The sequence below is a fragment of the Phyllobacterium phragmitis genome, assembly GCF_002980495.1.
In the GTDB taxonomy this organism is placed as follows: Bacteria; Pseudomonadota; Alphaproteobacteria; order Rhizobiales; family Rhizobiaceae; genus Paramesorhizobium; species Paramesorhizobium phragmitis.
In genome coordinates, this window is record NZ_PVBR01000018.1 from 57,672 (window position 1) to 105,576 (window position 47,905).

The 47,905-nt window shown below is 62.9% G+C and carries 46 protein-coding genes, 1 tRNA gene and 2 pseudogenes (1 of these 49 running past the window's edge); 16 read left to right on the forward strand and 33 right to left on the reverse strand.

All coding sequences use genetic code 11. The features are described from left to right. From hydA to C5748_RS20455, 5 genes are all read left to right on the forward strand, one after another. Positions 1–137 carry the 3' end of a dihydropyrimidinase gene (gene hydA, locus C5748_RS20430; RefSeq protein WP_105743785.1) on the forward strand. The gene continues 1,321 nt to the left of window position 1, outside the view, so 137 of the gene's 1,458 nt are visible here — the last part of the coding sequence; the start codon falls outside the window, past its left edge; it ends in the stop codon at positions 135–137. Between the two features lie 44 nt (positions 138–181). Continuing rightward, positions 182–991: an ABC transporter ATP-binding protein gene (locus C5748_RS20435; protein WP_105743873.1), complete on the forward strand. Its 810-nt coding sequence runs from the start codon at positions 182–184 to the stop codon at positions 989–991. A 216-nt stretch (positions 992–1,207) separates the two neighbouring features. Continuing rightward, positions 1,208–2,098 (forward strand): ABC transporter permease, encoded by an 891-nt coding sequence (locus C5748_RS20445; RefSeq protein ID WP_105743787.1) that lies wholly within the window; start codon positions 1,208–1,210, stop codon positions 2,096–2,098. Then, entirely contained in the window at positions 2,095–2,952 is an 858-nt protein-coding gene (locus C5748_RS20450) for an ABC transporter permease (RefSeq protein ID WP_105743788.1), read from the forward strand. Before C5748_RS20445 ends, C5748_RS20450 begins: the two co-directional genes overlap by 4 nt. Before the next feature lie 53 nt (positions 2,953–3,005). Beyond that, positions 3,006–3,992, forward strand: coding sequence for an ABC transporter substrate-binding protein (locus C5748_RS20455; RefSeq protein WP_105743789.1), 987 nt, complete (start codon positions 3,006–3,008; stop codon positions 3,990–3,992). A gap of 141 nt (positions 3,993–4,133) precedes the next feature. Here the strand turns inward: C5748_RS20455 and C5748_RS20460 are convergent, their stop codons facing one another. After that, entirely contained in the window at positions 4,134–7,283 is a 3,150-nt protein-coding gene (locus tag C5748_RS20460) for an efflux RND transporter permease subunit (RefSeq protein ID WP_105743790.1), read from the reverse strand. Positions 7,284–7,290: 7 nt separating this feature from the next. Further along, a complete protein-coding gene (locus tag C5748_RS20465; protein ID WP_105743791.1) occupies positions 7,291–8,472 on the reverse strand; it encodes an efflux RND transporter periplasmic adaptor subunit in 1,182 nt (393 codons plus the stop codon). A 360-nt stretch (positions 8,473–8,832) separates the two neighbouring features. On the opposite strand from C5748_RS20465, the gene araD1 reads away from it, so the two are divergent. The 3 genes from araD1 (at position 8,833) to C5748_RS20480 (ending at position 10,519) form a co-directional block, all read left to right on the forward strand. Further along, positions 8,833–9,828 (forward strand): AraD1 family protein, encoded by a 996-nt coding sequence (gene araD1 / locus C5748_RS20470; RefSeq protein ID WP_105743792.1) that lies wholly within the window; start codon positions 8,833–8,835, stop codon positions 9,826–9,828. A gap of 74 nt (positions 9,829–9,902) precedes the next feature. Beyond that, on the forward strand, positions 9,903–10,241 hold the full coding sequence (locus C5748_RS20475; RefSeq protein WP_105743875.1) for a type II toxin-antitoxin system RelE/ParE family toxin: 339 nt from the start codon (positions 9,903–9,905) through the stop codon (positions 10,239–10,241). Further along, the gene (locus tag C5748_RS20480; protein WP_105743794.1) at positions 10,238–10,519 is read left to right on the forward strand and encodes a helix-turn-helix domain-containing protein; all 282 of its coding nucleotides are present in this window, start codon (positions 10,238–10,240) and stop codon (positions 10,517–10,519) included. Before C5748_RS20475 ends, C5748_RS20480 begins: the two co-directional genes overlap by 4 nt. Positions 10,520–10,572: 53 nt before the next feature. Here the strand turns inward: C5748_RS20480 and C5748_RS20485 are convergent, their stop codons facing one another. The 5 genes from C5748_RS20485 to ytfQ all read right to left on the reverse strand — a co-directional run bounded on the left by C5748_RS20485 (position 10,573) and on the right by ytfQ (position 16,046). Next, positions 10,573–11,325 (reverse strand): FadR/GntR family transcriptional regulator, encoded by a 753-nt coding sequence (locus tag C5748_RS20485; protein WP_105743877.1) that lies wholly within the window; start codon positions 11,323–11,325, stop codon positions 10,573–10,575. 8 nt (positions 11,326–11,333) lie between these two features. Continuing rightward, positions 11,334–12,323, reverse strand: coding sequence for a galactofuranose ABC transporter, permease protein YjfF (gene yjfF / locus C5748_RS20490; RefSeq protein ID WP_105743796.1), 990 nt, complete (start codon positions 12,321–12,323; stop codon positions 11,334–11,336). Then, the gene (locus tag C5748_RS20495; protein ID WP_105743798.1) at positions 12,320–13,348 is read right to left on the reverse strand and encodes an ABC transporter permease; all 1,029 of its coding nucleotides are present in this window, start codon (positions 13,346–13,348) and stop codon (positions 12,320–12,322) included. Before C5748_RS20495 ends, yjfF begins: the two co-directional genes overlap by 4 nt. Continuing rightward, complete coding sequence (ytfR, locus tag C5748_RS20500; protein WP_105743800.1) at positions 13,345–14,919, reverse strand: galactofuranose ABC transporter, ATP-binding protein YtfR; 1,575 nt, start codon at positions 14,917–14,919, stop codon at positions 13,345–13,347. The genes C5748_RS20495 and ytfR overlap by 4 nt, the downstream gene beginning before the upstream one ends. 161 nt (positions 14,920–15,080) lie before the next feature. After that, positions 15,081–16,046 (reverse strand): galactofuranose ABC transporter, galactofuranose-binding protein YtfQ, encoded by a 966-nt coding sequence (gene ytfQ / locus C5748_RS20505; protein WP_105743802.1) that lies wholly within the window; start codon positions 16,044–16,046, stop codon positions 15,081–15,083. Between the two features lie 188 nt (positions 16,047–16,234). On the opposite strand from ytfQ, the gene C5748_RS20510 reads away from it, so the two are divergent. From C5748_RS20510 to C5748_RS20525, 4 genes are all read left to right on the forward strand, one after another. Next, positions 16,235–17,248, forward strand: a complete 1,014-nt coding sequence (locus tag C5748_RS20510) for an aldose epimerase family protein (RefSeq protein WP_105743804.1) — start codon at positions 16,235–16,237, stop codon at positions 17,246–17,248. 220 nt (positions 17,249–17,468) lie between these two features. Beyond that, a complete protein-coding gene (locus C5748_RS20515) occupies positions 17,469–18,092 on the forward strand; it encodes an alpha/beta hydrolase family protein (RefSeq protein ID WP_245581891.1) in 624 nt (207 codons plus the stop codon). A 204-nt stretch (positions 18,093–18,296) separates the two neighbouring features. After that, positions 18,297–18,656 carry a hypothetical protein gene (locus C5748_RS20520; RefSeq protein ID WP_245581892.1) on the forward strand — a complete coding sequence of 120 codons (360 nt, stop codon included), beginning with the start codon at positions 18,297–18,299 and terminating at the stop codon, positions 18,654–18,656. Further along, complete coding sequence (locus C5748_RS20525; protein ID WP_105743809.1) at positions 18,653–18,841, forward strand: helix-turn-helix transcriptional regulator; 189 nt, start codon at positions 18,653–18,655, stop codon at positions 18,839–18,841. The genes C5748_RS20520 and C5748_RS20525 overlap by 4 nt, the downstream gene beginning before the upstream one ends. A 122-nt stretch (positions 18,842–18,963) precedes the next feature. Here C5748_RS20525 and C5748_RS20530 read toward each other — a convergent pair whose 3' ends face one another. After that, the gene (locus C5748_RS20530; protein WP_105743811.1) at positions 18,964–19,887 is read right to left on the reverse strand and encodes a pseudouridine-5'-phosphate glycosidase; all 924 of its coding nucleotides are present in this window, start codon (positions 19,885–19,887) and stop codon (positions 18,964–18,966) included. After that, positions 19,884–21,005: a carbohydrate kinase gene (locus tag C5748_RS20535; RefSeq protein WP_105743813.1), complete on the reverse strand. Its 1,122-nt coding sequence runs from the start codon at positions 21,003–21,005 to the stop codon at positions 19,884–19,886. Before C5748_RS20535 ends, C5748_RS20530 begins: the two co-directional genes overlap by 4 nt. Before the next feature lie 193 nt (positions 21,006–21,198). Here C5748_RS20535 and C5748_RS20540 point away from each other — a divergent pair, with 193 nt between their 5' ends. Continuing rightward, positions 21,199–22,755, forward strand: a complete 1,557-nt coding sequence (locus C5748_RS20540; RefSeq protein WP_105743815.1) for a sensor histidine kinase — start codon at positions 21,199–21,201, stop codon at positions 22,753–22,755. A 209-nt stretch (positions 22,756–22,964) separates the two neighbouring features. Continuing rightward, positions 22,965–23,041 (forward strand) — tRNA-Arg (locus C5748_RS20545). Here C5748_RS20545 and C5748_RS20550 read toward each other — a convergent pair. The 4 genes from C5748_RS20550 to C5748_RS20565 are packed head-to-tail and all read right to left on the reverse strand — an operon-like array spanning position 23,012 to position 25,729. Next, positions 23,012–24,670, reverse strand: a complete 1,659-nt coding sequence (locus C5748_RS20550; protein ID WP_105743817.1) for a recombinase family protein — start codon at positions 24,668–24,670, stop codon at positions 23,012–23,014. The two genes, C5748_RS20545 and C5748_RS20550, sit on opposite strands and share 30 nt — an antisense overlap. Beyond that, positions 24,667–25,065 carry an HVO_A0114 family putative DNA-binding protein gene (locus C5748_RS20555; RefSeq protein WP_105743819.1) on the reverse strand — a complete coding sequence of 133 codons (399 nt, stop codon included), beginning with the start codon at positions 25,063–25,065 and terminating at the stop codon, positions 24,667–24,669. Before C5748_RS20555 ends, C5748_RS20550 begins: the two co-directional genes overlap by 4 nt. Further along, positions 25,062–25,415, reverse strand: coding sequence for a toxin-antitoxin system TumE family protein (locus tag C5748_RS20560; RefSeq protein ID WP_105743821.1), 354 nt, complete (start codon positions 25,413–25,415; stop codon positions 25,062–25,064). The genes C5748_RS20555 and C5748_RS20560 overlap by 4 nt, the downstream gene beginning before the upstream one ends. Then, a complete protein-coding gene (locus C5748_RS20565) occupies positions 25,412–25,729 on the reverse strand; it encodes a hypothetical protein (protein ID WP_105743823.1) in 318 nt (105 codons plus the stop codon). The genes C5748_RS20560 and C5748_RS20565 overlap by 4 nt, the downstream gene beginning before the upstream one ends. A 60-nt stretch (positions 25,730–25,789) precedes the next feature. Between C5748_RS20565 and C5748_RS20570 the strand changes: the two genes are divergently transcribed. Further along, positions 25,790–26,635: a sulfite exporter TauE/SafE family protein gene (locus tag C5748_RS20570; protein WP_245581893.1), complete on the forward strand. Its 846-nt coding sequence runs from the start codon at positions 25,790–25,792 to the stop codon at positions 26,633–26,635. A gap of 15 nt (positions 26,636–26,650) precedes the next feature. Here the strand turns inward: C5748_RS20570 and C5748_RS20575 are convergent, their stop codons facing one another. From C5748_RS20575 to C5748_RS20645, 15 genes are all read right to left on the reverse strand, one after another. Continuing rightward, positions 26,651–26,884, reverse strand: a complete 234-nt coding sequence (locus C5748_RS20575; protein WP_105743825.1) for a DUF2274 domain-containing protein — start codon at positions 26,882–26,884, stop codon at positions 26,651–26,653. A gap of 2 nt (positions 26,885–26,886) precedes the next feature. Continuing rightward, complete coding sequence (locus C5748_RS20580; RefSeq protein WP_105743827.1) at positions 26,887–28,023, reverse strand: TraB/TrbI/VirB10 family type IV secretion system protein; 1,137 nt, start codon at positions 28,021–28,023, stop codon at positions 26,887–26,889. Further along, a complete protein-coding gene (trbG, locus tag C5748_RS20585; protein ID WP_199194857.1) occupies positions 28,020–29,021 on the reverse strand; it encodes a P-type conjugative transfer protein TrbG in 1,002 nt (333 codons plus the stop codon). The genes C5748_RS20580 and trbG overlap by 4 nt, the downstream gene beginning before the upstream one ends. Beyond that, on the reverse strand, positions 29,018–29,707 hold the full coding sequence (gene trbF, locus C5748_RS20590) for a conjugal transfer protein TrbF (protein ID WP_105743831.1): 690 nt from the start codon (positions 29,705–29,707) through the stop codon (positions 29,018–29,020). Before trbF ends, trbG begins: the two co-directional genes overlap by 4 nt. Further along, positions 29,704–31,065 carry a P-type conjugative transfer protein TrbL gene (trbL, locus tag C5748_RS20595; RefSeq protein ID WP_105743833.1) on the reverse strand — a complete coding sequence of 454 codons (1,362 nt, stop codon included), beginning with the start codon at positions 31,063–31,065 and terminating at the stop codon, positions 29,704–29,706. The genes trbF and trbL overlap by 4 nt, the downstream gene beginning before the upstream one ends. A gap of 4 nt (positions 31,066–31,069) precedes the next feature. Next, positions 31,070–31,357: a putative entry exclusion protein TrbK-alt gene (gene trbK-alt, locus C5748_RS20600; RefSeq protein WP_105743835.1), complete on the reverse strand. Its 288-nt coding sequence runs from the start codon at positions 31,355–31,357 to the stop codon at positions 31,070–31,072. Between the two features lie 14 nt (positions 31,358–31,371). Next, a complete protein-coding gene (gene trbJ / locus C5748_RS20605) occupies positions 31,372–32,154 on the reverse strand; it encodes a P-type conjugative transfer protein TrbJ (protein ID WP_105743837.1) in 783 nt (260 codons plus the stop codon). Then, positions 32,151–34,607 (reverse strand): conjugal transfer protein TrbE, encoded by a 2,457-nt coding sequence (trbE, locus tag C5748_RS20610; RefSeq protein WP_105743839.1) that lies wholly within the window; start codon positions 34,605–34,607, stop codon positions 32,151–32,153. Before trbE ends, trbJ begins: the two co-directional genes overlap by 4 nt. A gap of 13 nt (positions 34,608–34,620) precedes the next feature. Further along, positions 34,621–34,902, reverse strand: a complete 282-nt coding sequence (locus C5748_RS20615; protein ID WP_105743841.1) for a VirB3 family type IV secretion system protein — start codon at positions 34,900–34,902, stop codon at positions 34,621–34,623. After that, positions 34,902–35,234, reverse strand: a complete 333-nt coding sequence (locus C5748_RS20620; protein ID WP_105743843.1) for a TrbC/VirB2 family type IV secretion system protein — start codon at positions 35,232–35,234, stop codon at positions 34,902–34,904. Before C5748_RS20620 ends, C5748_RS20615 begins: the two co-directional genes overlap by 1 nt. Further along, positions 35,231–36,226 (reverse strand): P-type conjugative transfer ATPase TrbB, encoded by a 996-nt coding sequence (trbB, locus tag C5748_RS20625; RefSeq protein ID WP_105743845.1) that lies wholly within the window; start codon positions 36,224–36,226, stop codon positions 35,231–35,233. The genes C5748_RS20620 and trbB overlap by 4 nt, the downstream gene beginning before the upstream one ends. Positions 36,227–36,372: 146 nt before the next feature. Then, entirely contained in the window at positions 36,373–36,852 is a 480-nt protein-coding gene (locus tag C5748_RS20630; RefSeq protein WP_199194858.1) for a CopG family transcriptional regulator, read from the reverse strand. 10 nt (positions 36,853–36,862) lie between these two features. After that, positions 36,863–38,851: a conjugal transfer protein TraG gene (locus C5748_RS20635; protein ID WP_105743849.1), complete on the reverse strand. Its 1,989-nt coding sequence runs from the start codon at positions 38,849–38,851 to the stop codon at positions 36,863–36,865. 125 nt (positions 38,852–38,976) lie between these two features. Next, the gene (locus C5748_RS20640) at positions 38,977–39,906 is read right to left on the reverse strand and encodes a LysR family transcriptional regulator (protein WP_199194859.1); all 930 of its coding nucleotides are present in this window, start codon (positions 39,904–39,906) and stop codon (positions 38,977–38,979) included. A gap of 84 nt (positions 39,907–39,990) precedes the next feature. After that, positions 39,991–41,490: an MFS transporter gene (locus tag C5748_RS20645; RefSeq protein ID WP_105743851.1), complete on the reverse strand. Its 1,500-nt coding sequence runs from the start codon at positions 41,488–41,490 to the stop codon at positions 39,991–39,993. Between the two features lie 181 nt (positions 41,491–41,671). Here C5748_RS20645 and C5748_RS20650 point away from each other — a divergent pair, with 181 nt between their 5' ends. Continuing rightward, entirely contained in the window at positions 41,672–42,544 is an 873-nt protein-coding gene (locus tag C5748_RS20650; RefSeq protein WP_199194860.1) for a LysR family transcriptional regulator, read from the forward strand. A gap of 55 nt (positions 42,545–42,599) precedes the next feature. Here the strand turns inward: C5748_RS20650 and C5748_RS20655 are convergent, their stop codons facing one another. From C5748_RS20655 to C5748_RS29255, 5 genes and pseudogenes are all read right to left on the reverse strand, one after another. Continuing rightward, positions 42,600–43,550 (reverse strand): LysR family transcriptional regulator, encoded by a 951-nt coding sequence (locus C5748_RS20655; protein WP_105743855.1) that lies wholly within the window; start codon positions 43,548–43,550, stop codon positions 42,600–42,602. A gap of 27 nt (positions 43,551–43,577) precedes the next feature. Beyond that, positions 43,578–44,792 (reverse strand): chloramphenicol/florfenicol efflux MFS transporter FloR, encoded by a 1,215-nt coding sequence (floR, locus tag C5748_RS20660; RefSeq protein ID WP_105743857.1) that lies wholly within the window; start codon positions 44,790–44,792, stop codon positions 43,578–43,580. 217 nt (positions 44,793–45,009) lie between these two features. Further along, entirely contained in the window at positions 45,010–46,407 is a 1,398-nt protein-coding gene (locus tag C5748_RS29345; protein WP_425350283.1) for a DUF3363 domain-containing protein, read from the reverse strand. Between the two features lie 9 nt (positions 46,408–46,416). Beyond that, a pseudogene (locus C5748_RS29530) lies at positions 46,417–46,917 on the reverse strand (relaxase/mobilization nuclease domain-containing protein); the annotation flags it as partial. A 448-nt stretch (positions 46,918–47,365) separates the two neighbouring features. Then, positions 47,366–47,777, reverse strand: a pseudogene (locus C5748_RS29255) (lytic transglycosylase domain-containing protein); the annotation flags it as partial. Positions 47,778–47,905: the final 128 nt, after the last annotated feature.

A 47,905-nucleotide genomic window follows, 5' to 3' on the forward strand; every position in this document is an offset into this window, starting at 1 on the left:
TGGCGCAAACCGGAGACGGGCGTTTCGTCGAGCGCGCGCCGCACTCAGCCGCCAACCGCGCGCTCTCGACCTGGAAGGAACTGGTGGCGCCGCGCAAAGTCGAACGCAAGCCCGAACATATGCCGGCCGGGGTCTGAGGGGTCTGATGAATGTCGCTCCCGGAATCTCGCAAGGGCCGCATATGAACGCCGCTGCTTCTGGCCTTGGATCCAATGGACCGGTGATCGATGCGCGTGGATTGTCGCTCGTCTTCCAGACCGGCGACGGTCCGGTCCATGCGCTCTCCAATATCGATCTTACGGTGGAGCGCGGCGAGTTCGTCTCCTTCATCGGCCCATCAGGTTGCGGCAAGACCACGCTCTTGCGCGTCATCGCCGATCTGGAGCAGCCGACATCGGGCACGATCACCGTCAATGGCGTGACGCCGGAGGAAGCGCGCAGGAAGCGCGCCTACGGCTATGTGTTCCAGGCGGCGGCGCTCTATCCCTGGCGGACGATTGCCGCCAATATCTCGCTACCGCTCGAGGTGATGGGCGTTGCCAAGGCGGAACGCACCGCGCTGATCGAGAAGAACCTGGCGCTGGTCAATCTCACCGGCTTCGGCAAGAAATATCCCTGGCAGCTTTCCGGCGGCATGCAGCAGCGCGCCTCCATCGCCCGCGCGCTCTCCTTCGACCCCGACATGCTTTTGATGGACGAGCCGTTCGGCGCGCTCGACGAGATCGTCCGCGACCATCTCAACGAGCAGCTTCTGAAGCTCTGGGCAAAGACGCGGAAGACGGTGATCTTCGTCACCCATTCCATCCCCGAAGCGGTGTTCCTGTCGACCAGGATCGTGGTGATGAGTCCGCGTCCCGGCCGCATCCACGAGATCATCGATTGCGATCTCGGGCCAGACCGTCCGCTGGAAATCCGCGAGACGCCGGAATTCTTGAAGATCGCCCACCGCGTGCGCGAGGGGCTGCGACTGGGGCATAGTTATGAGCAATAGGGTGGTGCGAGACATTACCCCCCTCTGCCCTGCCGGGCATCTCCCCCTCAAGGAGGGAGATTGGCTGACACGGACGACACTGCTTACTCCTCGACGCTTGCGATTGGTCGCAAACTTCTATGAAGAGATAATCTCCCTCCTTGCGGGGGAGATGCCCGGCAGGGCAGAGGGGGGTGAAAATTCGCGCCCGCCTCTGCACTTTGCGGAGGGCACCACATGACCTTCCTGCGCGACAAGCTCTTCCCGGTCACGACCGTTCTCATCATCATCGCCGCGCTCTGGTACCTGCTGGCGATATTCCTCAACGCGCCTTTCGAGCGCGACCAGGCGGAACGTAGCGGGAGGGAGCTTTCCACCAGCCAGCTCATCACCAACACGATGCACCAGGAGCGGCCGGTGCTGCCCGCGCCGCATCAGGTGGCGGAGGAAATCCGCAAAACCGTCTTCGATATCAAGCCGACCTCGAAACGCAGCCTCGTCTATCATGGCGGAGTGACGCTTTCCTCCACACTTCTCGGCTTCATCATGGGCACACTGCTCGGCATATTGCTGGCGGTCGGCATCGTCCATTCGCGCACGCTCGACAAGAGCCTGATGCCGTGGATCATCGCCTCGCAGACCATCCCCATCCTGGCGATTGCGCCGATGATCATCGTGGTGTTGAACGCGGTCGGCATGACCGGCCTTCTGCCGAAGGCGATGATTTCGACCTATCTGTCGTTCTTCCCAGTCGCCGTCGGCATGGTGAAGGGCCTGCGCTCGCCCGAGATCACGCATCTCGATTTGATGCGCACCTATCATGCCTCAGCCTCCCAGGTGTTCTGGAAACTGCGCTGGCCGGCAGCGCTGCCCTATCTCTTCACCTCGATGAAGATCGCCGTCGCCATCAGCCTCGTCGGCGCCATCGTCGGCGAATTGCCGACCGGCGCGGTGGCGGGGCTCGGCGCGCGGCTTCTCGCCGGCTCCTATTACGGCCAGACGGTGCAGATATGGGCGGCGCTGATCGCCGCATCGCTGATGGCCGCCGTGCTGGTGGCGCTGGTCGGGCTTGCCGCCCATTTCGTCAATAGGCGGATGGGCGCACATGCGGGCGGGGCAAGACCATGATCAAGCCATTGCTTCTCGTCATCGCAGTCTGGCTCGTCGCCTGGTTTTCCGTGAAGAGCCTCGCCGGTTTGCGGCTTGCCTCACCGCGCGGGCAGCGGCTGGTCGATCTCGCTATTCCCGCCCTCTTCGGCATATGGCTGCTGGTGCTCTGGGAGCTGATCGTCCGCGCCTTCGAGATACCGTCCGTGCTGTTGCCGGCCCCTTCGATGATATGGGCGCGCATCAGTTCGTCGGTTCCCACGCTCTGGGCCGATTTCCGCCAGACCTATCTGAAGGCCGTCATCGCCGGCTATGCGCTCGGCTGCGGCGCGGGCTTCATCACCGCCATCATCGTCGACCGTGTGCCGTTCCTGCGCAAGGGGCTCTTGCCGATCGGCAATCTCGTCGCCGCGCTGCCCGTCGTCGGCATCGCACCGATCATGGTGATGTGGTTCGGCTTCGACTGGCCGTCCAAGGCGGCGGTCGTCATCATCATGACCTTCTTCCCGATGCTGGTGAACACGGTGGCGGGGCTCGCCGCCTCGGGGCATATGGAGCGCGATCTGATGCGCACCTATGGCTCGAACTATTGGCAGACGCTCCTAAAGCTCCGGCTTCCCGCGGCGATGCCGTTCATCTTCAACGCGCTGAAGATCAATTCGACGCTGGCGCTGATCGGCGCGATCGTGGCGGAGTTCTTCGGCACGCCGATCGTCGGCATGGGCTTTCGCATCTCGGCGGAAATCGGACGGATGAATGTCGACATGGTCTGGGCCGAAATCTTCGTCGCCGCCCTTGCCGGCTCGCTTTCCTATGGGATGATCGCGCTGATCGAGCGCGCCGTCACATTCTGGCATCCATCGTACAGAACCTAAGAATACGGACTCCGTTCGCATAAGGCGGAGCCGCCAACCAGAGGAGAACCACTATGAAAAAGACGATCGCATTATCGCTCGGGATCGCCATGTCGCTGATGGCAGGCACGGCGCTTGCAGCCGACAAGCTGACGCTGCAGCTCAAATGGGTGACGCAGGGCCAGTTCGCCGGCTATTACGTCGCCAAGGACAAGGGCTTCTACGAGGAAGAAGGCCTCGATGTCGAGATCAAGCCGGGCGGTCCGGATGTCGCCCCGCCGCAGGTGATCGCAGGAGGCGGCGCCGACGTGATCGTCGACTGGATGCCCTCGGCGCTCGCCACGCGCGAAAAGGGTGTGCCGCTCGTCAACATCGCGCAGCCATTCAAGCGCTCGGGCATGATGCTGACCTGCCGCAAGGAGACCGGCATCACCAAGCCTGAGGATTTCAAGGGCAAGACGCTCGGCGTCTGGTTCGGCGGCAATGAATATCCGTTCCTGTCGTGGATGAACCATCTCGGCATCAAGACCGATGGCGGGCCGGAAGGCGTGACCGTTCTCAAGCAGGGCTTCAATGTCGATCCGCTGATCCAGAAGCAGGCCGATTGCATCTCCACCATGACCTATAATGAATATTGGCAGGTGATCGACGCCGGCATTCCGGAAGACCAGCTCGTCGTCTTCAAATATGAGGATCAGGGCGTGGCGACGCTGGAGGACGGGCTTTACGTCCTCGACAAGAGCCTCGACGACCCGGCAATGGTCGACAAGCTCGCCCGCTTCGTCAAAGCCTCGATGAAGGGCTGGGACTATGCGCGCGAAAACCCCGACGAGGCGGCGGAGATCATCCTGGAAAACGATGCTTCCGGCGCGCAGACCGAAAAGCACCAGAAGCGGATGGTGGGCGAGATCAACAAGCTGACCGAAGGTTCGGACGGCAAGCTCGACACGGCGGCGGCCGACCGCACGGTGGAAACGCTGATGAGCGGCGGCTCCGATCCCGTCATCACCAAGAAGCCGGAAGGCGCCTGGACCACCAAGGTGATGGACGCGATCAAGTAGGCTTTTAGCGCGCTTCCTGTTTTAATGGAATCGCGAGGCGCCCCCCTCTACCCTCCTGAGCTTGTCGAAGGGCGGAGGGGGCGCTGTCCCGCCAGCGTTTCAGATGAGTCGCTGATATGAAGAGATGGAGTCCCTCCCGCTCTACTCCGCCGGCGCCGGCTTTCTCGCCGCGTGCTCCAGTTCGCGCTGCAAACGGGCATGCTCCTCGGCTTTCGGCTTGGTGAAACGACCGAGCAGGAGATAGGCGACGGGCGTCACATAGAGCGTCGCCACGGTGGCAAGGCCGAGGCCGCCGACGATGACCCAGCCGAGCGCGATACGCGCCTCGGCGCCGGCGCCGCTTGCCAATACCAGCGGCACGCCGCCGAGCACGGCGCAGATCATGGTCATCGTCACCGGGCGCAGGCGGATATTCGCGGCCTCCTCGATCGCCTCGCGCACGCTCAAGCCCTTGTCACGCAACTGATCAGCGAATTCGACGATGAGAATGCCGTTCTTGGCCATGATGCCGACGAGGAGGACAAGGCCGATCTGGCTATAGACGTTGAGGCTTGTTCCCGTCATCAGCATGGCAAAGACGGCGCAGCCGAGACCGAGCGGCACGGTCGCCATGACGATCAGCGCGCTGATGAAACTTTCGAACTGGGCCGCCAGGACGAGCAGGATGATGACGATGGCGAAGCCGAAGGTGATTGCCAGGCCGGTGGAGGTTTCGCCCAGCGTCTGCGCTTCCGCCAGCGGAATGATGCGCGAGCCGGCGGGCAGGAATGGCGCCGCTATTTCCTGTGCGGCCGCATAGGCATTGCCGAGCGCGAAGCCCGGACGGAGGCCCGAAGTGATCGCGACGGAGCGCATCCGCTGCTCGCGGTTGAGTTGCGGCGGCACGGCTTTCTCGACAACGCTAGCGATGGAAGACATCGGCACGTAGCGCCCGTCCCCCGTCTTCATGAAGATGTTTTCAAGATCGGTCGGATCGTTGATCGGATTCGTCGTGGAAACGAGTTTGACGTCGAAACTGCGGTCGCCGATATAGACCGAGCCGATCTTGCGCCCGTCGAGGACGGACTGGACGGCATTGGCGAGCCCTGTGATATCGATGCCGAGATCGGAAGCGCGTTCGCGGTTGATATCGACCGAGAGCTGCGGCTGCGTCGGCTCGACCGAAAGGCGCGGCTGCTGGAAGCGGGGATCCTTTTCCATCGCCGCAACGACATTCTGGGCGGCCGTCTGGAGATCCGCATAATTATTGCCGACCAGCGCGAATTGCAGTCCGTTGCCCGCGCCGCGGATGCCGAGGCTGTTGGGCTGGGCAGCGAAGATGCGTATGCCGGTGACGGGCTCAAGCCTCTTCTGCACATCGGCCATGATCTGCTGCTGGGTGCGACTACGCTCACCCCAGGGCGCAAGCCTCAGGACGATGAAGCCGTTGTTCGATGAGCCGCCCGAACCGGCGATGGCGAAGGTGCTCTCGATCTCGCCGGAATCGTGCAGCGGCTGGAGCAGCGCTTCGATCCGGTCGATCTGCGACTGCAGGAACTCGATGCTGATGCCCTGAGGCCCATTGAGGCGCAGGAACGCGATGGCGCGATCTTCGCTCGGTGTCAGTTCCTGGCGTATCAGCCCATAAGCGCCGTAAGATATGGCCGCGAAGAGAACCGCCACGATGACGACGATCAGCGGGGCCGAAAGGCAGGCATGGAGGCTCACCCGGTAAAACCGGGCGAGCAGGCCGCCGAAACGCCTGATCATGCCGGGCGAATGGTTGATATCCTCATGATGCACCGCGGCTTCGGTCAGGAAGCGCGAGGCAAGCATCGGACAAAGCGTCAACGCGACGATAGAAGACAGGAAAACCGCCATCGCCAGCACGAAGCCGAATTCGCGGAAGAGCCCGCCGGTCTGCCCCGGCAGGAAGGAGATCGGCACGAAGACGGCAACGAGGGTCAGCGTCGTGGCGATGACGGCGAAGAACACCTCCTCGGTCCCCAATACGGCTGCCGCGCGCGGACCGATGCCCAGGTTGCGGCGGCGCACGATGTTTTCAAGCACGACGATCGCATCGTCGACCACGAGGCCGGTGGCGAGCACCAGCGCCAGCAGCGTCAGGATATTGACCGAGAAGCCGGCGAGATAGATGGCCGCGAACGTACCGATCAGCGCGACCGGCAGCGAGATGGCCGGGATCAGCGTGGCGCGAATATCCCACAGAAACAGGAATATGATCAGGATGACGATGAGGACGGAGGCGATCAGCGCGATTTCGACCTCGTGAATAGCACCGTTGATGAACGTGGCGTCATCGCTGGTGACGCGAAGCTCGACGCCTTGCGGCAGGGTCTTCTGCAGCCTGTCAACCGCAGCACGGATGCCCTTCGAGATTTCGAGCGTGTTCGACTGGGCCTGACGGATGATGCCGAGCCCGATGGCCGAGCGGCCGTTGGCGCGCACGGCGGAGGATTCGATATCCGGCCCCAGCGTCACATTGGCGACATCGCCGATCTTGGTGTGACCGTTGATGAAGATATCCTCGAAGCCTTCCGGCGTGGTGATCGTCGCGGAGGCGCGCACGACGATCGACTGATCGTTACTCCTCAAGGAGCCCGCCGGGGTGTCGAGCGCCATGGTGGAAAGGGCATTGGAGACATCGGCAATGGTGAGGCCGTAGCTCGCAAGCTTCGCCTGATCGATGTCGATGCGGAAGATCTTGTCACGGTCGCCGAATACCTGCACGTCGGCGACGCCGGGGACTGCGGCGAGGACGTCCTGTATCTCGTCCTCGACCAGCACCGTCATGTCCTGGACGGGCATGGTGTTCGACAATACGGCAAGCCGCACCACCGGATCGGCATTGGCGTCGGCCTTGATGATGCGCGAGGCATCGGCGTCTTCGGGCAGGTCGTTGGCGACGCGCGATATGGCGTCGCGCATGTCGGCTGCGGCGACGTTGAGATCGACGCCGTCATTGAACTCGACCGTCACGCGGCTGCGCCCGAATGACGACGTCGATGAAATCGACTTCACGCCGGAAACGCGCGCCACGGCGTTTTCCAGAACCTGCGTCAACTCGCGGTCGATGGTTTCCGCCGATGCGCCGTCGAACGAGGTGCTGATGGTGACCATAGGGCGATCGACATCCGGCAGCTCACGGATGCTGACGCCGGTAAAAGCGGCAAGGCCGGCCACGACGATCAGAACATTGAGAACGAAGGCAAGAACCGGGCGGCGGATGAAAAGCGCGGTCAAGCCGCCTTCACTGGAGGCGGGGGAGGAAGCTGGAGAACGTTCGCTCATCGCGGGCTCATCCGGCGTTGTCGATGGGGGAGACGAAAGGCTTCACCTCCGGACCGTCGGACGTGGCGCCCTCGTCCCTGGTAATCCTGACCGGATTGCCCGCGCGCACGCTCTGCACGCCCTGCGTGACGATCATGTCGCCTTCTTGCAATTGCGCATCGACCAGAATGCTCGAGGTGTTGCGCTGGATGATGCGCACGGGAACCCTTTCGGCCAGCCCGCCGACGATACGCCAGACGAAGGCGCCATCGGCGCTCCACTGGACGGCCAGCGGATCGACGGAAGGATAGGTGTCGCCCGGAAACGGGATCGTCACCTCGAAGGACATGCCGGCACGCAGCACATCCTTCGGGTTGGCTATCCCGGCACGCACACGCAATGTCCGGCTCGCCGGGTCGATCATGTTGTCGACGGCGCTGATCTTGCCCTCGAACCGCTGCCCCGGCATGGCGATGGCAGTCGCGGTGAGCGGCTGGCCGACCCTGATCTGCGGTGCGTAACGCTGCGGCACCCAGATATCGATCAGTATCTGCGAGCGGTCGTCGATGGTCGCGATCGACGTCTGCGCCGTGATGAAATTGCCGGCATTCACCGGCAGAATACCGATGATGCCGGAGATCGGCGCGGTTACCGTCCGGCGACTGAGCGCGAGGCTCGCCTCCTCCGATGCAAGCCTGGCGTTGGCGACGGCAAGCTCGGCATCGACCACCTGCACCTGCGTCGCCGTATTGGTCGAGCGCAGCGTCGTGATGCGACGCAATGTGTTTTGGGCGTCCTGCAAGGCGATTTGCGCTTTGTCCGAGGCGATTTTCTCGTTTCCGGCGTCAAGCTGGGCGATCGGCTCGCCCGCCTTCACCCTCGCGCCTGCCTTGACCAGAAGCTTTGTCATCATCCCGCCGGTATAGGGCGTCACCGAAACCGTCTCCAGCGCACGGCCCGTGCCAATGGCCGTCAGCCGATTATTGATCGTCTGGCGCTCGGCGGGCCGGGCGACGACCAGCGTACCATCTCGCGCGGCGCCATCCTGCCCGCTTGCGGCATTCTGCGGCGTGGAGGTTGCCTCAGCGGGTAGCCAGTCGATGCCGACACGCGCGAGAAGGGCATTTGCACCGGGATAAAAATAAGCCCAGCCGGCGAAAGCAGCCAGCAGGAGAAAGACAGTCAGGACAATCTGCTTCCAGACTTTCATCCAGCACTCCGGTCATGGGAACACATATGGCAACGCAACGCGTCGGCAGCACCGATCATACGCCCAAACATCCGAAGGGCATATGTGGCAAATGGCAGGGGAATTAACAAAACATGATCGTCATCTAGCAAGGGGCGCGGCCTTCTCTGATCGGTCGTAGCCTCTGGTGAGACATTCAAATCATTTTGCTGTGGCGGCAATTTGCCCATCATGGTCCGGCGCGTCCAATTAAATTTATGTAATCAAACGCCGCACCGGGAAAGAAGCCTCTTGATATTGCTCATATAGTATGACTTTTAAACGCAGAATGTGATGGACATCCCCATGAAGGGATGAAACCCGTGGAATTGGGAGGGTGATTTGAATCTGGTTCAACTGATCGGCGAAAAAGGCAAACGACAGGTCGCAGCGCGGACGAAGGACGGCTTCTTTGTCGTTCGGCGCACACGCTCGGTGCTCGAACTCGCCCATACGGCAGTCGAAGGCGAAACGACGATTGCCGCCGCCGCCGAAGCGCGCGGGCTCGGCAAGGCCGTCGACGTGGATGCGGCCTATGACGAGGGACGCCTGCTGCTGCCCATCGACGCGCCTGATGCGGCGCATATCCATCTCACCGGGACCGGACTCACCCATCTCGGCTCGGCCTCGACGCGCGATGCCATGCACAAGAAGGCTTCGGCGCAGAAGAAGGACGAGAACCTCACCGATTCGATGAAGATGTTCCAGATGGGAATCGAGGCCGGAAAGCCTGAAAAGGGCAAGGCCGGCGTCCAGCCCGAATGGTTCTACAAGGGCAACGGCACGATGCTCGCGGCGCCGGGCGCCGCACTCCTGTCGCCTGACTTCGCCGATGATGGCGGCGAGGAACCCGAGATCGCCGGCATCTATCTCATCGGCCCCGACGGCACGCCCTTCCGTCTCGGCTTCGCGCTCGCCAATGAATTTTCCGACCATATCATGGAGCGGGTCAACTATCTCTACCTCGCCCATTCGAAGCTGCGCCCCTGCTCGGTCGGGCCTGAACTGCGGACCGGCAAGCTGCCGGCGCATATCAGCGGCACGTCGCGCATCTTGCGCAACGGCAAGCCGCTTTGGGAAAAGCCGTTCCTGTCGGGCGAAGACAACATGTCCCACACCATCGCCAATCTGGAACATCATCATTTCAAATATGAGCTCTTCCGCCAGCCCGGCGATATCCACATCCACATGTTCGGAACGGCGACGCTTTCCTTCGCTGATGGCATCCGCACGGAGCCGGGCGATGTCTTCGAGATCGAAGCCGAGGAATTCGGCCTGCCACTGCGCAATCCGCTGCAAAATTCCAAGCCGGAAAAGGTGAAGATCAAGGCGCTTTAAAGAGCCTCCCGCTCCCCGGTTGGCCGATCAGAAAAAGATTGCCCATATATACAAAATTTTGTATATATGGGCTGATGATTGATCCGAAGCCTGTCCAGTTCCTGAGGAGCGCCCTTGACGATCTGCGCGCCTTCCCGGCAGTTGCAAGGCGTGAGGCCGGATATCAACTCGATCGAGTGCAGCATGGCCGTGATCCTGATGATTGGAAACCGATGGCTACGGTCGGAAAAGGCGTACAGGAAATTCGGCTTCGGGACGATTCGGGTGCATTCCGGGTACTATACGTCGCAAAATTCGCTGATACAGTCTACGTGTTGCACTGTTTTCAGAAAAAGACGCAGAAGACCAGAAAAACGGATTTGGATGTGGCCGGAAAACGTTATCGAGAGCTGATGAAGGAACTGGGGAAATGACCAACCAGCGCTTTGACAGTGTGTGGGATGCGATTGAGGACACTCCTGCCCAGGCTGAAAACATGAAACTCCGCTCAGTGCTGATGACGGCTCTCAAAGAGCGCATCACGCGCGACGGCATGAGCCAAGTTCAGGCTGCGGAATTGTTCGGCGTAACACAACCGCGTATCTCCGATCTCATACGGGGCAAAATTGACCTGTTCAGCCTGGATATGTTGGTCAATATGGCGGCTTCGGCTGGACTGCACCTCGAGATGCGCGTGCTGGATGCCGCATAACGCAGGGATTTCGCGACATTTCGTCTAAGATAGTCGTCCCCCCAACAGCCTTCTCAGCTGGTCACGCTGTCTTTTTCGCGTTCGGCGTGGGCGACGCGCTCCGCGCCTTCGAAGATGACGAGCCGCATGGCGGTGCGGGCGGCTTCCGGGTCCTGCCTGGCGATGGCATCGGCGATGGCGCGGTGCTTCATGACGGATGCTGCGTGCCGCTTCGAATCGGGAATGGGTGAGCTGAGCGTGAAGGCGGTGACCAATGCGACCTCGATCAGGGCGCTGAGCGAACGCATGAACGGATTGCCTGAAGCTTCGGCAACCGTCAGGTGGAACTGCAGGTCGCTATAGACGAAGTTCTGCGCCGTATCATCCCGGTCGCCCATCCGGTCCGCCCAGTGATAGAGATCGGCCAACTGCTTTTCCGTGCGTCTTTGCGCGGCGAGCGCCGCTGCTTCGGGTTCCAGCGCCAGCCGCATTTCGGCGAGGCTCTCCATGAACTTCTGATCCACGCCCGCCTCGAAATGCCAGATCAGAATATCGGGATCGAAAAGATTCCATTGGGAGCGTTCGCGCACCCGCGTGCCGATCTTGGCCTTGGGCTGGATCAGTCCCTTGGCGGCCAGCGTCTTCAGCGCCTCGCGCAGCACGGTCCGTGAAACGCCGAAGCGTTCGAGAAGTTCGGCGTCTCCAGGCAGGATGCTTTTCTCGGCGTAGCGCCCCTTGACGATGCCGAGCCCCAGATCGTGCATGACATGTGCGTGATGGGTGCGCGACTGCGCCGAGCTGCTGAAATCATATTGGCCAAGCTGCATCTTGTCGATCACCCGGTGCTCCTTGCTATGGTTCGCCCCGATATGCGCCTTTCCGACACAAATACAAGAACCCGCTGCAACGCAATGAATGCGAAGAGCAATATCCCCACCACAATCTTGGTCCACCAGCTCGAAAGCGTGCCGTCGAAGACGATGTAGGTCTGTATGATGCCCTGGATTATGACGCCGAAGAAACTTCCCGCGACATAGCCGACACCGCCGGTCAGAAGCGTTCCGCCGATGACCACGGCGGCGATCGTATCGAGCTCGACGCCGACGGCCGACAGCGAATAACCCGCCGAGGTGTAGAGCGAAAAGACGATGCCGGCGAGACCGGCGAGAAAGCCGGACAGGGCGTAGATGCCGATCGTGGTGCGCGCGACCGGAACGCCCATCAGTTCGGCGGACGTGCGGTTGCCGCCGATGGCATAGACGTAGGAGCCGAACTTGGTGAAATGGGCGATGATGATGCCGGCTGCGAACACCGCCAGCATCAGGCCGCCGATGAATGTCAGCCTGCCGCCGCCGGGCATGCGCCAATAGAGACCCTGCAAAGTGGTGTAGAAGGGATGGTTGATCGGTATCGACTGTGTCGTCAGGACGAAGCAGAGACCGCGGGCGAGGAACATCCCCGCCAGCGTGACGATGAAGGCCGGCACGTTGAGATAATGGATGATCGCACCCATGGCCGCGCCGAAAACCATCGCGAACACCAGCGCGATGGCAAAGGCGGCCAGTGGATGCATGCCGTGATGGCTGACCAGAACGGCAATCAGAACGCCGGTGAATGCAATGACCGACCCGACCGAAAGATCGATGCCGCCGGAAATGATGACGAATGTCATGCCCACCGCAACGATGCCGAGGAAAGCGTTATCCGTCAGAAGATTGCCGATGACGCGCGTCGACAGCATGTTGGGAAACTGGATCACGCAGGCCGTATAGAGCAGCACACAGATCAGAAGCGTGGCATAGAATGGCAGAAGTCGGGTATTCATGGTCTGATTTCCTGCCGCTCTGTTTTGGCCGGCTTCAGCTCACGCTTCAGGAATATGCCCATACCCGACGCCGAGGCGGACTGCGCCAGCAGGATCATGATGATGACGGCGGCTTTCAGGATGAGATTATATTCCGGCGGAAAGCCGGAGATCAGAATGCCGGTGTTCATCGCCTGGATGATGAGGGCGCCGAGGATCGACATCAGGATGCTGAAGCGGCCGCCGAGAAGCGAAGTGCCGCCGATGACGACGGCCAGGATGGCGTCGAGTTCGAGCCAGAGGCCGGCATTGTTGGCATCCGCGCCACGGATATCGGCGGCGACGATGATGCCGGCCAGTCCTGCGCACAAACCGCTGAAGCCATAGACGACGAAGAGGATGAAGCGGCTGTTGATGCCGGAAAACGTGCTGGCGCTGCGGTTGACGCCGATCGCCTCGATCAAAAGCCCGAGCGCCGTGCGCCGCACCAGAAGAATGGCAAACAGGCCGAGCACCGCCGCCAGCACGACCGGCATGGGAATACCGAGAAAGGCGCCGGTACCGAAGAAGATCAGACCGGGATCGTTGAAGGTGACGATGGTGCCCTCGGTGATGAGCTGTGCGATGCCGCGCCCCGCCACCATCAATATCAGTGTGGCGACGATGGGCTGCAGGTCGAAGAAGGCGATGAGCAGGCCATTCCACAATCCGCAGAGGAGGCCGACGCCGAGCGCCGCCAGGATGATGACCGGCAGCGAATGCCCTTCGACGGCGAGCGTCGCCGCCACCGCGCCCGCCACCGCCATGACCGCGCCGACCGAGAGATCGACGCCCTTCGAGGCGATGACAGCCGTCATGCCGATGGCGAGGATCACCACCGGCGCGCCGCGATTGAGCACATCGATGAGGCTGCCGAAGAGGCGCCCATCCTGCAAGCGGATATCGAAGAAGCCGGGAAAGGCCAGATAGTTGAGAAACAGGATGACCGCCAGCGACAGAAGCTGCGGCAATGCCTTTCCGATCGAACCTGACATGAAACCGTTCATTGTTCCACCTTTGGGGGGGCTCCCTTCCCGGTGTCAGCCGCGATGGTCCGCATGATCGTTGCCGGGTTGATGTCGCTGCCGGTCAGTTCCGCTGTGTGGACACGGTCGCGCAGCACGCGGACGCGGCTCGAATAGGCGACGATCTCCTCGATCTCGGAGGAGATGACGAGCAGCGCCATGCCGTCATCACAGAGCCTGTTGATGAGCCTGATGATTTCCGCATGCGCCCCGACATCGATGCCGCGCGTCGGCTCATCGAGGATGAGGAAGCGCGGACTGGTCGCAAGCCAACGGGCGAGAATGACCTTCTGCTGATTGCCGCCGGAGAGAAACTTGACCGGTTTCTCTATATCGGAGGTGCGGATATCAAGCGCCTTGACGAAGCGGTCGGCGAGATCCGACTGCTCACGGCTCGACAGGCGGCGAAGCCAGCCGCGCCGCGCCTGCAGCGCCAGCGCAATGTTTTCGCGCACCGAGAGATCGCCGACGATGCCGTCCGTCTTGCGGTCCTCCGGGCAGAGGCCGAAGCCCGCCGCCACGGCCTCGCGCGGCGAGCGGATGCGGATTTCCCTGCCGTCGATCGACGCCTTGCCATTATCGGGAACATCGATGCCGAAAAGAAGCCGCGCCGTCTCGGTGCGGCCCGAGCCGAGAAGGCCTGCGACGCCGACAACTTCACCCTCGGCGATATCGAGGTCGAACGGCGCGATGCTGCGCGCAAGACCGTAATCGCGAAACGAGATGCGGGGAGCCGAAGCGGGTGGCGCGGTGCGGTGCGTCGTATGGGTGACTTCGGCAAGCGTGCGGCCGAGCATCTTGGAAACCAGATCGATCTTGCTCAGATCCCTGGTCAACGCCGTCCCGGCGAGACTGCCATTGCGCAGGATCGTCACGCGGTCGCTGACGGCATAGACCTGATCGAGGAAATGGGTGATGAAGACCAGCCCCAAGCCCCGCGCCTTGAGCTGGCGCATGACGGTGAAGAGCATTTCGGTTTCATGGCTGTCGAGGCTGGCCGTCGGCTCGTCGAGGATCAGAACCCTGCCCGACAGATCGACGGCGCGGGCGATCGCGATCAATTGCTGCATGGCGACGGAATAGCGCGCCAGGTCGGCCGAGACATCGATATCCATGCCATATTGGGCAAGCAGCGCGCGGGCGCGTCTTTCCATCTCGCGGCGATCGACGAAGCCGAAGCGCTTGGGCTGGCGGCCGATGAAGAGATTTTCCGCGACCGACAGATTGGGCAGGAGATTGACCTCCTGATAGACGGTGCCGATGCCAAGATGCTGTGCCTGCAGCGTGTCGCGTACGCTGATCTCGCGGCCCTCGAAGCGGATCACGCCGGAATCCGGCTGATGCACGCCGGTCAGAACCTTGATCAAGGTCGATTTTCCGGCGCCGTTTTCGCCCAGAAGCGCATGGATTTCGCCTGCGCGGATATCGAAATCGACGCCATCGAGCGCCTTGAAGCCGAGAAACGACTTATGGATATTCTCGACGCTCAAAAGCACATCGCTCTGTAATGAGCCCTGCGCGGCGTCGCTTTCAGCTGGCGCATTTCCCGTCATGCCGCCGCTCCTCCAACTCGTGAGGTAAGTTGCCCCTCACCCTTACCCTCTCCCCGTAAACGGGGCGAGGGGGGCATAAACGTTGCCGCTTCTCCCTTCTCCCCGTTTGCGGGGAGAAGGTGCCGGCAGGCGGATGAGGGGCATTCGCAAAGCCGAAGGGCTTAGTACCCCAGGCCCTTTTTCTCCTCATAGACCTTCATCGGATCGTCAGCTTGCGTGTAAAGCTTCGATTCCGTCTGGATCCATTTCGGCGGGGCCTTGCCGCTGTCCTTGAACGCCTTCAGCGCATCGAAGGCGGGACCGGCCATGTTCGGGGTCAGTTCGACCGTCGCATTGGCTTCGCCATCGGCCATCGCCTTGAAGATATCAGGGACGGCATCGATGGATACGACGAGAAGGTCGGTTCCGGGCTTGAGACCCGCTTCCTTGATGGCCTGGATCGCGCCGACAGCCATGTCGTCATTATGGGCGTAGAGCGCGCAGATGTCCTTGCCGCCATTCTCCGCCTTGATGAAGCCTTCCATCACTTCCTTGCCCTTGGAGCGGGTGAAATCGCCCGTCTGGCTGCGGATGATCTTCAGGTTGTCATGGCCTGCAATGCCTTCCTCGAAGCCCTTCTTGCGGTTGATCGCCGGGCTGGAGCCGACGGTTCCCTGTAACTCGACGATATTGCACGGCTTGTCGCCGACCGTCTTGACCAGCCATTCGCCGGCAACCTTGCCTTCATGAACGGTGTCGGACGTGACAGCCGTCAGGTAAAGATCCGGATTTGCCGTCTCGATAGTGCGGTCGAGAAGGATGACCGGAATTTCGGCATCCTTGGCTTCTTCCAGGACAGAGTCCCAGCCCGTCGCCACGACAGGCGCGACGAAGATGCCGTCGACGCCCTGGGCGATGAAGCCGCGAATGGCCTTGATCTGGTTTTCCTGCTTCTGCTGGGCATCGGCGATCTTGAGATCGACACCGCGCTTTTCCGCCTCGATCTTGGTGACGGCCGTCTCGGCGGCGCGCCAGCCGGATTCCGATCCGATCTGCGAAAAGCCGACCGTCAGGTCAGCAGCACTCGCGGCACCGGCAAATGCCACCGCTGCAACCGTGCTCATCATCATGCGCTTCAAATACGACATTGTTTCCTCCCTTGTCGTTCACCGTCCGGCCTCATGTCCTCCCGAACTGCTCAAGTTATTATCATATAGTAATATAAATTGAAAAGCCGCTATTTTTAAATTTCAGCATTCGATTTGCGGTTCCCTGGAAAAACCGGAAGAATAAAACAAAAGAACACAAAACGCGAAAAAGTGGGACGGAAATCGAGATGAAAAAGACTGATTACGGGCATCTGGCCGGTGGGCAGACGGTCCATGCAATCGACATCGGCGGCCCGGAGTTGAGCGCGCGCATCCTCACCTATGGGGCGACGCTGGCCGATCTAACCATACAGACAGGGAATGACCCGCATTCGGTCATTCTCGGCTTCGACAGGCTTGAGGATTATCTGGCGCAGACGGCCTATGTCGGCGCGATCGCCGGGCGCTGCGCCAACCGCATCGCCGGCGGCCGGTTCACGCTCGACGGGGTCGATCATCAGCTGAGCCTCAACGAGAACGGCCGCACGCATCTTCACGGCGGCGTCGAAGGATTTTCGCGTAAGCTGTGGAGCATCGCCGATGCCGGTCCGTCATCGGTGACGCTGACGCTCGTCTCGCCGCACGACGACGAGGGCTATCCGGGCGAGGTGCGCGTCATCTGCCGTTATTCCATCGAGAGGATGACGCTGACGCTCGAACTCACCGCCGAGACCGACCGCCCTACCCTCGTCAATCCAGCGGGGCACGCCTATTTCAATCTCGACGGTTCCGATACGATCCTCGACCACAGGCTGACCATCCCGGCCAATGCCTACACGCCCGTCGACAGCGATCTCATCCCATCAGGCGAAATCGCCGATGTCGCCGGCACCATCTTCGATTTCAGCACACCGCGCCCGATCCGGTCCGGCAATCCCCACGCCGGCTACGATCATAATTTCGTCCTCGCCATGCAGCCTGCGGCAGTGCCCCGCCCCGCCGCGAGGTTGGAAGGCCCGCAAAGCGGCCTCGCCATGGAAATCTGGGCGACGGAACCCGGGCTGCAATTCTACGACGGCAATTTCCTGCCGCTGCCCCAACCTTTGCGCGGCGGACGGCAGGGCGAACGCTTCGGCGGCCTATGCCTCGAACCCCAGCGCTTCCCCGATGCGATTCATCATCCGCATTTTCCGGGATCCGTGCTGCGGCCCGGGGAGATTTATCGGCAGGTGACGCAGTATGTGTTCAGCCGGGAGGATTGAGGGGGCTCGAGCAAACGTGGCGGTGAAGAGCAGTCCACGGAAAAAAGAAGGCATCTTCGCATGCGGAAAGCGATAATGTAACATGGCCCTAAAAATCCTCCGTCGCCTTATCCCTGATTGGGGCACCACTTATGGGCCACCCGGCGAAGGCCCCTTTCCAGCAATCATGATCTTCCATGGCTCGGAGGGTGCATGGTCCGGTTGGAGCCACCGTAATGCCGTGATCCTTGCAGCGCACGGCTTCCTGGCTTTTCCCTTCGGTTATTCAAACGGTGGCAACGCCTGGAATGCAGGAAATATCGTCAATGTGCCTCTGGACAGGACCGTCGACGCCCTTGCCGCATTGCGGGCGTTTCCTGCCACGGCCGAGAAGGTCGGGCTTTATGGGGTTTCCCGCGGTGCGGAACATGCCTTGCTGGCCGCATCTCTCATGGCCCGAGACGGTGTAGGGGGCCTGCCGGATGCGATTGCCGCCCATAGTCCGCCCGATGTCATCTGCGGAGCTTTCGACGGACGAAAATGGCGCGATGCGGGCGATCCCGGGTGGCAATCGTGGGACCCGGGCCAGCGCGCATGGTCGTGGCGCGGCTCAACGGATGAGCTTCTTCCCTCTACTCCCATTGAAATCGAACGCTTCGAAGGACCTCTGTTCCTCAGTCATGGGACGGCCGATCAGGTCTGGTCCGTCGATATGACGAGGCGGCTTGCCGATCGATTGCACCGTCACGGAAGAAGACCTGAAGTCCATTATTACGACGGGCAGGACCACATCCCAGGAAGCGCGGCGGAAAATGAACATCACGAACGCCTGATCGCGTTTTTCGAGCGCAATCTGACATCCTGAACGAATATCGCTTCCAATCGGCGCAGCCATCAGCATTTTCCAGATCCGTGCGAGAACGAAACGCGCAAAACATGCGCTTTGTGGACAGGGCGTCGTTCATCTTCAACTGAGCAAGGCAAGTGTATGTAAAGCCTACTTTACATTTTGAAGCGCCACCTATATGTAAAGGCTGCTTTACATATAGGTGCAATGATGATTCGAAACATGATTCCGCCGATCCTGAGTATCATCGTCTATGCAATCACTCTCGCCATCTCGCTGCGGCTTCTGGCACATGACCTCGAAAATGGGGTGGTACGCATAGCCATCTCGCTGGCACCGATGGTTCCGGCAGTCTTTCTGTGCTGGTCCATCGTCAGAGCCATCGGATGCCTGGACGAAATGCAGCGCAAGTTACAACTTGAAGCCTTTGCCCTTGCGTTCGCGGGTACTGCGCTGATCACCTTCAGCTATGGCTTTCTGGAGAATGTCGGCTTTCCGAAGTTGTCACTGTTCGTGGTATGGCCGCTGATGTGCACGCTTTGGATTGCGGGTCTCGTCATTGGACGGCTGCGCTATAGATGAACAACCGCATCCAGGAACTTCGATTGCAGAAGAACTGGTCTCAAGCGGACCTCGCCGCACTGCTCAAGGTGTCACGCCAGACGATCAATGCATTGGAGCGAGGGCGCTACGATCCCAGTCTGCCTTTGGCTTTCAGCATAGCCCGCCTGTTTGAGTTGACTATCGAGGAAGTATTTCAGCCTTGATCGCCGATGGCTGAACGACAGCAGAGGATGGTTTCCGGACAGATTACTGAAATAACCAATTCCGCTCACCGCAAGTTCCGATCAACGCAGCCTACCGCATCTTCCCCCTGAATTTACCCCACTCACCCCCGCTTCAACCTCGCATACGCCACCGCCATCCGCGCTGCCAGATCGGCATTGTTGAGCACCAGCGCGATATTGGCCTTGAGGCTCGCGCCTTTGGACAATTCATTGATGCGGGCGAGGAGGAACGGGGTCAGTTCCTTGCGCTCGATGCCGCGCTTTGCTGCTTCGGCCACCGCCTCGGCGATCGTGCCGTCGATGAAGGCCGGGTCGAGCGCATCCGCCTCAGGGATCGGATTGGCGATGAGGATGCCGGTGCCGGAGCCCAGTTGCGCGTGCAGGAGCATCGCCTTGGCGATCGCTTCGGGCGTATCCAGCCGATGGTCGGCCTTGCAGCCGCTTGAGCGCGTGTAGAAGGCCGGGAAATCATCGCTGCCATAGGCGATGACCGGGACGCGCTGGGTTTCCAGATATTCGAGCGTCTTCGGGATATCGAGGATCGACTTGACGCCGGCGCAGACGACGGTGGTTGCGGTCTGGCCAAGCTCCGTCAGGTCGGCGGAGATGTCGAAGGTCGCCTCCGCTCCCCGGTGCACGCCGCCGACGCCGCCGGTGGCGAAGATATCGATGCCGGCAAGGGCGGCGATGCGCATGGTGGCCGAAACGGTGGTGCCTGCCGAACGCCCCTGCACCATGGCGGCGGCGAGATCGCGGCTCGATGCCTTCACCGCATCCTTCGCCTGCGCCAATGTCTCGATTTCCCTGTCCGCCAGCCCGACGCGGATCTTGCCCTCGACCACGGCTGTGGTTGCGGGGATCGCACCATGGCCGCGGATCACCGCCTCGACCTTGCGCGCCATCTCCAGATTGGCCGGATAGGGCATGCCGTGGGTGATGATGGTCGATTCGAGCGCGACGAGCGGCGCGCCGTCGGCGATCGCGGCCTTGACCTCTTCGGTCGGGTGGAGAAGCGATGCGTTCATGGGGAGACCCTTTCTGGAATACGGTTCATATGAGCCGCGAGGAAGCGCGGCGAAAGCAGCGGATGGACGCTCGCCTCACTCTCGGTGGTAAGCGTTGCCAGAAGCGAGCCGGTGCGCGCGCCCTCCGCCAGGCTTGCGCCGGAGAGGAGCCGATAAAGCGTACCGGCGATCATGGCGTCGCCCGCACCTGTCACATCGACAGGCTGGGCCGGGACGGCATCTATCTTCGTCATGCCTTCGGCACTCGCCACCAGCATGCCCGCCGCGCCCATGGTCAGCACCACTTCGGCAACGCCGCCTGCTCGCAGCGCATCCGCCGCCCGTTCCGGCGACAGGCGCGGTTCGTTTTCGCTACGGCCGAGCACCGCGTGGGCTTCATCCAGATTGAGGAAGAGAATATCCACACCGTCGAGATTCTTCGGCAACCGCCCGGCCTTGGGCGAAGACACGGCATCGATGGCGAGCCGGAAGCGCGCGCCCTCTTTGCGCGTGATCAGTGTCTGCAACGTCTCAGCCGGCAAATTGCAATCGGCGAAAACCCAGTTGGCGGCGGCCAGATGCGGCCAGACGCGATCGAGATGCGACGGCGAGAACAGGTCGAAGATGCCCATGTCGGCAATCCCCAGCACCAGCTCGTTTTCCGGCCCCAATATGGCGGCATATTCAGCGGTCGGCGCTTCGCCTGAGACGACGATCTGGCTGGTATCGACGCCGAGATCGCGCAAATGGCGGATGATCGAGCGTCCCGTATCATCATCGCCGACGATCGACACGAAAGCCGTCGTCACGTCGAGACGGGCGAGATTCTCCGCCACGTTGCGCGCCACGCCGCCAAAGCTGCGGTGGCCGTCGACCGGATTGGACGTCCCGGAAATCAGAGGCGCGCGGGCATGATATTTCCGGTCGAACACCGCACCGCCGAGAACGGCAATGTGCTTCGACGCGGGCAGGACATAGCCGCGCCCGAGAATATAGCCCTTGTGGACGAGCTGGACGACATGGGCCGCCACCGTCGAGCGCGCCAGGCCCAGCATATTGGCGATATCCTGCTGCCCGGCAAAGGGATTGGCCGTTATGATTTCCAGAACCGCGCGTTCCTGCGCGCCAAGATCGTCCATGCCGCACCCGATCTGCCGTTGCCGGCAGCACCTCTACCAACTCTTGATTACCATATCAACAATTGTTTTCAGAATGGATGGGAGGCATCGCCATGGAAAAATGCAGATGCGTGACGTATATAGGTTTAGATTACCGCATATGCTCAAGCGATTGATGCGCATAGCCGGCAGCAACTCTCATCGGATAGAATCAATGGCCGGAAAAGAAGATGGCTCGATGATGGATGGAGTGGTTGATGCCGGCCCCGGCTCGGCATGCCGTGCCAGCGCCTGCGAAAACCGCCCGCTGATCAGATTGCCGCTGCGCCAACGCCTTTCCAGCAAGGTGCTGCTCCTGACGGTCCTCTCCGTCCTGGTGGCGGAGGTGCTGATCTTTGTTCCTTCCGTCGCCAGCATGCGAATGCGCTGGCTGACCACGCGGCTCGATACGGTGGCCGCCGCCAGCATCGTGCTGGCCGACAGCGAAACCCCTGTCGTGCCACGCGAAGTGCAGGACAGCGTTCTCCTGGCAACAGGGACGAAAGCAATCGCCCTGCGCGAGAAAGGCGCCTCGCGTCTGCTCGCCATGTCCGAGATGCCGCAGACCATCGATCAGCATATCGATCTCGCCCATACCAGCGAGGCGGCGGCAATCTGGGATGCTTTCGATACGCTCTTTACCGGGGGCGACCGCACATTGCGGGTCTACGGCCCAATCGGCAACAGCGACAAGGTCATCGAACTGGTGACATCAGATGCGCCATTGCGCCAGGCCATGCTACGCTATGCACGCAATGTGGCCGTGCTCTCGCTGGTCATTTCGCTGATCGCGGCAAGCCTCGTCTATCTCGTCATCAATGAGATGCTGCTGCGCCCGGTGCGGCGCATGCACCGCAACATGATGGGCTTCGCCCAGGCGCCCGATGATCCGACGCGCATCATCATCCCCGACAACCGCAAGGACGAGCTGGGCGTGGCGCAGCGCCAGCTGGCAGCTATCCAGAGCGATCTGCAGCGCACCTTCTCCGAACAGAAGCACCTGGCCGATCTGGGGCTCGCCGTTTCCAAGATCAATCACGACATGCGCAACATTCTCGCCTCCGCGCAGCTGATGTCGGACCATCTGGCCGATGCCAAGGACCCGGTGGTGCAGCGTTTCGCGCCCAAGCTCATCCGCACGCTCAACCGCGCGATCAGCTATGCCGAAAGCGTCATCGCCTATGGCCGCACCCAGGAAGCGCCGCCGAAGCAGCGCCGCGTCCTGCTCCACACCATCATCGCCGATGTCGAGGAGACACTTTCGATCGAACCGGACAGCGGCATAGAATTCCGCAATCTCGTGCCGCAGGATTTCGAGATGGACGCCGATACGGAACAGTTCTTCCGCATCATCACCAATCTTTGCCGCAATGCAATCCAGGCGATGAGCGCCGATCGACCCGGCGATGAAAGCGTCATCAAACGGCTGACCGTCACGGCGGGACGCGTCGGCTCGACCGCGATCATCGGCATTGAGGATACCGGACCCGGCCTGCCGCAAAAGGCCCGCGACAATCTCTTCACCGCGTTTCGCGGCTCGACCCGCCGCGACGGCACCGGGCTCGGCCTCGCCATCGCCCACGAGCTGGTGCGCGCGCATGGCGGCACCATCGAATTGCGTGACGACAGGACATGCGGCACGCAATTCGAAATCCGCATTCCCGACATGCCGGTTTCGCTGGCCAACTGGCGCCGCCAGAAGGAAGCGGCGGAGGCCGGCAAGGGCGCCTGAGCCGCGCGCCGGTGCTTCAGCACCTGGACGGCTTCAGCATCGAGGCGCTTCAGCCCTTCGACATTTTCGAAAAGCGTCCTGACCGAGGTCACTCCCTGCTGTGGAACGAAATTGCCAGGAGTGACAGTTTTTTGTCATAAGAGCTTGCATTCGGAAGCCGAACCCATTAGGTACCGCGCTGCGCTTGATGAGCGCAACACAAGCGGCACGCGCCCGTAGCTCAGCTGGATAGAGCACCAGACTACGAATCTGGGGGTCAGAGGTTCGAATCCTTTCGGGCGCGCCATTTCAGAACAGAACTATGAACGCCGAACGCCGCCGTTTCTACGCTTGAAGCGGCGACCAGCGTTCGCAGCAATTCCGACTTCGATCCCATGATGCGAACCTCGTCGTCGGCGACCTCGACGCGCTGCGCCAGTGCGCGCAGATGGTCGCGGCGGTAGCCGCCATCATCGAGTCGTATCCGTTCGCGGGCTTTGCGGGCGAAGCCCTTGAGCATATCGGGGCTGACGCCCTGATTGCCTGAACTGTCGAGCGCGAGTTGCGTGCGCTCGGCGTCGGCGGCGGCCTGATCCCGCAACGCCTTTAGGCTCACCATGCGCTCTTTCGCCATGGCGTCGTCCTTGTCCACCATGCCCGCTTCGATGGCATCAAAGAGACGGCCGAGGCGCTGGTCGGCTTCTGTGATTCGCCTGTGAAGCTCGGCAAGATGCTCGCGGCGGCGCTCGGCGCGCTCCTGCCGCCGGTCGATGACGCTGGCGAGGACAGTTTCCAGACGTTTGGGCTGGAGCAACCGATCCCCGATATGGTCGGCGACCAGATGGTCCAGCTTGTCCATCGGGATCGTGCGGCCCTTGCAGCCGGTCTTGCCCTGCCGCGCTTTGGTCGAGCAGGTGTAATAGCGGTATGTCGCTCCCGTGCTGCCTTGCCCGGTGCGCAGCGTCATCGCGCCCCCGCACTTGGCGCAGAAGCAAATGCCTGTCAGCAGCGTGGGGCCACTCGACACACGCGCGGGTGTTACCATGGGATTTCGGGATTTCAGGCGGGCTTGCACCGCATCGTATAGCTCGCGCTCGATCAGGGGCGGCACCGCCATTATGGCGACCTCGCTCTCCGGCTTCTTCTCGCGGTCTTTATGCGAGCGGGTGTTGAATCTGTGCTCGCCGATATAGGTGGTGCGGGTCAGGATGGCGTGAATTTGCGCCAGCCCCCACCGTCCCCCGTCGCGGGTGAAGAAACGGCGCTCGTTGAGATAGGTGGCGATGGCCTTGACCCCCATCGCGCCGGCCGTGCCGTCGCCTTCAAGAAACAGGCGATAGATCAGCCGCACGGTGTCGGCGTGCAGCGGGTCGATTTCCAGCTTCTTCTTGATCTTCGATCCCCGCTGCTCGGCTGCAACGATGCGATAGCCGATAGGCGGCCGTGCGCCATTCCAGAAGCCTTGCCGGGCGTTCTCGTTCATGGCGCGCAGGACGTGCTTGGCGTTCTCCTTCGACTGGTATTCGTCGAACAGCGCCATGATCTGCCGCATCATCTGGTGCATGGGATCGTCACCCATCTCCTGCGTGATCGACACCAGCTTGACGCCGTTTTTCGCCAGCTTCCTGACATAGAACTCCATCTCAAAGTGATCGCGGAAGAAGCGGCTGAACGAGTGAACCACGACAATATCGAAGGGGGCGGGCTTACTGGTGCCCGCTTCGATCATGCGTTGAAACTCGGGGCGCTTGTCGTTGGTGGCGGTTGCGCCTGCTTCGATGAACGTCTCCACCAGTTGCAGGCCGCGTTGCTCGCAATAGGCTTCGCCCTGCCGCTTCTGGTCAGGGATGGAAATGTCGTGCTCGGCCTGCCGGGCGGTCGAGACGCGTAGGTAGAGGGCGGCGCGGGCGGTAACGGTTGGGCTGTGCATGTTCATGGCCGATCTCCTACGGCCTTCCTCGGCTTCGGACGGTCGATCAGGGGCAACGCCAACTCCACCCGGTCATGCACCACCTTGGGCGCGAGCTTACGTCCATGCCCCGGTTCAAGCCGCACAAGGCCATAGCTCTCCATGGTTTTTAGGGTGCGTGACAAATTGGAGCCGGCCCGGCCGGTAATTTCCGCCAGTTCCTCCAGCGATGCCGGGGCTTTCTCGGCGATGATGCGCAGCAGTTCGCGGTTGCCGGCCGACAGCACCTTGGCAAAGGACTCGGTCGAGGTAAACCACACCTTCGGATCGCTGGGCGCAGGTTTTTCCTCGCCGCGCGCGATCCGCATGGTGCGGGCCTTCATTTCTTCGTAGTCGGCAATCCCGACTTTCAATGTGGTCATAGCGCACCTTGTTCCTTCAACACCGCGTCCACCGCCTGCCAGAAGTCGGCCAGCAGCGTGGCCGCATCCTCGTAGGCGTAAGGCTTCACGGTCTGGATGCGGTGCCGATGGTCCATCGGCTCACCGCGCCTGCCCCGGCCGACCGGATGGGCGTTATCGAAGCCGACCAGCCGTTCGCCCGAAGGCCCGTGAAGCGTGAGCGAATAATCGAGGCCGTGCGGCTTCTCCGGCGAGGCCGGAACGCGGGTGACGACGAACTTCACCCAATGGCCGCCCTCGGTATCGACAAAGAGCATCTGTCCGTCGAGGTCCAGAAGCGTGTCAAGGCCCGGATCACGATCCGCGCTCACGTCTTTTTCCTATCAGTTTGAGATAGGAATTGCAAGCCATCATCCGGCTTTCTCGGGTTCAGAAGGTCGTCGAACACATCGCCGAACCAACGCTCAAACACGTCAATCTCGGCCTCGATGACGGGAATATCCTCGGGCCAATCATCGGTGACACGCATCCTCTGCCCATTCGGTGCAAGAAGCGGCGCGTCGCCGGCTCGCGCCCGGCCGTCCGGCGCGGGATCGTCCGCATAGTCGAAAAGATCGTCGGGAAGTGTCTCGGGGACCGGCTGTCGCGGTCGCCCTTTGCGGGCGTGGCGGCGCTCTGCGCACATGGAATCCTCCTTGGTTCTGGTGGATTCCGGGGCGTTCAAGGCCCCGGAATTAAGCGAACCATGGAGGGCAGTCGGCGGGCTGTAGCGTGCCGCATTTGCGCCTATGCGCTGGCGGCACCCCGCCGTAAGCTTGTATGGATTATCAATGGGGCACCGGCAGAATTGGATACGGAAGTAATCTGGCTTGCAGCAGCTTTTCTCGTTGTTGCCTTAGTCTATGCGGCGGTTGGGCAGGCCGGAGCATCGGGCTACATCGCAGTAATGGCGCTGTTCGGCTTTACGCCGCTGGTCATGAAAACAACCGCACTCGCGCTGAATCTGTTAGTAGCGGCAATCGGCACCTTCCATTTCTCGAAGGTCGGGCGGCTGTCGTGGCGGAACGTCTATCCATTCGCTATCCTCGGCTTCCCGTTTTCACTTCTGGGCGGGGCAATCCAACTTCCCGGAGCGATCTACTATCCCGTTGTTGGAGTGGTGCTCATACTTTCGGCGCTTCAGATGGCGCGATCAGCCCTGCGCAAGAGAGGGGCATTCCTCGCAGCACCCGTTGCGCCGCCATTTTGGGCCGCACTGGCGACAGGTGCTGTCATCGGTTTCATGTCGGGAACCACTGGAACAGGGGGCGGTGTGTTCCTCGCGCCGGTGATACTGGCCATGAATTGGGGGACGGCGCACCAGACCGCCGCGACCACGGCGGTTTACAATCTGATGAACTCGGCGGCGGCTTTGATCGGTGCCTATTCCTACTGGGATCAGCTACCTGCATCCCTGCCATGGTGGTTGGTTGCTGTTGCGGCAGGAGGTTCGGTGGGGGCTTTCATCGGAAGCCGGTTCCTCTCCGACCGTTGGTTGCGCGGTATTCTTGCCCTGTTGCTGTTCGTTTCAGGACTCAAGCTACTATGGTAGTGACAGCTCGGTCATTCAGTTCTCATGAAGCACCACAGTCCTCCGCGCCTTAGCGAATCCGCGATCCGTGGCGATGAACCGTTCCAGCATCGGCACGATGAGCCTGACGGGATCGGCGGCGGGCTGGCCGCTCTCGCGGGCCAGCACCTCGGCATAGGCGACCAGATCGCGGTGAAGCGGCGCAGGCAGCTCCACCGTCACCTTGACGGGCTTGTCGTCGGGCAGCGGCCCGAGTTTAAGTTTGGTCATGGTCAACCTCCTGCCGGCTCAAACACAAGGTCACGGGTCACGATGATGCGAACCGGAAAGCCCGGCCGGATGGTCAACGTAGGGGCAACCTGCAACTGGCGCTGCACGATCTGCTGGCCGGCCTGATTGACGGTATCCTGTGCCCCGTCGCGGATCGCCCGGATAAGCCGGTCCTCGTCGCTGGTCGCCAGTTCCGTGCCGACTGCGAGCAGCGTGGACAGCCCTGCGGCCTTCATCAGATCCCACCAGTGATAATCGACGCCATCCTCAAGGCCGGCGTAACCGCTGGCGTCCGCGCCCGGCAGGCGCTCCAGAACGATGGAACGGCCGCCCGGCAGGATCAGGCGGTTCCACACCAAGAGCACCCTGCGCTGGCCGAAGGTCACGCCGTCATCGTATTGGCCGATGATGCGGGTGCCCTGCGGGATCAACAACAGCGAGCCGGTGGGGCTGTCATAGACGTTCTCCGTCACCTGCGCGGTGATCTGGCCGGGCAGATCGGAACGGATGCCGGTGATGAGCGCGGCCGGGATTACGGCCCCGGCCTGAAGGATGTAGGGCGATGCCGGCGGCGTAACACGATCCGGCGCGACGGTCTGCCGGTCCACGGGTCCATTGAGGAACGCCGTGTGCCGGTCCTGCGTCGCTTGCTGTCCGCCAAGGCCGAGACCGGAAAGGCCGGGCATGGCCGTTCCTGCCGGCGCTCCCGTGCGCGGGCCGGACTGGAAGAACACATTGCTCAAGCGCGCGGCTTCTTCCTCGGCGCGGCGGCGTTCTTCCTCGGGATCGACGGCGGGCGTCGTCATGACGGGCGGCACGACGGGCTGTCCCCGGTTCTGCGCGTCGAGGATGGGGCGGCCCAAATCTCCGGGCAGCGCGGGGCCGAGCACCGGCCCGGTATAATCGCGCGGCAAACCGGCAAGGCCGTCCGCCGTGGGCCGGTTCTCGGTCGAATAGAGTTCTTCGCTGCCCTGTCCCCCGTCGCGAGTCTGGAGCGCGTAGATCAATGAGCTGCCTATGCCGAGAAGCGCGATGGCTCCGACGCCTGCCAGCATCTTGCGGGACAGGCGTGTGACGCGGGGCGGCTCTGCGCGCAGGCGCATGGTCGGAGCAGTATCGGCGATGGTGTTGTCGGTCATGACGGGGAGCCTCCGGTCACGCTGGCGGGCTGCGCGTCTGCCGCCTGCGTCGGGTTGGTGCGGACGATCCTGACGACCTGCTGGCGATTGCCGCTGCCAAGGCGCAGCTCGGCCGCGCCGAACAGGCGATCCACGATCAGGACGTTCTGGTGGATGCGGGAATTGACGATCTGCGGCTCGCCATTCGATCCGAGCACGAAGATCGGCGGCATCTCGCCCTGCACGATCCCGGCCGGGAAAACGACATAGACGCGGCGTCCATCGTCGAACACGGAAGCCGGCCGCCATGGCGGGTTGTCGCCCTGCACCTGCAATGCATAGCGGTAGTTCCGCGCAGCCTCGGCCGGGATGATCGGTGCGGCCGGAACGGTCTGGCGCTGGCCGGCAGGCGGTGCGGGATAGGCCCATGCGACGGCCGGCATGTAGAGTGATTCCCGCGCGCGCAGCTCGATCATGTAGGTGCGCCGGTCGGTGGTGACGACAAGGTTGGTGGAAATGTCAGGTCGCGTCGGTTTCACGAGGATATGGACGCGGCGATTTGCGCCCGAACCGGATTCCGTATCGCCAATGACCCAGCGGGCGGTGTCGCCGGCCGCGATCGGCCCCGCGCCTGTCAGGCTCTCGCCCGGCTCCAGTGCAATGGTCGTGATCTGCCCGACTGCGGCATAGACCTGATAGAGCGCGCCTTCCGACCACGGATAAATCTGGATGGCGTTGTAATAGCCTTCCCTGCGCGGCTCGACGCGGGCGGCAGCATTGGCGTTCTCGACGCGGCCGGCCGGCGTGCCGGCGACGGTTCCGCCACGCGCCACGGTCCACGCCGGAGGCACATGCAACGGCCGGGGCGTGTTATCTGTTGCCGCCGCCTGCACGGTCGGCAGCGGCGGCACGCTGGCATCGTAGCTGAATTGCGGCGTCCGGTTGGTGGCGCAGCCTGCGAGCATGGTGGCCGAAAGCAGCAAGGCCGCGATTGTCGGGGTGCGGGTGTTCGTCCTCATTGGCTCATCTCCCGCGACCATGAAATTGCGTTGATGTAGATTCCAAGCGGATTGGCGCGCAGCCGTTCGGCATCGCGCGGCGGCTGGATGACGATGGTGAGAATCGCCGTCCATCGCTCGGTCGTGGAAAGCTGGCCGTTCTCGAAATGGCGTTCCGTCCACGCAACACGGAAGCTGTTGGGCGAGGCCCGGATGACGCTCGACACCTCGACGGCGACCTGCTGACGGCCGACCTTGGTGAAAGGATCATTGGCGCGGGCGTAATCGTTCAATGCAGACGCGCCGCGATCCGTGGTCCATTCGTAGGCGCGAAGCCAGTTCTGGCGGACAATGATCGCATCGGCCGGGATCGCACGGACCTGCTCAATGAAACGGCCGAGATGGAAAGCAATCTGCGGATCGGTCGGCCGATAGTCGGCGTTGGCAGGCGCGACGGTCTGCGCCTGACCGAGATTATCGACCTGCACTACCCACGGCACGATGGTCCCGCGTGCGGATTGCCAGACCAGCGCCGAGGCGAAGCCGGCCGAAAGGACCAGCGAACCGAAGGCCATGAGCCGCCAATTCCGAGCCTGCACGCGGGCCGAGCCGATACGCTCGTCCCATGCCTGCGCGGCCTTCTGATAAGGCGTCTCGGGTTCCGGCGATTTGCCGTAATGGGTTGCTGGTCGTTTGAAGATGCTCATGAGCGGTCACTTTCGGAAAGGTTGATGGAGGAACCGGAGCCGTGGCTGTCGCCGGAGCGCACCGCATGGGCTGCCATGGTGGTGCCGTGGTTCATGGCCTGCGAGCGACGCATCCGCTGCGCCCATGCGGGCGGGCTGCCGGCCGGGCCGGATGCTGCTGCGACAGGATCGGCGCTAGCGCCGCCGACCGTGCCTGCGGTGGATGAGCCGCCGGTCACACCGAAGGCTGCGCGTGCGCCACCGGAAAAGCTGGATTTGACGGATTCGGTGGCTTTCGAGACGGCGCGCTTCAAGGGAGAGACGGCGGCCGAGCCTGCGGCGCGGGCAACACCGCCAAGGCCGGAAGCGACACCGGCCGCGCCGGACTGGCCGAGCGCGCCGACGCTATAGGCTGCGGTTGCCGCGCCCGCGGCCGTCGCGCCGCCGCGGACAGCCGCGGCCCCACCGGACAGGGCGGCAGCACCACCCTTGGCGGCAAGCATGGCCCCGCCGCCAGCGGCGACGCCTGCACCTGCGACCGCAAGCCCGGTTCCCACGGCTGCGCCCGCGCCGAGCTGCGGCCCGCCGCTCACGATGCCGTTGGCGATGCCGGGGCCGAAGATGCCGAGGCCGAGCAGCGACAGCGCGGCGAGCACAATCGCCATGGCGTCGTCGATGGTCGGGGTCGCCCCGCCGAAACCGGCCGTGAATTGCGAAAACAGGGTGCTGCCGATGCCGATGATGACGGCGAGCACCAAGACCTTGATGCCGGACGACACCACGTTGCCGAGCACCTTTTCGGCCATGAAGGCGGTCTTGCCGAACAGGCCGAAGGGGATGAGGACGAAGCCGGCGAGCGTGGTCAGCTTGAACTCGATCAGGGTCACGAAAAGCTGGATGGCGAGGATGAAGAAGGCCAGCACGACCAGCGCCCATGCGAACAGCAGGCAGGCGATCTGGATGAAGTTCTCGAAGAACGCGATCCAGCCCATGAGGTCGGAAATGGAGTCGAGCAGCGGACGGCCGGCGTCGAGACCGGTCTGCGCCACGCGACCCGGCCGCATAAGGTCGGCAACGGAAAAGCTCGTCCCCGATGCCATGAGGCCGAGGCCGGCGAAACTCTCGAAGACGATGCGGGCGAGGTTGTTCCAATTGCCGATGATGTAGGCGAAGACGCCGATGAACAGCGTCTTCTTCACCAGCCGGGCGATAATGTCGTCATCCGCGCCCCATGCCCAAAAGAGCGCGGCAAGTGTTACGTCGATGACGATCAGCGTCGTGGCGATGAAGGCGACCTCGCCGCCGAGCATCCCGAAACCGCTGTCGATGTAGGAGGTGAAGACCCCGAGGAAATTGTCGATAACGCCCGTGTTGCCCATGCGCTCACCGCCCTTCGCTGGATTGCGGTGTGGCGGGCGCTGGCGTGCGGCCGAGGAAGCGGTCGCGGGATTCAGCCCATGCGGCAAGGCAGCCGGCATCGCTGGCGGCAGCCTCGCCGAGCTGCTGGCAACGGCGCAGGGTTTCGCGCAACGGATCGGCCGGGGGCTGGAAGGCCGGCGCAGAGGGTGGCGCGGAAGGCTCGTCCTTCCGCGCCATGTCAATTGCGGTCGCCGTGACGGCGATGGCGATGAATACCACGGCCCCGAGCCGGGCCAGCATCTTGCCGTCCATGGCGAGCCTCCCGGTCAGTTGTTGCCGTTGTTGAACATCTGAGCGTTGCCGGGCTGGTAGCCGGTGCCGGGTGTCAGAAACCGCTCACGCTGGATGCGGCCCTGTTCGGCGGCGGTCGCGCGCTCGGCCTCGGTCAGCGCGTCGGCGCGGCCGTTCGCCGAGATGAGCGCGATCAGGTCGGAAAGCTGCTGCGACTGGAGGGCGAGAAGCTGGTTGCCGGCCTGCGTCGCCTGCAATGCCCCGGTCGCGCCCTGACTCTGGCCGACAAGCGCGGCCATCTCGGCGCGGTTGCTGTCGATATTGCCGACCGCCCCCGCCTGCACGCGCATGGCGTCCTGCAAGCCGCCGACCGTGTTCTCCCAACGGCCGCGCGCGTCGGCGACCAGTTGGGCGTCGGTCGCCGAAAGCGAGACATTGCCGTATTGCTTCTGGAACGCTTGGTCGATCTGCCCGACCTCGAACGCGATGTTCTGCGCCTGCCCCAAAAGCTGCTGCGTGCGCTGGACGCTCTGCTGAATCTGCTGGAGCGAGGAATGCGGCAGGCTCGCAAGGTTACGGGCCTGATTGATGAGCATCTGCGCTTCGTTCTGGAGCGAAGTGATCTGGTTGTTGATCTGCTCCAGCGTCCGCGCGGCGGTGAGCAGGTTTTGCGCGTAGTTGGTCGGGTCATAGACGATGCGGCCGAAGCCGAATTGCGCATGGGCCGGGCTTGCGAACATGGGCGAAAGCGCGAGCGGCGCGGCGAGCATCGTCGCCGCCATGAAAATGGCGCGCGAGGGGGAACGACGAATGGTCATGGTTGAGACTCCTTTTCGGGCTGGGGGATGAGATTGGTGAGGTTCGGGATCAGGTCGGCCGCCCAATCGACGCCGCGCTCGCGCAGCCAAGCGGCGAGGAAGCCGTCGCGGCCGTGTTCGGCGACGATCTGCGCAATGAGCGTCTGATCCGATTTGGCGGATGCGGCGCAGAGCGCGAGGCCGACTTCGGACAGGCCAAGCTCGAACAGGCGATTGCCCCTGCGGCTTTGGCAGTAATAATCCCGCTTGGGCGTGGCCCGTGCGAGGATTTCGATCTGGCGGTCATTGAGGCCGAAGCGGCGATAGATGGCCGTGATCTGCGGTTCGATGGCCCGCTCGTTTGGCAGCAAGAGCCGTGTTGGGCAGCTTTCGATGATGGCAGGCGCGATGTTGCTGCCGTCAATGTCGGACAGGCTTTGCGTGGCGAAGATAACGCTGGCGTTCTTCTTGCGCAGCGTTTTCAGCCATTCGCGGAGCTGGCCGGCAAACCCCTCGTCGTCCAGCGCAAGCCAACCCTCGTCGATGATGAGCAGCGTAGGCCGCCCGTCGAGCCGGTCGCCGATACGATGGAACAGATAGGCGAGCACCGCCGGGGCCGCGCCGGTCCCGACCAACCCCTCGATCTCGAAGGCTTGCACGTCTGCCGAGCCGAGATGTTCCGCCTCGGCGTCGAGCAGCCGGCCATAGGCACCGCCGACGCAGAACGGCCGGAGCGCCTGTTTCAGATCGTTGGATTGTAGCAGGACCGAAAGGCCGGTGATCGTGCGTTCCTCGACCGGCGCGGACGCCAGCGAGGTCAGCGCCGTCCAAAGATGCTCCTTCACCTCGGGCGTGATCGACAGCCCCTCGCGCATGAGGATGGCGGCAATCCAGTCCGCCGCCCATGCGCGTTCATAGGTGTCGTGGATGCGGGCAAGCGGCTGGAGCGAGACGGACGCCTCGTCTCCTTCTGTCAGTCCACCGCCGAGGTCGTGCCAGTCGCCGTCCATAGCGAGCGACGCGGCGCGGATGCTGCCGCCGAAGTCAAAGGCGAAGACTTGGCTAGCCTCATAGCGGCGGAACTGGAGCGCCATAAGCGCGAGCAGCACGGATTTACCCGCGCCCGTGGGGCCGACGACAAGGGTATGCCCCACGTCGCCGACATGAAGGGAAAACCGGAACGGGGTGGAGCCTTCGGTCCTAGCGTAGAGCAATGGAGCGTCGCCGAAATGCTCGTCCCGTTCCGGCCCCGCCCACACCGCCGAAAGCGGGATCATGTGGGCGAGATTCAAAGTGCTGATGGGCGGCTGGCGGACATTCGCGTAGGCGTGTCCGGGCAGGCTGCCGAGCCATGCGTCAACCGAGTTGACGCTCTCGGCCATGGCGGTGAAGTCGCGGCCCTGAACGATCTTCTCGACCAGGCGCAGCTTCTCGTCGGCTATGCGCGAGTCGGCATCCCAAACGGTGACGGTCGCCGTGACGTAGGCCATGCCCGCCACGTCCGCGCCGAGTTCCTGCAACGCCATGTCGGCGTCGAGCGCCTTGTTGGCGGCATCGGTGTCCACAAGGGCGGACGCCTCGTTCGTCATTACCTCTTTCAGAATCGCTGCGACGGATTTGCGCTTGGCGAACCATTGCCGCCTGATCTTGGTCAGCAGCCGGGTCGCATCGGTCTTGTCCATGAGGATGGCGCGCGTGCTCCACCTGTAGGGGAACGGCAGGCGGTTCATCTCGTCGAGCAGGCCCGGCGTCGTCGCAGTCGGGAATCCCACGATGGTCAGGACGCGCAGATGCGCGTCGCCAAGGCGGGGCTCCAGCCCGCCGGTTAAAGGCTGGTCGGCAAGCAGCGCGTCGAGGTGCATGGGCACCTCGGGCACGCGCACGCGATGCCGGTTGGTCGAGATGGTGGAATGGAGATAGGTGAGCGTCGCGCCGTCATCCAACCAACGGCACTCCGGCATGAAGCCGTCGAGCAAGGCCAGCACGCGGTCGGTGCGGTCGATGAAACCGCGCAGCAGCTCCCACGGGTTTACCCCCGATTGCTCGCGGCCCTCATAGAGCCAGCTTTCCGCCCGCGCCGCCTCCTCGGCAGGTGGCAACCAGAGAAAGGTCAGGAAATAGCCGGACACGAAATGCGTGCCCGCTTCCTCGAAACCGGCTTTGCGCTCCGCATCGACCAGCGCCGATGCGGGATCGGGAAACATGCTGTCGGGATAGGTCGCGGCTTCGCTGCGCTGTGCCTCGACGAAAATACTCCAGCCGGAGCCGAGACGGCGCATGGCGTTGTTGATGCGGCCGGCGACGGCGACCAGCTCGGCGGCGACAGCGGAATCCAGATCGGGACCGCGAAACTTCGCGGTGCGCTGGAATGAGCCGTCCTTGTTCAAGACAACGCCGGAGCCGACCAGTGCCGCCCATGGCAGATAGTCGGCGAGCCGGGTGGTGGTGCGGCGGTATTCGGCAAGGTTCATCATCGACGCGCCTCCCTCAAACCGCCAGATGACCGGGGATGCGCAGATGCCGCCGCCCGACCTCGACAAAGAGGGGATCGCGCTTTGCCGCCCACACGGCCGCGAAATGGCCGATTGCCCAGATGGCGATGCCGACCAGCCAGAGGCGCAGGCCGAGGCCTACGGCCCCGGCCAGCGTTCCGTTCATGATGGCGATGGCGCGCGGTGCGCCGCCGAGCAGGATATGCTCAGTCAGCGCCCGGTGGACCGGGATTGAAAATCCCGGCACCGCGTCGAGTTGTTCAAGGCCGCCCGCCATCAGATGAGCGCCCCGCCGCCGAACGAGAAGAACGACAGGAAGAAGCTCGACGCCGCGAAGGCGATGGACAGGCCGAACACAATCTGGATCAGCTTGCGAAAGCCGCCGCCCGTATCGCCGAAGGCCAAAGTCAGGCCGGTCACGATGATGATGATTACGGCGATGATCTTGGCGACCGGCCCCTCGATGGACTGGAGGATGCTTTGGAGCGGTGCTTCCCACGGCATCGACGAACCGGACGCATGGGCGGCCGGGGCGAGCATGAAGCTGATGACAAGGGTGAATGCGGCGGTCGCGGCGAAGCGATAGCCGCGCGAAATCGTGCGGATCATGAAGATTCTCCTGTGTTGGTGGGGATTGCCGAAGGGATGGGATGCGTGATGCGATAGTCGCCGTCCGGCCCCAGCCCTCCGACGCGGGCAAGCTCGGCAAGCCGACGCGCGGAACCGCGCCCGGAAAGGACGGCAACAAGGTCGATTGTCTCGGCGATCAGGGCGCGCGGGACAGTGACGACAGCCTCTTGGATGAGTTGTTCAAGACGGCGCAGCGCGCCGATGCCTGTTCCGGCATGGATGGTGCCGATGCCGCCCGGATGGCCGGTTCCCCACGCTTTCAGAAGGTCGAGGGCTTCCGATCCGCGCACCTCGCCGATGGGGATGCGGTCGGGGCGCAGGCGCAGCGAGGAACGGACCAGATCGGAAAGCGTCGCCACGCCGTCTTTCGTCCGCATGGCGACAAGGTTGGGCGCGGTGCATTGCAGCTCGCGCGTGTCCTCGATGATGACGACGCGATCCGCCGTCTTCGCCACCTCGGCGAGCAGCGCGTTGGTCAGCGTCGTCTTGCCGGTGCTGGTGCCGCCCGCCACCAAGATATTGGCGCGGGAATGGACAGCGGCGTGCAGCGTATCCGCCTGATCGGCAGACATGATGCCCGCCGCCACATAGTCGTCGAGCGTGAACACCGCGACGGCGGGCTTGCGGATGGCAAAGGTCGGGGCGGCGACCACGGGCGGCAATAGCCCTTCAAACCGCTCCCCGCTCTCGGGCAGTTCGGCCGAGACGCGGGGGCTGCGGGCATGAACCTCCGCGCCGACATGATGCGCGACCAGCCGCACGATGCGTTCGCCATCGGCGGCGGACAGGCGTTCGCCCGTGTCGGACAGCCCTTCGGACAGGCGGTCGATCCACAACCGACCGTCCGGGTTCAGCATCACCTCGACCACGGCCGGGTCTTCGAGCAATCGGGCAATGGCCGGGCCGAGCGCGGTGCGCAACATGCGCGCGCCACGCGCAATGGCTTCCGGTTTTTGGTGGTTGGTGGTCATGTCGGCCCCGTTTCTTCATGGGGCGCGACAGGCGATCCCCGGATCGGGGTCGATTAAGAGAGACCGAAATCCGGTCGGTTCAACAAGTATCTAGCTCTGTGCGGTGATCGGCGGCGAACGGCGGTAAATAGGATGGGTCCGAATACTCATTCTTGATCGCTGTTGCTCTCGGACTCGTCCGGCAACGGATCGTCGGGAAGTGAGTCGAGGTCACGCGACAGCTCCTTGAGGAACCTGTCGCCCGTCGCCAGACGCCGGCCGAGATTTTGCATGAAGCCCTCGAACCGCTCCGCGCCTTTGACACGGGCTGCGGATTGTGTGGCTCCCGTAAGCGGCGGCGTGATGGTCATCCAGAAATGGATGAACTGCGCGACCGTCTCGCCGAGGACGGCGAGATCTAGGTCGAGCGTGTCGATCTGGCGGCCGAGCTTGTCCATGCGGCGCGACATGGCGGCTTCAAGCTGGTCGTCGGCATCGCCGGACAGGTAGGACATGACAGCCGCCTCGACGATGGCGGATTTCGAGACATTGCGGCGCAGCGCCACCGAGCGGCGCAACGCCATCGCCTCGATCTGCGGAATGAGCGCAGGGTCGAAATAGATATTCAGGCGGATGCGTGTGGTCATGGGCGTGTCCTCAAAGGTCGATTCCGTCATCGGGATTCAATGCAACCTGTCGCGCCACCATCCTCATGCGCTGGCGCATGGCGCGGGCCTTGGCCGCGTCAACATCCGGCTCGTCGTCCAGAAACTCGAACTCCTGTTCGGGCGACGGCGGAGTGGCGACGATTTCCTCATGCTCGGGCAATTCCGGCTCGCGGCGGATGCCGGCATTGGCCGGATCGCCGTCGGCCGCGTCTGCGGCGACCGTCGCGGAACGGCTTTCCGCCGTGACCACGCGGCCGGACCAGTCATCGGCGGATGGGCTGGGCGCCAGCGGAGCGGCGACCAGATCGGGCGGGGTCAGGATGCGTTCCTGAAACCGCGCATCCTCGAAATAGCGGGCCTTGGTCGCGCGGATCGGCGGCGTGCCTGCGACCATGACGATTTCATTGGTGGGCGGAAGCTGCATGATTTCGCCCGGCGTGAGCAGCGGCCGCGCCGTCTCCTGCCGTGACACCATCAAGTGACCTAACCACGGGGCTAGGCGGTGCCCTGCGTAGTTGGTGGAGTCGCGCAGCTCGGTCGCGGTGCCTAATGCGTCTGAAACGCGCTTGGCCGTCCTTTCGTCGTTCGTGGCGAAGCTGACGCGGACGTGGCAGTTGTCGAGGATCGCGTTGTTCGGCCCATAGGCGCGCTCGATCTGGTTGAGACTCTGCGCGATCAGGAAGCCTTTGATTCCATACCCCGCCATGAAGGCGAGCGCCGATTCAAAGAAGTCGAGCCGGCCAAGCGCCGGAAACTCGTCCAGCATCAACAGCAGCCGATGACGCTTGCCGGAGGTGGTCAATTCCTCGGTCAACCGCCTGCCGATCTGGTTGAGGATCAGGCGAATAAGCGGCTTAGTGCGGTTTATGTCGGATGGCGGCACGACCAGATAGAGCGTGACGGGCTGGCGGCTGCCGACCAGATCGGCAATGCGCCAGTCGCACCGCGCCGTCACGCGCGCCACCACGGGATCGCGGTAGAGGCCGAGAAACGACATGGCGGTGGAGAGCACGCCCGACCGTTCGTTCTCGGATTTGTTCAACAGCTCGCGGGCCGATGACGCGATGACGGGATGAACGCCGGCCTCGCCGAGATGCGGCGTGTCCATCATCGCGCGCAAGGTCGCCTCGACCGGGCGGCGCGGATCGGACAGGAAGTTGGCGACGCCCGCCAGAGTCTTGTCTTTCTCCGCATAGAGAACATGCAGGATCGCGCCGACCAGAAGCGAATGGCTGGTCTTTTCCCAATGGTTGCGCTTGTCGAGGCTGCCTTCGGGATCGACCAGAATATCCGCGATATTCTGCACGTCGCGGACTTCCCATTCCCCTTGCCGCACCTCAAGCAGCGGGTTGTAGGCCGACGATTTTGCATTGGTCGGATCGAACAGCAGGACGCGGCCGTGCTTCGCGCGAAAGCCCGCTGTCAGCGTCCAGTTCTCTCCCTTTATGTCGTGGACAATGGCGGATGCCGGCCATGTCAGCAGCGTCGGCACCACCAGCCCGACACCTTTGCCGCTGCGCGTCGGGGCGAAGCATAGGACATGCTCGGGACCGTCATGGCGCAGATAGTCCCGGTCGTATCGGCCGAGCAGGACGCCATCGGGGCCGAGCAATCCGGCCGCGCGGATTTCCCGGTCCTCTGCCCATCGCGCCGATCCGTAGGTGGCGACGTTGCGCGCCTCCCGTGCCCGGATGATCGACATGAGGATGGCGGCGGCAATGGCAAGGAAGCCGCCCGATACGGCGATGATGCCGCCCTCGACGAAGATCGCGGGCGCGTAGGCGTCGAAGGAAAACCACCACCAGAAGAAGGCCGGCGGGTAGTAGATCGGCAGGCCCGCCAGCTCGAACCATGGATTGCCAAGCTGGGGCTGGAAGCCAAGGCGGAACGCTACCCATTGCGTCGCCGCCCACGTCATCACCAGAACGATGGTGAAGACTACGGCGATCTGACCCCAAAGGATTCGGCCTCCGCGCAATGCAGGCTCCAGTCGGTAAAAGAGACGGAGCCGATCAGAGAATTGGCAAAATCGGGACGGGCAACAAGAAAGAGGATGCCGGAGGGCTGCCGGATACTATCGGCGGCAAATAGGACGGGTTGGGTTCACCGCCATCCGGCCGGATGATCGCCGCTGCGCAACTGGCCGGGCGAATCGCCGCGACGCCTCATATTGTTTGCAAGGTTGAGCAGGTTTTTCAGCGCGGCGCTGCGATTGAACGGCGACCAGACGGCGGTAAAGGCAACCGGCTCTGGTTCATCGGCAAAAGGTAGGAAGGTGATACCGGTCGTCGGTAGCAGCGCCGTGGCCGCGCTGACGATGGTGATGCCGAAGCCCTGTCCGACCATGGACAGCAGCGCGCCGCGCCCCACGTCGAAACGCAGGATCGACGGCGCGGGCCAGCGTCCGGCATGGCGCAGAACGATATGGTCGTGGACTTGCGGACCAGTGCCGCCATAGCGGACTAGAAAGGTCTCGCCCATCAGATCAACCCATGTGATTGCCGATTGCCCGGCAAGGCGATGCCCCTCCTGTAGCACCGCCACCAGCGGTTCGGTCCAGACCGGGCGGGAGTGGCAGTCGGGCAGCTCGGGCGTGCCCGCAACGAACGCCACGTCCAGCCGGTCGGCGCGAAGCTGCATGACCGCATCCCGGGCCGTGCCTTCGGTGATTTCGACCTCAATGCCGGGATGGTTTTCGCGATACTGCCCGATCAGATCGGCGAGGAAGCTGCCGGGGATCAGGGCATGGATGCCGATGCGCAGGCGACCCCATTTTCCCGCCGCCGCCATGCCTGCGGTCTTCACCGCATGGTCGAGCTGATCGACGCCGGCAGCGACGCGCTCGATGAAGTGTCGTCCGGCCTCGGTCAGTCTGACGCCGCGTACGTGCCGCTCGAACAGGAGGACGCCAAGGTCTTCTTCCAGCGCCTTCACTCGGGCGCTGACGCTGGACTGCGCCACGCCGAGCGCATTGGCTGCATGACGGAAGTTCAGATATTCGGCGACGGCAAGCGTCTGGATCAGCGACGCCATGGGAATGCGCGATCCTAGCGGAGTCGGCATCCCCCACTGACGGTCGATCATTGATGCTGAATGTCGCCGCCGCCGCATCGCTATTCATCTCGCGTGGGCGAAATGCTTCTGACGCAGGACAGCGAAGCTCAAAATCGACAGCGACCATGCGCATACCAAAGCATAGAGCATTACCCAGCCAACTCCCTGTGCAAGCGCCTGCTCGGCAACCGGCTTGGCGATCCCCGACGCTTCTGCCGCGAGCAGATTCCCAGCCGCGATGGTTTCGCCAAGAGCGTGCGCAGCATCGCTTTCTTGACCCGATTCCACGAGGCTTGCCCGAATACCGCGAAGGAGAATGAAACCCATCAGCGCAATGTTGATGGCGAGCGCGATCATCCTCACGCTCATGTCCATGCCTGATCCCATTCCGGCCCGGTCGGCCGGGACCGAAGCCGTAGCGGTGTTGGCGACAGGCGTATTCATCAGCCCGACGCCAGTGCCGGCGAGAACGCAGCCGGGCAGCATCGTCAACCAGCCGGGAAACTCGCTCATCGCGCCAAGACGCATAAGAAGGAAGCCCGCCCCGATGACGAACAGGCCGAGCGGAAGAACGATCACGGGGCCGTGGCGCGACAGCATCCTCTCGCCGAAGGGCGGCGCGACCAGCGTCGGCAGAGTGTAGGCGAGAAGCGCGAAACCCGCTGTCACGCTATCGTAGCCAAGGCCAGCCTGAAACCAGATTGGCAGGTAGATCACGAAAGGCCAGAAGCTGGAGTTCATGCCGGCCGCACCAAGTAGCGCGCCGGAGAATGTCGGGATGCGCAGGGTGCCAAAGTCGAACATCGGTCGGGGCACCTTCATTTCGACAATGACGAACACGAAAAAGCTGGCCGCGCCGAGGACCGCCACCCCCAGCCCAACCAGATCGTCAAGCCGCAACGCCCGTCCACGCGTAATCAGATACACAAGGCAGAAAACCGCCAGCGACAGCATGACGATCCCGGCAATGTCGATACGGATGGCATTGGGATCGGAGGATTCGGCGATGGCGAAACGTGCGAGCAGAAGCGCGACGACTGCCAGCGGGACATGGGCGAGGAACACCCACTCCCAACTGATGAAAGCGACCGTCACCCCGCCGATCAACGGGCCGAAGCCGAGGCCAGCGCCGAAGACGATCCCCCACGAACTAAACGCCATTCCGCGATCCGGCGAGTCACGGAATTGATGAGAGAGCACCGCGATCTGGCAGGCGAGCAACGCTGCGCCTCCGATACCCTGAACGACGCGAGCGGCAATCAGGATCGGTGCATTCGTCGCCAATCCGCAAGCGAGTGATGAGATACCGAAGACCACGCCCGCCATGAAGACACGCTTGCGTCCGAAGCGATCCGCCAGAGCGCCGGACGCCATAAGGCAGGCTGTCATCGCAATGGTATAGGCGTTCATGATCCATTGGAGCTGCTGAAAGTCAGCGGGAAGGACGTGCTCCAAGGTCGGAAGGATGGCCGGGATGCTGGAGATTTCCAGACCGACCATCAATGCGGAGAGACAGACGGCGGCGAGCGCCAATGTGTTCCGGTTGGTTATATTCCCCGCCATCGCGCCCGGCCTCGCCTTGTCCTGCTACCGCGAGATGCGCCGAGTGCCTGTCGTGCGATTGTTCCGCCGAGCGGACACCTCTAACGGCCGGCGGCGATCCCCATGGCAAGGTGCCGCCCCTTCGGATATAATGCAATTCCATGACTATCTATTTCAGTGATAACGGATTCGGATGAATTGGATGGTGACGCTCGATGTCGATGGCGTTCGCGCCTTCCTGATGATCGCCGATCATCGCAGTTTCACCCGTGCGGCAGAGGCGCTGGGTGTCACCCAAGCGGCGGTCAGCGTGAAACTGAAACGGCTTGAAGATCGCCTCGGGCAACGGCTGGTCGAGCGGACGCCCCGACAGGTTCGACTTTCTGCCCAAGGGGAAGTTTTCCTCCCATCGGCGCGTGAATTTCTGGCGGCCCACGAGAGAGCTATTGAAAGCCTGTCGGGGAACCGCCGTCATTTTCGACTCGGGATTGCCAGTCATGTCATGGGGCCGGAAGTGCCTTCGCTGTTGGCGCGACTGAAATCCCTTGATCCGGGGCTTACCATCGAAGTTCGGCTCGATGCTTCCGGTCCCCTTCTCGACGCTTTCGATAGCGGGCAGTTGGATGCGGTCATCATTCGCAGCAATGATGACCGGCGGGATGGTGAAATTCTCGGGCCGGAGCTTTTCGGTTGGTTCGCTTCTCCAGCTTTTTCGTGTCGCGCTGATGAACCGCTGCCGCTGGCAGGATTGTCGTCATGCTGTGCTGTGCGCGATGTTGCGATGCGCCTGCTCGAACGTGCGTCGATCCGATGGACCGAGGTGTTCGTCGGCGAAACGGCAGCCACGGCAGCCGCGCTTTCGGCGGGGCTGGCGATTTCTCCGTTCCCTAGACGGCTCGCGCCCGCCGATGCCGTCGATGTCGGCGAGGTCTTTGGATTGCCAGCGTTGCCGTCCTTCTCGCTCGTTCTGCACTCATCGCTTTCCGACCAGAGGACAAAGGAGTCGCTGCGAGCGATCACGGTGGTCTTTCGCGAGCATCGCAGAGTAAGCGATACCCCGAAGCGCCTTGCATGACGCCCTGACCTCGCGGTCGATGACCAGCCGCCATGGGACAAGATTGCAGAGAAAATCAGTCTGCGCGGACCGACCGCCCCATGTCACTTGCGAGCGTAAGCAGGTTGCGGAGTGCGACGCTGCGATTGAACGGCGACCAGACGGCTGTAAAGGCAACCGGCTCCGGTTCATCGAGGAAGGGCAGGAAGACGATGCCGGTCGTCGGCAACAATGACGTGGCCTCGCCGACGATGGTGATGCCGAAGCCTTGTCCGACCATAGATAGCAGCGTGCCGCGCCCCACATCAAAGCGCAGGATCGACGGTGCGGGCCAACGCCCGGCAAGGCGCAGCACGATATGGTCCTGGACCTGCGGGCCGGTGCCACCATAGCGAACAATGAAAGTCTCGCCGATCAGGTCGGACCAAGTGATTGCGGACTGCCCGGCGAGGCGATGCCCATCCGATAGCACGGCCACCAGCGGTTCGGTCCAGATCGGTCGGGTATGGCAGTCGGGCATCTCGGGCTTGCCCGCGACGAACGCCACGTCGAGCTGGTCAGCACGAAGCTGCATCACCGCATCGCGGGCCGTGCCTTCGGTGATCTTGACCTCAATGCCAGTATGGGCTTCCCGATAATGACGGATCAGCTCCGTGAGAAAGCTGCGTGGGATCAAGGCATGGATGCCGATGCGAAGCCGTCCGCATTCTCCTTGAGCTGTCATGCCGGCGGTCTTCACCGCGTGATCGAGTTGATCGACACCCGCCGTGACACGCTCCATGAAGTGCCTGCCTGCGTCTGTTAGCCGAACGCCCCGCGCATGGCGCTCAAACAGCAGGACACCAAGGTTATCCTCCAGCGCTTTCACACGCGCGCTGACGCTCGACTGGCTGACGCCGAGTGCCTTGGCCGCATGCCGAAAATTCAGATGCTCGGCGACGGCGATGAACTGAACAAGGGAAATGAGCGGTATCCTGCCAGACAGGATACCGCCATTCACGAGGTTTCGATGGTTAGTGCGCCGCATCGGAGCGGGCCTGCTACCAGTCGTCGGTTAGACGACTGGCGACTTCTCGGTGGCAGTCCCACGGAGCCGAAGGAGCACCAGCCCCAACGACACCAGCACTGCCATCGCCGTGGCGTAACAGATCACGGGCCACGCTGTGTCACCGTTTAACAGCGTCACCGCCAATGTCCCGACAATGCTGACTATCAGGCTTTGAACGCAGAAGTAGAACGCGACCGCTGATCCTGCGATGTCGTCGAACTCTGCCAAAGCGCCGTTCGCGGTAACCGACACCGTGAAGACAATACCGATCGCGACAACCCACATCGGCAAGATGAAGCTGAGAAATGACGGCGATCCGAAAAGTTCGCCGATCCCCAACAGGGCCGCACCGCAAACGAGCAGTGCCATCCCGCGCGTCACGCATCCCGCGATGCCCCATCTGGCGACAAAGGATTTCGCGAAACGGGTTGTCACGATCATTACAAGTGCGACAGTGGCGAAAGCAAAGCTGAATCCGATCTCGGAATATTCCGCTTGGCCTATGAGTACACGGGGAGCCGTAGAGAAGAAGACGAAGAAGGTGCCCATACCGGCGCTAAAGCCGACAGTGTAAACCCAAAAAGCCGGACTCGCGAAGATCGGCAAAACAGATCGGCGCGTCTTCGCTTGATCCAGAGGGCGGGTTTCGTGCCACCTGAAACCCGCATTTAGAAGTGCGAGCATCGCCAGTATAGCCAAAGTAATGAATATCGCCTGCCATCCCAAGAACTCGCCGATCAACGCTCCGGCGATAGGGCCGAGCGCAGGCACGAACGCCAGCATCGAACTGAAAAGGCCGTAGATGACGACACCCTCAGGACGATTGGCATAAACGTCGCGAACCGTCGCGAACGTTGCCACCAGCATGGCCGACGCCCCCACTGCTTGAAGCAGACGGAAAGCGACAAAGGCTGGTGCAGTTGAAGAGCAAGCTGCTCCCAGAGACGCAATGACGAAAGCCGTTGCGCCCGCAAGTAGAATTGGCCGTCGCCCGATGCCGTCTGAGAGCGGACCAAAAACCACCTGGCCCACGCCGAGCATCACCATATAGAGGCTCAACGTGAGTTGGATCATGGCGGGCGTCGTGTTCAGGATGCCGGGCATCGCTGGAACGACGGGGAGATAAATATCCATCGCCAGTGAAGCGAGGATGTCGAAGGGAGCCATCAGCAGCAGTGCTGCCGGCAGCGTATAGGCCCACGCGGGGCGTGTGGTGGTCATGACGAATCAACCGCTCGATTAAGGAATACCGGGCGACGTCTGCTCGTCAGCAATCAGATGAGACTAGCCTTACAGAGCGCCGCAACAACAATACTGGTTGTTGCGGCTTACTTGTCTGCTGACTTGGAATTTCCCATCTGATCACTCCACGCTTACGAATATGAATAGATACCTCTTATCCAATTATCTTTTGCTTCGCAATGCGGCATGGGCGCCCTCAGCGTTCCAGCCCCCTCTGCCGCCCCACCTGCCACGACACCGATCCGCCCTGCACAAGACCCATGACCTCACGGCCGAGGTGGCGGTCGATGACCGGCCGCCACGGGACAAGCGTGAACTCATGGGATTTCTCGACAACGGCGAACTTGCCACTCGATAGTTGCACCGTCCCGGTGAACTTCCCGCTGACATTCTCGCCGTCCGTAGCGGCGCGAAACGGCAGCGCCTTGCTCTCGGCCATCTCCGCGCCGACGCGCGCGACTTCGCGCCCGCGCAGGGTGGCGAGAAGGCTGCGCCGATAGAAGATGCGGCTGTCCCGGCTGCGGGTGGCGTCGCCCTGTTCGATATGATGCTCGCGGCGCTGGTCCATGGCCTCGCGCACTTGCTGGCCGAAGCCGGTCGGCGCAAGGTCGGCCGTCTCGCCATGGATCAGCCGCCGGTCCAGCCAGGTCGCGCCGTCCGATCCGATCTGCTTGCCTAGATCGACAGGGGAAAGGACGCGAACGCTAGCCTGCCGGTCGCGGCCGGCGTCATAGGTAGCGGCGCGGCTCTCGAAATCCTCGGGGATGCGCCATTGGTCGGCGTCGACCCGCTCGACGATCCCGGCCCGGCGTAGCGCCTCCAGCCGGCGCACATGGGCATCGACATAGCCCTCATAGTCGCCGCCCGGAACGCGGCCCTCGAACTTGGCCTGCTCCTGATGGCGGCTCGGCCGATAGATGCCGTCCTCTGCAATGGCGGTAATGGTGCGGTCGGACGGCCGGGCTGCCGCCTCGGCCGGGCCGATCTGGACAACGCTGCCGATACGGGCGTCCTCCAGCCGCTCGGGCGCGATACCGGCGATGTGATGCGTCCGCCCGTCGATCCCGTCCACTACGATTGTCAGGTTCTCGCCCAACTCGTCGGACAGGTGCTTGTCCACGACGCGCCCGACGATGGGCGTCTCGGGCGCTCCGTCATGGATTTGAAAGCTCATGGGATCGCGTTCGCCGCCATGCGGGCCGAGCGCCTTCTGCATGGTGCGGATAATGTCGCCACGCTCGCCTAGCTCGCGCAGGGCTGGCTCCATGTCCTTGCTCAATTCCCAAACGCCGGGCGCGTGCTCGGTCGCCAGCCCCATCTTCTCCAGCTTGCCGAGACGGCGCAGGCGTAGCGTCCGCTCGAACTGCCGCCTCGGCTCTGCCGGTTCATGGCGCAAGTCGAGGAAACGGGCATCGGCTTCCTCGGCCATGGCGCGGTCGATGCGGGTGAAACGGTCTTGGTCGATTTCGGCGGACAGCTTGCGGGTCTGCTCGATCTCGGTGACGGGGCCGAGTTCCAGACTGGCAAGCTCGCTGGCCCGTTCGCGCAGGCCGGCGGAAAGATAATCGCCGTTGATGACTAGATCCCCGCCCATATCGTCGCGGCCGTTGACGATGATATGCACATGGGGATGGCCGGTGTTGTAGTGGTTCACCGCAACCCAATCGAGCTTGGTGCCAAGGTCGGCTTCCACCTGTTTCATGAAATCGCGGGTGTAGGCCGTGAGGTCCGATAGCTCCGCGCCATCCTCGGGCGAGACGATGAACCTGAATTGGTGGCGGTCGTCCTTGCCGCGATCAAGGAAGGCGTCGCCATCGGCGCGGCCCTCGGTCGCCGAATAGAGCCGGCCCCGCTCGCCGTCGCGCGAGGTTCCGTCACGCTGCACATAGCGCAGATGCGCGCGGGCACGGCCGCCCTTCCATGCGGCCCTGACGCTGCGCTGCTTGACGATGACGCGGCGGCTGCCCGGCTGGCGATGATGCCAATGGCCGGAGATATTGCGGGCGCGCACGAAGCTCGCGCCCCGGCCGCGCTTCACGCCCTTGCCGCTGGCGACCACGGCACGGGACCGGCCCGGCGATGACGGGCGGGCGGATGATGGCATGGAAGGATCGCGGGAGGCCGCTGCCTGATGCTGCCGGGTGATCTTCTTGACCTGCGTGAAAAAGCTCTTGGTCCTGCCGGCCTTCGGCGTGTCGGATCGGATGCGGCCGGGCTTCGGACGGAAGCGGTTTTCGTCGTCGGCGCTCAAGGGCGCGACTCCAGCCCAAACCGCCGGAAAACGGCCGATATGGGCCTCTGGTGCCGCTCGAAACCCAGCAAAGCCAAGGCTTTGCGCGAAACCGTAGCACGCGGCCCCTCAAAACCATGGTGCCGGAATCGGCAGCCTAACCAGTGTGCAGACAACAACATTTTCCAGAAGCGGCCCGACATGGTGCCGTCTTCTTTAATCTTGCCCTCCGCCCTTTCTGTCTTTTCTGCCCCTCCTGCCGGGCGCAAACCTGCCCGACCGGATGCCGAAACCAGCGCCGCCGAGCGCGGGAACGCCGCCCTCATGGCGTTCCCCCATCGCTGGCGCTCGCCACGAAAATGCTGCCGTCCTGCGGCTCCGCTCGGGCGGGATCGCGCGCCGGAACGGCAGCGCGGCCGTCGCCTGTTTGCACCTCGGACGGCGGCGACAGCCCGCGTGTCGGCCGGGCGCATGACAAACAGCGGTGCCTCGCGCCAATCGGGCGGCGGTGCCGGTGGTTGCGACGGCGCATCCGATGGAGCTGCATCGCCAAGGATCGGGGCGAGCGCGGCGATATAGGCGCGTGTCTCGGCGGGAAGCGGTCGGCCCGTCGCGCGGTGCTCGTCATAGCGGCCGGGGCCGGCGTTATAGGCCGCAAGCATCGCACCGACATTGCCGTAGCGGTCGAACATCTCGCGCAGATAGGCCGTGCCTGCGAGGATGTTGTCGCGCGGGTGTGCGCCAGGAGGCGGGGTGGGAACCCGCATAAGCTGGTGACGATCCTGTGGGGTGAAAGGCCCCACGCCCGTCGTAGCACAGTGCGATGGGACAAGCAGAGGGATGAGGAAACCCATGTGCCTAT

Coding starts and splice junctions, on each gene's coding strand:
- C5748_RS20435 (WP_105743873.1), top strand. CDS start 182: ATGAACGCCGCTGCTTCTGGCCTTGGATCCAATGGACCGGTGATCGAT.
- C5748_RS20445 (WP_105743787.1), top strand. CDS start 1,208: ATGACCTTCCTGCGCGACAAGCTCTTCCCGGTCACGACCGTTCTCATC.
- C5748_RS20450 (WP_105743788.1), top strand. CDS start 2,095: ATGATCAAGCCATTGCTTCTCGTCATCGCAGTCTGGCTCGTCGCCTGG.
- C5748_RS20455 (WP_105743789.1), top strand. CDS start 3,006: ATGAAAAAGACGATCGCATTATCGCTCGGGATCGCCATGTCGCTGATG.
- C5748_RS20460 (WP_105743790.1), bottom strand. CDS start 7,283: ATGAGCGAACGTTCTCCAGCTTCCTCCCCCGCCTCCAGTGAAGGCGGC.
- C5748_RS20465 (WP_105743791.1), bottom strand. CDS start 8,472: ATGAAAGTCTGGAAGCAGATTGTCCTGACTGTCTTTCTCCTGCTGGCT.
- C5748_RS20475 (WP_105743875.1), top strand. CDS start 9,903: ATGATTGATCCGAAGCCTGTCCAGTTCCTGAGGAGCGCCCTTGACGAT.
- C5748_RS20480 (WP_105743794.1), top strand. CDS start 10,238: ATGACCAACCAGCGCTTTGACAGTGTGTGGGATGCGATTGAGGACACT.
- C5748_RS20485 (WP_105743877.1), bottom strand. CDS start 11,325: ATGCAGCTTGGCCAATATGATTTCAGCAGCTCGGCGCAGTCGCGCACC.
- yjfF (WP_105743796.1), bottom strand. CDS start 12,323: ATGAATACCCGACTTCTGCCATTCTATGCCACGCTTCTGATCTGTGTG.
- C5748_RS20495 (WP_105743798.1), bottom strand. CDS start 13,348: ATGAACGGTTTCATGTCAGGTTCGATCGGAAAGGCATTGCCGCAGCTT.
- ytfR (WP_105743800.1), bottom strand. CDS start 14,919: ATGACGGGAAATGCGCCAGCTGAAAGCGACGCCGCGCAGGGCTCATTA.
- ytfQ (WP_105743802.1), bottom strand. CDS start 16,046: ATGTCGTATTTGAAGCGCATGATGATGAGCACGGTTGCAGCGGTGGCA.
- C5748_RS20510 (WP_105743804.1), top strand. CDS start 16,235: ATGAAAAAGACTGATTACGGGCATCTGGCCGGTGGGCAGACGGTCCAT.
- C5748_RS20520 (WP_245581892.1), top strand. CDS start 18,297: ATGATTCCGCCGATCCTGAGTATCATCGTCTATGCAATCACTCTCGCC.
- C5748_RS20525 (WP_105743809.1), top strand. CDS start 18,653: ATGAACAACCGCATCCAGGAACTTCGATTGCAGAAGAACTGGTCTCAA.
- C5748_RS20530 (WP_105743811.1), bottom strand. CDS start 19,887: ATGAACGCATCGCTTCTCCACCCGACCGAAGAGGTCAAGGCCGCGATC.
- C5748_RS20535 (WP_105743813.1), bottom strand. CDS start 21,005: ATGGACGATCTTGGCGCGCAGGAACGCGCGGTTCTGGAAATCATAACG.
- C5748_RS20540 (WP_105743815.1), top strand. CDS start 21,199: ATGGCCGGAAAAGAAGATGGCTCGATGATGGATGGAGTGGTTGATGCC.
- C5748_RS20550 (WP_105743817.1), bottom strand. CDS start 24,670: ATGAACATGCACAGCCCAACCGTTACCGCCCGCGCCGCCCTCTACCTA.
- C5748_RS20555 (WP_105743819.1), bottom strand. CDS start 25,065: ATGACCACATTGAAAGTCGGGATTGCCGACTACGAAGAAATGAAGGCC.
- C5748_RS20565 (WP_105743823.1), bottom strand. CDS start 25,729: ATGTGCGCAGAGCGCCGCCACGCCCGCAAAGGGCGACCGCGACAGCCG.
- C5748_RS20570 (WP_245581893.1), top strand. CDS start 25,790: ATGGAGGGCAGTCGGCGGGCTGTAGCGTGCCGCATTTGCGCCTATGCG.
- C5748_RS20575 (WP_105743825.1), bottom strand. CDS start 26,884: ATGACCAAACTTAAACTCGGGCCGCTGCCCGACGACAAGCCCGTCAAG.
- C5748_RS20580 (WP_105743827.1), bottom strand. CDS start 28,023: ATGACCGACAACACCATCGCCGATACTGCTCCGACCATGCGCCTGCGC.
- trbG (WP_199194857.1), bottom strand. CDS start 29,021: ATGAGGACGAACACCCGCACCCCGACAATCGCGGCCTTGCTGCTTTCG.
- trbF (WP_105743831.1), bottom strand. CDS start 29,707: ATGAGCATCTTCAAACGACCAGCAACCCATTACGGCAAATCGCCGGAA.
- trbL (WP_105743833.1), bottom strand. CDS start 31,065: ATGGGCAACACGGGCGTTATCGACAATTTCCTCGGGGTCTTCACCTCC.
- trbK-alt (WP_105743835.1), bottom strand. CDS start 31,357: ATGGACGGCAAGATGCTGGCCCGGCTCGGGGCCGTGGTATTCATCGCC.
- trbJ (WP_105743837.1), bottom strand. CDS start 32,154: ATGACCATTCGTCGTTCCCCCTCGCGCGCCATTTTCATGGCGGCGACG.
- trbE (WP_105743839.1), bottom strand. CDS start 34,607: ATGATGAACCTTGCCGAATACCGCCGCACCACCACCCGGCTCGCCGAC.
- C5748_RS20615 (WP_105743841.1), bottom strand. CDS start 34,902: ATGGCGGGCGGCCTTGAACAACTCGACGCGGTGCCGGGATTTTCAATC.
- C5748_RS20620 (WP_105743843.1), bottom strand. CDS start 35,234: ATGATCCGCACGATTTCGCGCGGCTATCGCTTCGCCGCGACCGCCGCA.
- trbB (WP_105743845.1), bottom strand. CDS start 36,226: ATGACCACCAACCACCAAAAACCGGAAGCCATTGCGCGTGGCGCGCGC.
- C5748_RS20630 (WP_199194858.1), bottom strand. CDS start 36,852: ATGACCACACGCATCCGCCTGAATATCTATTTCGACCCTGCGCTCATT.
- C5748_RS20640 (WP_199194859.1), bottom strand. CDS start 39,906: ATGGCGTCGCTGATCCAGACGCTTGCCGTCGCCGAATATCTGAACTTC.
- C5748_RS20645 (WP_105743851.1), bottom strand. CDS start 41,490: ATGGCGGGGAATATAACCAACCGGAACACATTGGCGCTCGCCGCCGTC.
- C5748_RS20650 (WP_199194860.1), top strand. CDS start 41,672: ATGGTGACGCTCGATGTCGATGGCGTTCGCGCCTTCCTGATGATCGCC.
- C5748_RS20655 (WP_105743855.1), bottom strand. CDS start 43,550: ATGCGGCGCACTAACCATCGAAACCTCGTGAATGGCGGTATCCTGTCT.
- floR (WP_105743857.1), bottom strand. CDS start 44,792: ATGACCACCACACGCCCCGCGTGGGCCTATACGCTGCCGGCAGCACTG.
- C5748_RS29345 (WP_425350283.1), bottom strand. CDS start 46,407: ATGGGCGGGGATCTAGTCATCAACGGCGATTATCTTTCCGCCGGCCTG.